Annotated in this window: 52 protein-coding genes and 1 tRNA gene (1 of these 53 cut by a window edge); 19 read left to right on the forward strand and 34 right to left on the reverse strand. The window is 34.5% G+C overall.

Going from position 1 to position 57,671, the window contains the following annotated elements:
• Positions 1-81 precede the first annotated feature (81 nt).
• Positions 82-1,485, reverse strand: coding sequence for a dihydrolipoyl dehydrogenase (gene lpdA / locus KI430_RS07880; protein WP_248877911.1), 1,404 nt, complete (start codon positions 1,483-1,485; stop codon positions 82-84).
• Between the two features lie 128 nt (positions 1,486-1,613).
• On the opposite strand from lpdA, the gene KI430_RS07885 reads away from it, so the two are divergent.
• Complete coding sequence (locus KI430_RS07885) at positions 1,614-2,264, forward strand: YggS family pyridoxal phosphate-dependent enzyme (protein ID WP_248877912.1); 651 nt, start codon at positions 1,614-1,616, stop codon at positions 2,262-2,264.
• Between the two features lie 37 nt (positions 2,265-2,301).
• On the opposite strand, the gene KI430_RS07890 is transcribed toward KI430_RS07885, so the two are convergent.
• From KI430_RS07890 to KI430_RS07935, 10 genes are all read right to left on the reverse strand, one after another.
• Complete coding sequence (locus KI430_RS07890) at positions 2,302-3,399, reverse strand: glycosyltransferase family 4 protein (RefSeq protein WP_248877913.1); 1,098 nt, start codon at positions 3,397-3,399, stop codon at positions 2,302-2,304.
• Positions 3,399-4,187 carry a polysaccharide deacetylase family protein gene (locus KI430_RS07895; protein ID WP_248877915.1) on the reverse strand — a complete coding sequence of 263 codons (789 nt, stop codon included), beginning with the start codon at positions 4,185-4,187 and terminating at the stop codon, positions 3,399-3,401. Before KI430_RS07895 ends, KI430_RS07890 begins: the two co-directional genes overlap by 1 nt.
• A gap of 3 nt (positions 4,188-4,190) precedes the next feature.
• Positions 4,191-5,114: a glycosyltransferase family 2 protein gene (locus tag KI430_RS07900; RefSeq protein ID WP_248877917.1), complete on the reverse strand. Its 924-nt coding sequence runs from the start codon at positions 5,112-5,114 to the stop codon at positions 4,191-4,193.
• A gap of 30 nt (positions 5,115-5,144) precedes the next feature.
• Positions 5,145-6,314, reverse strand: coding sequence for a glycosyltransferase family 87 protein (locus KI430_RS07905; RefSeq protein WP_248877919.1), 1,170 nt, complete (start codon positions 6,312-6,314; stop codon positions 5,145-5,147).
• Between the two features lie 100 nt (positions 6,315-6,414).
• Positions 6,415-7,227: a 2,3,4,5-tetrahydropyridine-2,6-dicarboxylate N-succinyltransferase gene (locus KI430_RS07910; protein ID WP_074233260.1), complete on the reverse strand. Its 813-nt coding sequence runs from the start codon at positions 7,225-7,227 to the stop codon at positions 6,415-6,417.
• Positions 7,228-7,304: 77 nt separating this feature from the next.
• The gene (locus KI430_RS07915; RefSeq protein ID WP_074233259.1) at positions 7,305-7,841 is read right to left on the reverse strand and encodes a C40 family peptidase; all 537 of its coding nucleotides are present in this window, start codon (positions 7,839-7,841) and stop codon (positions 7,305-7,307) included.
• Between the two features lie 293 nt (positions 7,842-8,134).
• A tRNA-Ala gene (locus KI430_RS07920) sits at positions 8,135-8,208 on the reverse strand.
• A gap of 131 nt (positions 8,209-8,339) precedes the next feature.
• The gene (locus tag KI430_RS07925) at positions 8,340-8,567 is read right to left on the reverse strand and encodes a DUF2007 domain-containing protein (protein WP_074233258.1); all 228 of its coding nucleotides are present in this window, start codon (positions 8,565-8,567) and stop codon (positions 8,340-8,342) included.
• A gap of 67 nt (positions 8,568-8,634) precedes the next feature.
• Positions 8,635-9,957 carry an L-lysine 6-transaminase gene (gene lat, locus KI430_RS07930; RefSeq protein WP_248877921.1) on the reverse strand — a complete coding sequence of 441 codons (1,323 nt, stop codon included), beginning with the start codon at positions 9,955-9,957 and terminating at the stop codon, positions 8,635-8,637.
• A gap of 128 nt (positions 9,958-10,085) precedes the next feature.
• Complete coding sequence (locus tag KI430_RS07935) at positions 10,086-11,627, reverse strand: aldehyde dehydrogenase family protein (RefSeq protein ID WP_248877923.1); 1,542 nt, start codon at positions 11,625-11,627, stop codon at positions 10,086-10,088.
• Between the two features lie 256 nt (positions 11,628-11,883).
• Here KI430_RS07935 and KI430_RS07940 point away from each other — a divergent pair, with 256 nt between their 5' ends.
• On the forward strand, positions 11,884-12,072 hold the full coding sequence (locus tag KI430_RS07940) for a hypothetical protein (protein WP_074233254.1): 189 nt from the start codon (positions 11,884-11,886) through the stop codon (positions 12,070-12,072).
• Positions 12,073-12,132: 60 nt separating this feature from the next.
• Here KI430_RS07940 and era read toward each other — a convergent pair whose 3' ends face one another.
• Entirely contained in the window at positions 12,133-13,008 is an 876-nt protein-coding gene (gene era / locus KI430_RS07945; protein ID WP_248877925.1) for a GTPase Era, read from the reverse strand.
• Between the two features lie 168 nt (positions 13,009-13,176).
• Here era and KI430_RS07950 point away from each other — a divergent pair, with 168 nt between their 5' ends.
• Both KI430_RS07950 and KI430_RS07955 read left to right on the forward strand, forming a co-directional pair.
• The gene (locus KI430_RS07950) at positions 13,177-13,851 is read left to right on the forward strand and encodes a T9SS type A sorting domain-containing protein (RefSeq protein ID WP_248877927.1); all 675 of its coding nucleotides are present in this window, start codon (positions 13,177-13,179) and stop codon (positions 13,849-13,851) included.
• A 97-nt stretch (positions 13,852-13,948) separates the two neighbouring features.
• Positions 13,949-14,953, forward strand: a complete 1,005-nt coding sequence (locus tag KI430_RS07955) for a DHH family phosphoesterase (protein ID WP_248877929.1) — start codon at positions 13,949-13,951, stop codon at positions 14,951-14,953.
• A 182-nt stretch (positions 14,954-15,135) separates the two neighbouring features.
• Here KI430_RS07955 and KI430_RS07960 read toward each other — a convergent pair whose 3' ends face one another.
• The 7 genes from KI430_RS07960 to tilS form a co-directional block, all read right to left on the reverse strand.
• A complete protein-coding gene (locus KI430_RS07960; RefSeq protein WP_248877932.1) occupies positions 15,136-15,501 on the reverse strand; it encodes a DUF1304 domain-containing protein in 366 nt (121 codons plus the stop codon).
• A 1-nt stretch (position 15,502) separates the two neighbouring features.
• Entirely contained in the window at positions 15,503-16,285 is a 783-nt protein-coding gene (locus KI430_RS07965) for an alpha/beta fold hydrolase (protein WP_248877934.1), read from the reverse strand.
• Positions 16,286-16,288: 3 nt separating this feature from the next.
• Entirely contained in the window at positions 16,289-16,786 is a 498-nt protein-coding gene (locus tag KI430_RS07970) for a hypothetical protein (protein WP_248877935.1), read from the reverse strand.
• Positions 16,787-16,859: 73 nt separating this feature from the next.
• Entirely contained in the window at positions 16,860-17,378 is a 519-nt protein-coding gene (locus tag KI430_RS07975) for an ExbD/TolR family protein (RefSeq protein ID WP_248877936.1), read from the reverse strand.
• Positions 17,379-17,504: 126 nt separating this feature from the next.
• Positions 17,505-17,939, reverse strand: coding sequence for a GNAT family N-acetyltransferase (locus tag KI430_RS07980; RefSeq protein ID WP_248877937.1), 435 nt, complete (start codon positions 17,937-17,939; stop codon positions 17,505-17,507).
• Positions 17,939-20,008, reverse strand: coding sequence for a protein-disulfide reductase DsbD family protein (locus tag KI430_RS07985; protein ID WP_248877939.1), 2,070 nt, complete (start codon positions 20,006-20,008; stop codon positions 17,939-17,941). Before KI430_RS07985 ends, KI430_RS07980 begins: the two co-directional genes overlap by 1 nt.
• A 9-nt stretch (positions 20,009-20,017) precedes the next feature.
• On the reverse strand, positions 20,018-21,271 hold the full coding sequence (gene tilS / locus KI430_RS07990) for a tRNA lysidine(34) synthetase TilS (RefSeq protein ID WP_248877941.1): 1,254 nt from the start codon (positions 21,269-21,271) through the stop codon (positions 20,018-20,020).
• 159 nt (positions 21,272-21,430) lie between these two features.
• On the opposite strand from tilS, the gene KI430_RS07995 reads away from it, so the two are divergent.
• From KI430_RS07995 to KI430_RS08005, 3 genes are all read left to right on the forward strand, one after another.
• Positions 21,431-22,267 (forward strand): flagellar motor protein MotB, encoded by an 837-nt coding sequence (locus tag KI430_RS07995; RefSeq protein ID WP_074233243.1) that lies wholly within the window; start codon positions 21,431-21,433, stop codon positions 22,265-22,267.
• A gap of 256 nt (positions 22,268-22,523) precedes the next feature.
• The gene (locus tag KI430_RS08000; protein ID WP_120214595.1) at positions 22,524-23,171 is read left to right on the forward strand and encodes an O-methyltransferase; all 648 of its coding nucleotides are present in this window, start codon (positions 22,524-22,526) and stop codon (positions 23,169-23,171) included.
• Between the two features lie 30 nt (positions 23,172-23,201).
• A complete protein-coding gene (locus KI430_RS08005; RefSeq protein ID WP_248877943.1) occupies positions 23,202-23,918 on the forward strand; it encodes a C40 family peptidase in 717 nt (238 codons plus the stop codon).
• Positions 23,919-23,969: 51 nt separating this feature from the next.
• Here the strand turns inward: KI430_RS08005 and KI430_RS08010 are convergent, their stop codons facing one another.
• The 6 genes from KI430_RS08010 to KI430_RS08035 form a co-directional block, all read right to left on the reverse strand.
• Positions 23,970-24,224, reverse strand: a complete 255-nt coding sequence (locus tag KI430_RS08010; protein ID WP_248877945.1) for a hypothetical protein — start codon at positions 24,222-24,224, stop codon at positions 23,970-23,972.
• 20 nt (positions 24,225-24,244) lie between these two features.
• Entirely contained in the window at positions 24,245-26,416 is a 2,172-nt protein-coding gene (locus tag KI430_RS08015; RefSeq protein WP_229728398.1) for a TonB-dependent receptor plug domain-containing protein, read from the reverse strand.
• A gap of 295 nt (positions 26,417-26,711) precedes the next feature.
• Positions 26,712-27,353, reverse strand: a complete 642-nt coding sequence (locus tag KI430_RS08020; protein WP_248877947.1) for an acetyltransferase — start codon at positions 27,351-27,353, stop codon at positions 26,712-26,714.
• Between the two features lie 119 nt (positions 27,354-27,472).
• Positions 27,473-28,282 (reverse strand): 3-deoxy-8-phosphooctulonate synthase, encoded by an 810-nt coding sequence (gene kdsA, locus KI430_RS08025; protein ID WP_248877949.1) that lies wholly within the window; start codon positions 28,280-28,282, stop codon positions 27,473-27,475.
• A gap of 119 nt (positions 28,283-28,401) precedes the next feature.
• On the reverse strand, positions 28,402-28,935 hold the full coding sequence (locus tag KI430_RS08030; protein ID WP_248877951.1) for a DUF1697 domain-containing protein: 534 nt from the start codon (positions 28,933-28,935) through the stop codon (positions 28,402-28,404).
• Between the two features lie 162 nt (positions 28,936-29,097).
• Positions 29,098-32,583 (reverse strand): DUF2723 domain-containing protein, encoded by a 3,486-nt coding sequence (locus KI430_RS08035; protein ID WP_248877953.1) that lies wholly within the window; start codon positions 32,581-32,583, stop codon positions 29,098-29,100.
• A gap of 205 nt (positions 32,584-32,788) precedes the next feature.
• Here KI430_RS08035 and KI430_RS08040 point away from each other — a divergent pair, with 205 nt between their 5' ends.
• The 4 genes from KI430_RS08040 to KI430_RS08055 all read left to right on the forward strand — a co-directional run bounded on the left by KI430_RS08040 (position 32,789) and on the right by KI430_RS08055 (position 35,795).
• Positions 32,789-33,826 (forward strand): PLP-dependent cysteine synthase family protein, encoded by a 1,038-nt coding sequence (locus KI430_RS08040; protein ID WP_248877955.1) that lies wholly within the window; start codon positions 32,789-32,791, stop codon positions 33,824-33,826.
• 76 nt (positions 33,827-33,902) lie between these two features.
• Positions 33,903-35,174, forward strand: a complete 1,272-nt coding sequence (locus KI430_RS08045) for an aminotransferase class I/II-fold pyridoxal phosphate-dependent enzyme (RefSeq protein WP_248877957.1) — start codon at positions 33,903-33,905, stop codon at positions 35,172-35,174.
• A gap of 104 nt (positions 35,175-35,278) precedes the next feature.
• A complete protein-coding gene (locus KI430_RS08050) occupies positions 35,279-35,509 on the forward strand; it encodes an addiction module component CHP02574 family protein (RefSeq protein ID WP_248877959.1) in 231 nt (76 codons plus the stop codon).
• Positions 35,499-35,795 (forward strand): type II toxin-antitoxin system RelE/ParE family toxin, encoded by a 297-nt coding sequence (locus KI430_RS08055; protein WP_248877961.1) that lies wholly within the window; start codon positions 35,499-35,501, stop codon positions 35,793-35,795. The genes KI430_RS08050 and KI430_RS08055 overlap by 11 nt, the downstream gene beginning before the upstream one ends.
• Before the next feature lie 6 nt (positions 35,796-35,801).
• On the opposite strand, the gene KI430_RS08060 is transcribed toward KI430_RS08055, so the two are convergent.
• A complete protein-coding gene (locus KI430_RS08060) occupies positions 35,802-36,518 on the reverse strand; it encodes a phytanoyl-CoA dioxygenase family protein (protein ID WP_248877963.1) in 717 nt (238 codons plus the stop codon).
• Between the two features lie 233 nt (positions 36,519-36,751).
• Here KI430_RS08060 and KI430_RS08065 point away from each other — a divergent pair.
• A protein-coding gene (locus tag KI430_RS08065; protein ID WP_248874265.1) for an IS3 family transposase occupies positions 36,752-37,926 on the forward strand; the annotation gives its coding sequence in 2 pieces (ribosomal slippage) (positions 36,752-37,010 and positions 37,010-37,926; 1,176 coding nt in all).
• 1 nt (position 37,927) lies between these two features.
• Here the strand turns inward: KI430_RS08065 and KI430_RS08070 are convergent.
• Together KI430_RS08070 and KI430_RS08075 are read right to left on the reverse strand one after the other, a co-directional pair.
• The gene (locus KI430_RS08070; RefSeq protein ID WP_248877965.1) at positions 37,928-38,371 is read right to left on the reverse strand and encodes a hypothetical protein; all 444 of its coding nucleotides are present in this window, start codon (positions 38,369-38,371) and stop codon (positions 37,928-37,930) included.
• 26 nt (positions 38,372-38,397) lie between these two features.
• Positions 38,398-39,933: a serine hydrolase gene (locus KI430_RS08075; RefSeq protein ID WP_248877967.1), complete on the reverse strand. Its 1,536-nt coding sequence runs from the start codon at positions 39,931-39,933 to the stop codon at positions 38,398-38,400.
• Positions 39,934-40,030: 97 nt separating this feature from the next.
• Between KI430_RS08075 and KI430_RS08080 the strand changes: the two genes are divergently transcribed.
• The 4 genes from KI430_RS08080 (at position 40,031) to KI430_RS08095 (ending at position 45,576) form a co-directional block, all read left to right on the forward strand.
• Positions 40,031-40,582 (forward strand): DNA-3-methyladenine glycosylase I, encoded by a 552-nt coding sequence (locus tag KI430_RS08080; protein ID WP_248877969.1) that lies wholly within the window; start codon positions 40,031-40,033, stop codon positions 40,580-40,582.
• 177 nt (positions 40,583-40,759) lie between these two features.
• Entirely contained in the window at positions 40,760-42,118 is a 1,359-nt protein-coding gene (pyrF, locus tag KI430_RS08085; protein ID WP_248877971.1) for an orotidine-5'-phosphate decarboxylase, read from the forward strand.
• Between the two features lie 192 nt (positions 42,119-42,310).
• Positions 42,311-42,607 (forward strand): GIY-YIG nuclease family protein, encoded by a 297-nt coding sequence (locus tag KI430_RS08090; protein ID WP_248877973.1) that lies wholly within the window; start codon positions 42,311-42,313, stop codon positions 42,605-42,607.
• Positions 42,608-42,759: 152 nt separating this feature from the next.
• Positions 42,760-45,576 carry an aminopeptidase gene (locus tag KI430_RS08095; RefSeq protein ID WP_248877974.1) on the forward strand — a complete coding sequence of 939 codons (2,817 nt, stop codon included), beginning with the start codon at positions 42,760-42,762 and terminating at the stop codon, positions 45,574-45,576.
• Positions 45,577-45,644: 68 nt separating this feature from the next.
• Here the strand turns inward: KI430_RS08095 and KI430_RS08100 are convergent, their stop codons facing one another.
• Genes KI430_RS08100 through KI430_RS08110 form a run of 3 tightly spaced genes read right to left on the reverse strand, consistent with a single transcriptional unit; the run spans position 45,645 to position 49,008 of the window.
• Positions 45,645-47,267, reverse strand: a complete 1,623-nt coding sequence (locus KI430_RS08100) for a T9SS type A sorting domain-containing protein (RefSeq protein WP_248877975.1) — start codon at positions 47,265-47,267, stop codon at positions 45,645-45,647.
• A gap of 4 nt (positions 47,268-47,271) precedes the next feature.
• Complete coding sequence (locus KI430_RS08105) at positions 47,272-48,417, reverse strand: hypothetical protein (protein ID WP_248877976.1); 1,146 nt, start codon at positions 48,415-48,417, stop codon at positions 47,272-47,274.
• Positions 48,418-48,423: 6 nt separating this feature from the next.
• Positions 48,424-49,008, reverse strand: a complete 585-nt coding sequence (locus KI430_RS08110; RefSeq protein ID WP_248877977.1) for a T9SS type A sorting domain-containing protein — start codon at positions 49,006-49,008, stop codon at positions 48,424-48,426.
• A gap of 79 nt (positions 49,009-49,087) precedes the next feature.
• On the opposite strand from KI430_RS08110, the gene KI430_RS08115 reads away from it, so the two are divergent.
• Positions 49,088-50,950 carry an ATP-binding protein gene (locus tag KI430_RS08115; RefSeq protein ID WP_248877978.1) on the forward strand — a complete coding sequence of 621 codons (1,863 nt, stop codon included), beginning with the start codon at positions 49,088-49,090 and terminating at the stop codon, positions 50,948-50,950.
• Entirely contained in the window at positions 50,947-51,549 is a 603-nt protein-coding gene (locus KI430_RS08120; protein WP_248877979.1) for a response regulator transcription factor, read from the forward strand. Before KI430_RS08115 ends, KI430_RS08120 begins: the two co-directional genes overlap by 4 nt.
• A 69-nt stretch (positions 51,550-51,618) precedes the next feature.
• Here the strand turns inward: KI430_RS08120 and KI430_RS08125 are convergent, their stop codons facing one another.
• The 3 genes from KI430_RS08125 to KI430_RS08135 all read right to left on the reverse strand — a co-directional run bounded on the left by KI430_RS08125 (position 51,619) and on the right by KI430_RS08135 (position 54,449).
• Positions 51,619-52,386 (reverse strand): carbohydrate binding domain-containing protein, encoded by a 768-nt coding sequence (locus KI430_RS08125; protein WP_248877987.1) that lies wholly within the window; start codon positions 52,384-52,386, stop codon positions 51,619-51,621.
• Between the two features lie 303 nt (positions 52,387-52,689).
• Positions 52,690-53,469: a T9SS type A sorting domain-containing protein gene (locus KI430_RS08130; RefSeq protein ID WP_248877990.1), complete on the reverse strand. Its 780-nt coding sequence runs from the start codon at positions 53,467-53,469 to the stop codon at positions 52,690-52,692.
• A 194-nt stretch (positions 53,470-53,663) separates the two neighbouring features.
• The gene (locus tag KI430_RS08135) at positions 53,664-54,449 is read right to left on the reverse strand and encodes a T9SS type A sorting domain-containing protein (RefSeq protein ID WP_248877992.1); all 786 of its coding nucleotides are present in this window, start codon (positions 54,447-54,449) and stop codon (positions 53,664-53,666) included.
• 163 nt (positions 54,450-54,612) lie between these two features.
• Between KI430_RS08135 and KI430_RS08140 the strand changes: the two genes are divergently transcribed.
• Positions 54,613-57,671, forward strand: partial view of a hypothetical protein gene (locus tag KI430_RS08140; RefSeq protein ID WP_410744669.1) — the 5' portion only. 184 nt of this gene lie beyond the right edge of the window; the window shows 3,059 of its 3,243 coding nt (coding positions 1-3,059); its start codon is at positions 54,613-54,615; the stop codon falls past the right edge of the window.

Raw genomic sequence — 57,671 nt, forward strand, 5'->3', positions numbered from 1 at the left:
TAAATCATTGAATATAAAGTAATTAAAACAAAAAAAGAGAAGCAAAATCGCTTCTCTTTATAAACATATAGATGTAAAATCTTACATATGAATCGAACGCTTTCCAGTCGCATCCAAAGCCGCTTCTTTCACAGCTTCTGCATAAGTTGGGTGTGCGTGAGAACTTCTAGCAATATCTTCTGCACTTGCACGGAACTCCATCGCCATCACGCCTTCTGCAACCAAATCTGCGGCTCTCGCTCCAATCATATGGAAACCTAGAACTTCGTCGGTTTTTTCATCAGCAATGATTTTTACAAATCCGTCTGTATCACCACTTGCACGGCTTCTTCCTAAAGCTCTCATTGGGAAACTTCCTACTTTATAAGCCACACCTTCTTCTTTTAGCTGCTCTTCTGTTTTACCAACACCCGCGACTTCTGGCCAAGTATAAACTACTCCTGGAATCAAGTTATAGTTGATGTGAGGTTTTTGTCCAGCTAAAATTTCAGCTACCAAAGTTCCTTCTTCTTCCGCTTTGTGCGCCAACATTGCACCTTTGATAACGTCTCCAATTGCATAGATGTTAGAAACATTAGTTTGCAAATGGTCGTTGGTTTTAACTCTTCCTCTTTCGTCCAATTCTACTCCAGCTTTTTCCAATCCAAGTCCGTCTGTGTAAGGTCTTCTACCAACAGAAACTAAAACATAATCGCCTTCGAAGTTGACTTCTTCGCCTTTTTTATTTTTAGCAGTAACTTTTACAGAATCTCCGTTTCTCTCCACTGCAGAAACCGCCGTAGAAAGCTCGAATTTCATTCCTTGTTTTCTAAGAACTTTTTGTAATTCTTTGGAAAGAGCACCATCCATTCCCGGGATGATTTTGTCCATAAACTCGACCACAGTTACCTGAGAACCTAATCTCAAATAAACTGAACCTAGCTCAAGGCCAATAACACCACCACCAATAACTACCAAATGCTTAGGAATTTCTTTCAAATTCAAGGCCTCTGTAGAAGTAATGATTCTTTCTTTATCTAAAGTGATGAAAGGTAAAGATGATGGTTTAGAACCAGTTGCGATAATCGTATATTTTGAATCGATAGTTTCAGATGAACCATCGTTTTTCGTCACTTTGATTTGAGTGGCAGATTCGAAGCTTCCAAGACCTTCAAAAACAGTGATTTTATTTTTATCCATCAGGAAGTTGATTCCTTTTGTCGTTTGTTCCACTACTCCATTTTTACGTTCAATCATTTTTGCCAAATCTACTTTCGGCTCATCGATGATAATTCCGTAATCTGCAAACTCGTGTTTTGCTTTTTCGAAATGCTCGGAACTGTCCAGCAAAGCTTTGGAAGGGATACAACCCACGTTAAGACAAGTTCCGCCCAAAGTAGGATATTTCTCAATAATTGCAGTTTTAAAACCTAATTGCGCAGCTCTGATTGCTGCAACATATCCGCCAGGACCAGAACCGATAACGGTTACATCAAATTGACTCATATCTTTGTGATTATTATTTCGAATAAAAATTTTCCTCAAATTTACGAATTTTAGAACAATTTTGGAACTGATTTAAATAAGTAATTAATCTCTATTTTTGTATCAGATTTTTCTAAAATTCAATTACAATGTCACTCGAACAAAACTATCAAGATATCCTTTCTCAACTTCCCGAAAATGTAAAACTAGTAACAGTTTCCAAAACCAATCCAGCTGAAAAAATCAAGGAGGTTTACAATTTGGGACAACGCGCTTTTGGAGAAAATAAAGTTCAGGAATTACTGGAAAAACAACCTGTTCTTCCCAACGATATCGAATGGCATTTTATTGGGCATCTTCAAACCAACAAAGTGAAATACATTGCAGGCTTTGTTGCAGTGATAGAAAGTATTGACAGTGAAAAATTATTGAAAGAAGTTGACAAAGAAGCTTCAAAAAACAACAGAAAAATCAACGTTCTACTTCAGGTCAAAATCGCAAAAGAAGACACGAAATTTGGTTTGACAGTGGATCAGGCTAAAGAAATTTTCAATGATTATCTTAATGGAAATTATCCGAATCTCGAAATCACAGGCTTGATGGGAATGGCAAGTTTTGTGGATGATAAAACTCAAATCCGTGAAGAATTTTCTATTCTGAAAAATCTTTTTGATGAATTATCTGAACTGAAACCTTTAAAAACTTTATCAATGGGAATGAGTGGTGATTTTCTTTTGGCAATTGAATGTGGTTCTAATTCTGTGAGAGTTGGTTCTGCGATATTCGGTTCAAGGTTTTGAGTTTAAAGTTCAAAGTTTAAAACTCCTGACTTTAAATTTACAACATTAAACTGTTATAAACCTTCATCACTTCATCAGCAATCACCTCATCATTGAATTTCTGAACAAAATGCAACCCTTTTTCAGCACGGCGTTTTCTCTCAGATTCGTTATCCCAAAGAAAATTGATTTTGGCACTAATGTCATCCATATTTTCAGGGTTGACATAAACAGAATCTGGTCCACCAGCCTCAGGCAAACAACTTGTATTGCTTGTAATCACAACAGTTTCTGAAAACAAAGCTTCGATAACAGGAATCCCAAAACCTTCGAAAAAGCTTGGATAAATGAAAATTTCAGCCAACTTGTAAATCCCAGCCAATTCTTCCATAGAAACACCTGAGAGAAAATGAACTTCAACCTTCCCTTTCTTGATTTCTTTCTCGATTAGTTTAAAATATTTCGGCTTTTTTGCACCAACTACAACTAATGGAATTTGCGAATCCTTCAATGCTTTGACAACGTTTAAAAGATTTTTTCTTGGCTCAATCGTTCCGACACTCAAAAGAAATTTTTCTGGAAGATTAAATTTTTCTTTGACTTGACGGAGGATTTCCTCGGATTGTTTTTCTTTAAAACTAGCGTGACAGCCCTGATAAACAACATCAATTTTACTCTCATCAACTTTAAGAAACTGAATTATATCCCGCTTAGTTTGTTCAGATATAGCAATAATTTTATCTGCAGAAACTGCTGCTTTTTTGAATTTCCAAAAATGAATTTTCCTGTCAATCCAAGTGTAATATTCCGGATATCTTTCGAAAATCAAATCGTGAATGGTCACGACTTTTTTGATTGGTTTCGAGTTCCATCGTAAAGGCAATTCGCCGGACAAACCGTGATAAATGTCTGCATTGTTATTTTGTGCATCGATTCCTGTTTTAAGCTGTCGGGAAAGCGTGCCTTTAGTCGTTCTGACAAAAATCACATTGGGTAATTTCAATATTGCTTCGCCGCGATCCGACTTTTTTTTGTTGAATAATAAATAATGATTATCAGGGAAATACGTTGCTAAAACCCGAACCAAATCGCGGGAATAGTTTCCTAATCCAGACCAGCTGGAAAAAATACGTTTGGCGTCGTAAGCAATCTTCATTAATTCTTATTTTTTTGAGTCCAATTTTCCAAAAATTCTTTGGTTGTAGAAAATTGATAATTATTTTTCTTTGCCCATTTGATAAAATCATCAAAACGGTTACCCATCTCTTCATTTGTATTTTTAAAAGTAAAGGCGGGCAATTTATACTTTGGATTCGAGATGTCTGCAAATTCCCAAGGATGAAAATAAATATTCAAAAATCCTGTGGCGTTTAAAGATAATTTGGACAAAAATTTATAAATCCAAAGTGGAAAGTTATGAAAACTCAGCCAAAACAACGGAATTCTAAACATCGTAGAAACCGAAGCAGGAAATTGTAAAACCTTCTTCTGCCAAAATGGTTTCCTGCTAACTCCGAAGTTGTTATATCGTCCTGGCAGATAAGTTGGGTTAATGGATGAATTGTAGAAGTAACCTGCATCAGAAACTGCATCTTCCGAAACCGGACTCATTCTTGGCATTCTGAGACCAACCACTTTTGTATTAAATAATTTTTCTAATTTTTGTTTTGACTCTGCTAAATGTTTCTCTTCAAAATCCGAATGAAACCAAGTATGAGAAGCCAATTCGTGGCCTTCGGAAAGTAATTGTTTAACCAAATCCTGATTATTTTCAGCAAAAACTACAGTTGAAAAAAAAGTAGCTTTGATATTATTTTCCTTCAAAATCCTGAGAATATTCTGTAATCCTTTTCTGGAAACCGCCAACTGCTCTTCCAAAGGAATTTCGCCATTATATTCTAAAGGCATATCAAATTCTTCAATATCAAAACTTAATAAAATCATCAATTAAAAATTTTTCGAACGGATAATATAATTTGGACGTTCTTTGATTTGTTTGAATATTTTTCCCATGTAAATTCCTAAAATACCCAAAATTATCAGTTGAATTCCGCCAAAGAAAACAACTGTCATCAATATCGATGCCCAACCGGAAATTTCAGTTTTATTAATGAATGCATAAATGACGTAAGGAATGTATAGCAAAGACAAAAATGAAAAGAAAAACCCAAGATAAGCCGCTAAATAAAGTGGTTTCACACTAAAAGCGGTAATTCCTGTAAATGCGAATTTTATCATTTTTCCAAGGCTGTATTTACTGCTTCCGGAAAATCTATCCGCAGCAACAAAATCAATCGAATATTGTTTGAAGCCAACCCATTTTACCAAACCTCGAAGAAAAATATCTGTTTCACCTGTTTTTCTGATAACATTAATGACTGAAGCATCTAATAAGCGGAAATCGGAACTGCCTTTTTCTAACTCTACATCGGATAAGTTCGACAAAATATGGTAGAAAAAATCTGATGTTTTTCTCTTGAAAAAACTAATATTTTTAGAATATTTTCTGATGGTATAAACCACATCGTAGCCTTCTTCCCATTTTTTAATCATATCAGGAATCATCGTTGGAGGATGTTGCATATCTGCGTCCATAGAAATTACAGCATTTCCATCCGCATAATCCATTCCGGCTTTTACAGCATTCTGATGTCCAAAATTTCTTGAAAATTCCAGATATTTTAGCTTAGGACAATTAGATGAAATCTCTTCTAAAGTCTTTTGGGTTGCATCCCGACTGCCATCATTCACATATATTATCTCATAATCATAATCAGGAAGGTTCAAAAATACTTTTTTTATCTCGCCGTGGATTATGGATAAATTACCTTCTTCATTATAAGCCGGAATCACGATGGAAATCTTTTTCATCTGCTTATATTAATATTATTGGTCTAGTTATCAGTCCAATTTATAATCTTTTTCAAAATCCTTTATCAACAATTCATACATCACTCTGAACCAGATTAATATACAAGGAATTGCTTTAGTGGAATATTTGATAAAAATATCTTCTTTTATAAATTTTGGAAATAAATCCGAAAATGCAAAACAAGTGAAAATCATTACAAAAATCAATAAGCAAATGTCAATTTTTGATAATTTTTTCTGCATCAAAAACCAAAGCATGACACCTGCAACTGCAATAATATAAGTTGGACTCTCGGAACCTGAGCTGAAAAGGACAACAAACAATAGTGTAGAAGCCAAAATCATCATTTGAAATGATAAAAATTTGAATTGTTTAGTTCTGAGATATGGCAACATAAATATGATAAATCCCGGAATTAAAAAGATAAGATTAGAAATAGTAGCATCTCCTAAAACTCTTCTTACAACGCCCATTAATGAGTAATCCTGACGTGTTCCCAAAGCTTGATTTTCCAAATTTTTCCCTGAAAGAGAAGTGTACCAGTCAAAGTAGGATTGAATACCAAATTTTGGACTTGAAATCAACATCGGCAAAACAAAAAATAAAATTGAGATTATGATTAATGAAATGATGAATTTGGTTTTATTTTTAATAAAGAAAAAAGCAGATAATCCTACGACTCCATAGATTTTCACAAAAACACCAATCAGGATTGCGAATGCAGATTGCGTTTCTTTCCTTTCATAAATATAAATCGTTGACAACATCAATAATCCTGTCAGAATAATATTAAACTGAAAATAAGTTGCCGCGGTAATGAATTCCTGAAGACAAAGCCAGGCGAAAAAGGATTTCTTTTTATCTGAAAACGGAAGTTTGTAAATGGCATACAGGAAAACCAAAGTTCCGGCAACATTCCATAAAACTGCACCAAAACCATCCGGCAACATCGCAAAAGGAGCAATTAAAAGACTGAAAAATACACCGTAATGATTACTATCAAAAAACAAGTCGGGATATTGCGAGAAAATATTTCTTTCTTGTAACGTATTGTAAAATACGTTTTTGAAAATCAGATAGTTATTATATCCGCCAGTTCCTCTTTTGTATTTGCTGTATGCAGTCAAGGCTGCAACGATAATATAGATTACAAAGATAATTCTGTAATCTGAAATCAGTTTCAAGAACTTCTGTTTCACAATCGCTTTGATAGGTTGATTAGTCTAAAAAAAATGTCATTCTAATAAGAAGTTTAAATTCTCATTAGAATGACAAATATAAGTTTAAAATCGATAGTTATTAAACCGCTACATTATTTTCTCTCAAAGCATCATTAAGAGAGGTTTTCTTGTCTGTCGATTCTTTTCTTTTTCCGATGATCAATGCGCAAGGAACCTGATATTCTCCTGCAGGAAATTTCTTCGTATAACTTCCAGGGATCACAACTGATCGTTCTGGCACATAACCTTTCGTTTCGATTGGCTCAGGTCCTGTAACATCAATAATTTTGGTGGACATTGTTAAACAAACATTAGCACCTAAAACAGCTTCTTTACCAACACGAACACCTTCTACCACGATACAACGTGAACCGATGAATGCATCATCTTCTATAATTACCGGAGCAGCTTGCAAAGGTTCCAAAACACCGCCAATACCAACACCACCACTCAGGTGAACATTTTTACCAATCTGAGCACAGCTTCCTACAGTTGCCCAAGTGTCAACCATTGTTCCCGAATCTACGTAAGCACCGATATTAACATAAGAAGGCATCATAATCACGCCACTTGCAACAAAACTTCCGTGTCTTGCGATTGCGTGTGGAACAACTCTCACCCCTTTTTCAGCATAATTTTTCTTCAAAGGAATTTTATCGTGAAACTCGAATGGACCAACTTCTATGGTTTCCATTGTTTGGATTGGGAAATACATCACCACACCTTTTTTTACCCACTCGTTGATTTGCCAGCCGTTTTCAGTTGGTTCAGCGGTACGTAATTCTCCTGCATCTAATTTCGCAACAACTTCTCTTACGGCATTCTGATATTCTTCTTCTTTCAAAAGGTCACGGTTATCCCAAGCTTTTTCGATTTTTTCCTGTAAAGACATAATTATATAAATGATAATTGATTAATGATGATTGATTTTAATCTGGATTAATTTTAATATTCGCAAAAATAATAAATCTAAAGCACACTTCTCGCAAAAAGAAAAGCTTTGTTCCAATAAGCTTCGTTGAGGGAAGAGATAATAACGCCCTTTGAAGTTGAGGCATGAATAAAAGTCACCTCTCCATTATTCAAAATATCATGAACAATTCCAACGTGTGTCACAGCAGATCCGCCAGCTGTTGCAAAAAACAAAAGATCACCGGGTCTTGCTTCAGAAACATTGATTAATTTTCCTTGTTTTGCCTGATCAGATGAGCGTCTGGGCATTTGAATTTTATTTTCGTCAAACACTTTACAAACCAGCCCTGAGCAATCAAAACCAGCCTTTGTATTTCCAGCATACTTGTAAGGTGTTCCCAAATAATTTTCTGCATTATCCAAAACAGACGATCTTGTTCCAGAAACTGAACCGGAATAATTGGAATTCAATTTTTTAAGACTTGTAGATTTTGATGTTGCTGGTTTTTTGTAAGAATATTTTTTCGTAGACTTAGAAGCACCACAAGAAACCAGAATAATTGAGAATATAATTACCAGTACAGATTTTTTCATTCGACATTGTTTTAGTGTAATTATGCTTCTATACGAATCAGTTTTTTGCTTACTGTACAAAAATAGGTTAGTTTAATTTCCCTAACAAACATTTGAATAAAAAAAGAGAAGTTTTTTAAAACTTCTCTCAGGTAAATATATTGATTGTAAATTGATTCGAAATTAAGAGGGCAACTAGTGCCCCCTTTAATCAATAATCAGGTTCTATGAACTTGATTACTTGATATTTCATGAGCAAATTTTTTGCCAAACAAAAAAAACAATCTACTGAATTTCAGAAGATTGTTTCAAAGTGGAGAATACGGGGATCGAACCCGTCACCTCAACACTGCCAGTGTTGCGCTCTAGCCAGATGAGCTAATTCCCCTTTTAATTATACAATGATAAGGATTTGTCTGAACAATATCAAAAAAAATTACTGAAATTTAAAATAAAAAAATCGGGCTCAAAGCAATTTGAACCCGATTCCTGTAAAACGTAAAATTTAAAAATATGAAATCAATTTTGATTTGATTTTAAATACTCATCAATGATATCAAATGCTTTCTTTTCGTCTTTGATATCGACTTTAATAAAAGTGTTGGTTGCAGTGGGAGTAGATAAAAAACTAAGATAAGAGTTCTCTACATCACATTTTATTCCTGCATCTTCCAGCCTAAATTTTATAAGCTGAATCTCCTGTGGGCTATTACTTTCGTAAACAGCCACTCTTGTTGTTGCATCCATAATTCAGATTTTGATTTTTTTATTAAGCAAAGCAATTTACGAAAAAAATATCATAATCTGAAATTCCTTATATTAAATTCTCAAATATTGAATTAATTTTATCTAAAATAATTTGGATTTCTTCTTTTGTTACATTCAGATGTGGACGGAATCTAAGCGACTGATCACCACAAGTCAAAATGATAATCCCTTCGTCATAAAGTTTGCTTCTCAACCACTCCCTAGACTCGCCATCTTTCAGGTCAAATGCGCACATTAATCCTTTTCCTCTTGCAGCAGAAATATGGTCTGGAAATTTCTGTGCTAATTTTTTCAATCCTTCTAATAAAAACTCTCCTACTATTTTAGAATTTTTTACCAAATTTTCATTTTCAATAATTTCTAAAACCAATTGAAAACGAAGCATATCGATAAAATTCCCACCAAAAGTTGAATTGATTCTGGAACTTTCTACGAAAACGTGATGTTCTACTTCATCCAATTTTTCCTTATTGGCAAGGATTCCACAAACCTGAGTTTTCTTACCAAAAGTGATAACGTCCGGAATAATATCAAGATGTTGGAAAGCCCACATTTTCCCCGTCATTCCAATTCCTGTCTGAACTTCATCAAGGATAAGGAGAATTTCGTTTTCATCACAGATTTTTCTTAATTCAGTAAAGAATTCATTTCTGAAATGATTATCGCCACCTTCCGCTTGGATTGGTTCTATGATAATACAAGCCACTTGATCAGGATTTGCCAGAATAGCTTCTTGAATATGCAATAAAGCCAATTGCTCCTGCTTGATTGTTTCCTCCAAATTATCTTCTGTAATTGGGAAATTCAGTTTTGGATTCGTAATTCTTGGCCAATCGAATTTTGGGAAATATTGGTGTTTTCTCGGATCAGAAGTATTGGTCAAAGACAATGTATAACCGCTTCTTCCGTGGAAGGATTGTTTGAAATGAATAACCATTCCCGCTTCTTTATCAATATTCTTTTGCCAGTTCTTTCTGGTTTTCCAATCGAAAGCAGTCTTCAAAGCATTTTCAACAGCCAAAGCACCACCTTCTACGAAAAAGCAATAGGGTAATTCTTTTGGAATCGCCACTCTGGAAAAAACTTCCATAAAATCTGCATATTCCTGCAAATAAACGTCGCTCAAAGTTGGTTTGTACGTCGCTAATCTTCCTAACCAATTTGCTTTTTCTAAAATGTAAGGATGATTGTAACCTACGGAAGCCGATGCGAACATCGAGAACATATCAAGATATTCTTTTCCCGTCAATCGGTCTACAATATAAGAACCGTGGGACTTTTCAAAATCCATTACAAAATCGAAACCATCGGCCAGGATGTGTTTTCCTAATGTTTCTTTTACTTTATTTTCGTGTACAAGTGTGCTCATTTGTTATAAGTGATAAATGATGATTGATAAATGATAATTAACTGATGACAAATGGCTTTTTGCTATTAGCTTTAAAAACTAAATTTCAAAAAAAACTTCTGACATCAAACTTCCAGCTTCCAGCAATTCTAATCTAAATCGAATTTAATTCCTTGTGCCAAAGGCAAACTGGTTGTGTAATTGATTGTGTTGGTCTGTCTTCTCATATAATATTTCCAGACATCGGAACCAGACTCACGTCCGCCACCTGTTTCTTTTTCGCCACCAAAAGCACCTCCGATTTCAGCACCAGAAGTTCCGATATTGACATTCGCGATTCCACAATCTGAACCTCCGTTTGAAAGGAACAATTCTGCTTCACGAAGATTTTGAGTCATAATTGCAGAACTCAGACCTTGAGGAACATCATTCTGGATTGCGATGGCTTCTTCTAAAGTTTTGTATTTAATCAAATAAAGAATTGGTGCAAATGTCTCGTGCTGAACAATCTCATAACTGTTTTCAACCTCAGCAATGCAAGGTTTCACGTAGCAACCAGAATTGTAATTTTCGCCTTCCAAAACGCCACCTTCTACAATGAATTTCCCACCTTCGGATTTACATTTTTCGATAGAATCCTGATATTGTTTAACTGCAGCTTTATCGATAAGCGGTCCAACGTGATTCGTCTCATCTAAAGGATTTCCGATTTTAAGCTGTCCGTAAGCTTTTACCAAACGGTTTTTCACATCATCATAAACCGATTCGTGGATAATCAAACGTCTTGTAGAAGTACATCTTTGTCCGGCCGTTCCAACTGCGCCGAAAACTGCACCTATGATTGACATATTAAGGTCTGCATTTTCTGTAATGATGATGGCATTATTTCCACCCAATTCCAGAATCGATTTTCCGAAACGTTCAGCTACATTTTTCCCGACAATTCGTCCTACTCTTGTAGAACCAGTGAAAGAAACCAAAGCAATTCTTTTGTCGTTGACTAATTTGTCACCGATTTCGTGGTCAGCAATTACAAGTCCTGAAATTCCTTCCGGAAGTCCATTTTCTCTTGCTACCTCAGCAAATATATTTTGGCAAGCAATCGCACAAAGTGGTGTTTTTTCTGATGGCTTCCAAATCACAACGTTTCCACAAATCCAAGCTAAAGCAGCGTTCCAGCTCCAAACCGCCACCGGAAAATTGAAAGCGGAAATAACTCCCACAATCCCCAGTGGATGATATTGCTCGTACATCCTGTGTCCCGGTCTCTCAGAATGCATTGTATAACCGTGTAGTTGACGGGATAAACCAACTGCAAAATCACAAATATCAATCATCTCCTGAACCTCACCAAGTCCTTCCTGCAAAGATTTTCCCATCTCGTAAGAAACCAATTTGCCCAGATCATCTTTATATTCTCTGAGTTTATTTCCAAATTGACGAACCAAATCACCACGTTTTGGAGAAGGAACCTGTCTGAATTCTCTGTAAGCTTCCTGCGCTTTTGCTACCACTTTTTCATAGTCAGCAGAATCTGAAGTTTTCACAGAAGCAATTTTATTCCCGTCAACGGGAGAGAAACTATCTATATTTTGCCCAGATGAGAAGAATTCTAATCCGGTAGAAGTACCATTATTTTCTGTCGAAATCCCTAATCTTTTCAGGTTTTCTAATATTGAAATCGAGGACATAAATTTTTAATTTTTTAGAGTCCCTAAGATAAAAATATATTTCGACCAGCAAAATCAAAAGCTAACAATCATTAGTAAACATTTAGCAATTATTATTGCTTTGAGATAGTAAAAAGATAATTAATTTGTAAAAAAGGATGTTATCAATAAATTTAATTTGATATCAGTCACTCAAACATCTATAAATTAAGGACAATTTATAATTTTGAATGAGTCTAAATTACATAAATTTTCATATTTTTGAAAAAAAATAAAAATGGAAGACCAACTACAGACAACCGAAGAAAAGAAATTGCCGAAGTGGAAAAGTCTGCTTAAAAAATTCGGAATTGGCGGAATTATTTTTTTTACAGTAAAAGGTATTATCACTTCTACATTAATCTATTTTCTTGGCAAAAACTTTTGGGTGATAATCAAAGATTACGTTGCTCAATGGTTTGATTAAATTGAATTTTATTTTTAATAAGAAATAAAAAAAATCCTTTGCAGCAAAGGATTTAATTTTTTATCGGTAACCGAAATTCTTAAGATCTCTATCATTTTTTCGCCAGTCTTTTTTGACTTTCACAAACAGATTGAGATGGATTTTTTTTCCAAAGAATTTTTCCAAATCTATTCTTGCCTCTGTCCCTACTTTTTTAATAGCTTCGCCTTTGTGGCCGATGATAATTCCTTTTTGTGTATCCCGTTCCACGTAAATGATTGAATCTATAACAATTGCACCTTCCTTTTCTTTGAAAATCTCCGTAACCACTTCTACCGAATAAGGGATTTCTTTTTCGTAGTTAAGAAGAATTTTTTCACGAATAGCCTCATTCACAAAGAAGCGCTCCGGCTTGTCTGTGTACATATCTTTATCATAATATGCAGGACTTTCCGGCAACATAGATTTCAGTTTCGGAAGGATAATCTCCGTATTGAAAGAGTTGAGTGCAGAAATCGGAAGAATCTCAGCTTTCGGGATTCTCTCGTGCCATTCAGTTGCTATTTTTTCTAAACTTTCTTGGTTGGTCTGGTCAATTTTATTCAACAATAACAAAACCGGAACAGGAATTTTGTTGAGTTTATCAATTAAAAACTCGGATGGTTCTGCTTTATCTGTCACATCTACAATGAACAGGAAAACGTCCGCATCCTGCAAAGAATCCTTCACAAAATCCATCATTTTTTCCTGCAAACCATATTTTGGGTCGAGAACACCTGGTGTATCAGAAAAAACAATCTGCAAATCTTCTTCATTATAAATCCCGAAAATACGGTGACGCGTGGTTTGTGCTTTTTGAGTAACAATCGCCAGCTTCTCTCCCATCAGTTGATTAAGAAGTGTAGATTTTCCGGCATTCGGTTTTCCGACGATATTTACGAATCCTGCTTTGTGCATTGATTTTAAATTAAAATGATTAAAAATTAAAAGATTGAGAAATCTTTTAATGGACTGCAAAGTTAGGGAAATTTAAAGGGAAGATTTCAGAAATCATAATATAAAATATATCAATAGGTTGAATTATAAAATAACTGTAACTTTATACTCAAATTAAAACTATAACTAATGAAAAACCTTTACATTTTACTTTTCGCAGCCAATTTATGCTTGGCACAAAGCTCTGATCTTATAAACACAAACTGGCAAGTCACAAAGGTTGTAGGAGAATTATATCCTGACCAACTTCCTCCACCGATGCCTTACCAGCAAGTTACACAGTTCAGCAGTAATCCTTCAAAACTTAATTTATCATTTTTTAATAGTGTTATATCCAATGTAATTTATAGTAATAATGATACGTTTGCTATAAGCGACAAAGTTTGTACTCTAGCCTCTTTTCTGGATGATAATGGCGAAGTGAATCAATTCTTTGGAAAATTATGCGGTTTTTTTGATAATGGAAATAATTACCATTACACTATTCAAAACAATGGAAGTGAAAAGACCTTAGTCATTAGTAACTCTATATTTCAAGAGATTCATTTTAAATCTGCTCAACTTTCTGTAAAAGATAATGAATCAATTAAACCAAGTGTTTTCCCAAATCCAGCAACCGAATACATTGTCGTTGAAAACCTGAAGACTAATTCTAATATTGAATTAATTGACAGTTCTGGAAAATTAGTAAAAATGATTTCTAATAAATCCTCACGAGAAGAAATCGACATTAAGAATCTGATTCCAGGAATTTATTATTTAAAAGCAGATGGAAAAATGATTCAAAAGGTTATCAAAAAATAAATTTTAATCAATCAAATAAAAATCGGTTCAAGTTTGAGCCGATTTTTTTATTTTAAAGTTCTACCTTTGAAAATTCATTATTCCCAAATAATCGTTTATGTTTACAGACAAAGAAATTTCAGAAATCAATCATCTTCTCATTCCGGAAAACAATATCGTTATCGTAACGCATCATAACCCCGATGGAGACGCAATTGGTTCTTCTCTTGGTCTTAAACATTACTTGAAAACAAAAGGAATTGATGCCACCGTAATCACTCCCAATGATTTCCCGAAATTCCTAAAGTGGATGCCGGAAGCGAAACAAATTGTAATTGGCGAATACAAAAGAAAAGTAGCTGGTGAAGCCATCTATAATGCTGATGTTATTTTCTGTCTCGATTTCAATTCGCCTACAAGAATTGGGATTTTAGGAGATTGGGTTACGAAATCCAGAGCAAAGAAAATTTTGATTGATCATCATCAGATGCCGGAGCAATTTGATTATGTTTATTCTGACACAACGGTTCCAGCGACTTGCCAGATGGTTTATCATTTCATCCAAGCGAATCAAGACGAAAAATCGGTGAACATTGATATCGCACAATGTCTTTACACCGGAATAATGACAGACACTGGTGGATTCCGATTCCGTTCTACGAGTGCAACGACTCACAGAATTGTTGCTGACCTTATCGAAAAAGGTGCTGATCCGGCCATTATCACGTCCAATACCTGGGACACGAATACAATCTCCAGATTACATTTACTTTCTTTGGTTCTTAGCAGAATCGAATTAACTAAAGAAGGAAAAGTGGCCATACTTTGGCTGAAACGTTCTGAACTGAAAGAATACGGCTTCGACAAAGGTGATACGGAAGGTTTTGTGAATTATGGACTGAGTGTTTTGGGAACCAAAATGGCGGTTTTCTTTATGGAAGACCTTTATGAAGATTTTATCAAAATCTCTTTCCGTTCCAAAGATTCTGTGGACACCAATCAGTTTGCTCGAAAATACTTCAACGGTGGCGGACATATCAATGCTTCCGGTGGAAAATATTTCAAATCTATAGAGGAAACAATTGAGGATTTCAAAGAAAAAATTGAAGCGGAAGATTTTTAGGAAGAATCAAGATAAAAGATCAAAGGCAAAAGAAGCAAAGTTTGATTGATCAAAAATTTCACTTGACACTGAAAATTTGATTGACCGACAAATCCCTAACCCCGATAGTAGCGGCATCCTTTTTCTTTTTTTGCTAAAAAAGAAAAAGATATAGCGGATAGCGGGAAATAGCTCCTAAAAATCTATCTCAAAAAGACAAAAACCAGTGCAATAATCGCTGGTAAAGCCTGAACGAAAAATATTTTCCTCGAAGCTGATAATGCGCCGTAAATTCCTGCTACGATAACACAACCTAAAAAGAATATCGAGACATTTTTTGACCAAATCTGGTCGCAAATAAAGAAACTCCAAATGAGTCCAGCCGAAAGAAAGCCGTTGTAGAGACCTTGGTTCGCAGCGAGTTTTTTAGTTGGTTTGAACATCTCATCTGGCAATGAACCTCGGAATGTTTTTTTGCCTAGAGTTTCCCAAGCAAACATTTCCATGTAAAGGATGTAAAGATGTTCCAGAGCGACGATTGCGATGAGGATTTTTGAGATAATTTCCATTTTAGAAAACAAAATTTTTAGGTAAATGATGTAGTAATTCTGTATTGATAATCGCAGCGCAAATCTCCGGTTTTTCCCAATGACCGTTGTGTCCGCAGTCCAAAACGTAAGATTTGATATTGGTTCTGTCAGGAAGATTTCCAATTGTTTTTTCTGAATTGACCGCCGAATCGTGTTTGCCTGCCAAAACCAAAATTTTACCTTCGAAGTTTTCTAAAACAGGTTTTCTATCGGAACGCTCAATCATTCCTTTTTGAGATGCTAAAACACCTTCAACAGACGATGTATAGGCTGTTTCTTTGGCTAGCTTGATTTTGGATTCCAGAATATCGTGTTCATTTGGGTTGAAAAGATTCGGGACACCTGCGTTGACGAAAGCTCTGAGATTTTCTTTGATGATTCTTAAACCTTTTCTTCTGGTTTCTTTTTTCATTTCGTCATCGGCAAAATAAGTTGAGAAAAATAAGGTAAATGACTTCAAAAGTTCAGGATATTTTTCTGCAAAAGCCAAAGAAATATAACCGCCCATAGAATGTCCAAGCAAATGAAATGTTTTCAAACCCAATTCATCCGTTACTTTTTTGACTTCATCCGCCATTATCTCGGAAGTCTGAATTTCCGCAACAACATCAGACTTTCCAAAACCCGGCAAATCGATTTTTATCATTCGGAATTTCTCTGACAGAAACGGAATCATATCATCCCAAATCGAGAGATTTTCCATAAAGCCGTGAAGCAAAACCAGATTTTCCGTTCCTTTTCCTTCGATTTCGTAATTGAGCATCATTTACAATTTAATAATTATTTTATCTCCAAACCCTGCATTATTGACGGATTCATAAAGTTTAAACGTTTTCCCACCATCTTTGGTGGAGAAATTTTTCTTCCCTTTTCTTACATCCAATTTTCCATTATCATAGTCCAAGATACTTTGCGTGATGGTTCCGTCGAATTTAAGATTTTTCGGTGAGGTCATTCTTGCATTGCCTTCAATTTTCACAAAATTACTTCCCGATTTATTTTCGCCTGAGACTTGATATTCATCTTGACCGATTTTTGTAAAAGTGATTTTTCCTGTTCCATTCACTTGGTCGTGAGTCAAAGAATGTATTCCAGACAAATCTTTGTAGGCGCGACTGCTGAGAATACTGTCATTAATTTTTGTTCTAGCTGCATTGATTGAATCGATGATTTTCACACTATCAACTTTCGAGGCTGTAGTTTCTTCAGATTTTTTACAAGAAACGATTAAAAAAGGAATAAGAACTGGAATTAGTTTTCTCATAGTTTTAATTTTCCTCACGAAAATAAATAAAAAAGAGCGTCCTGAGACACTCTTTATAAAATATTTTTTTTAATTATTGAACTTTATTTTGGTACAATTCCTTTTCTTTATCATTCATTTCCGCAATTCCATAACGTTCGGATTTAGTCAGTGCCAATTCATCTAACATATCAATGACTGTTTTATATTCTGAATCATCTGCAGGTTTTACAATGACTGTGAAGTTTTCTTTTTTAGGCGCATTTGCTTTTGCTGTTTCAATTGTTTTTGCAACCTGAGCTTTATCAAATGAAACTTGTTTTAGACTATTATCATTCAAATCTTTTTTATCCGCTTGATAATAGAAAACTTTACCTTCTTTACCTAAAATAAATGTAATTGAATTTTTATAATTAATTTCTGTTGGTTCTCCAGTATTTCTCGGAGGATTGGAAAAATTGATGGCGTTTGGTTTCGAGAAATTGGTTGTGAACATAAAAAATGTAATCAATAAGAATCCCAAATCCACCATTGGTGTCATATCCACACGAATTGGTTTCTTGTTTTGAGTTTTCTTTCCGTTAGATTGTTCTTTAATTTGTACTTCTGCCATAGCTTTAAGTTTTAGTAGTTAGTAATAGAAAATAAAAATCCATAACGATTCTTCATCATTATGGATTTTTGAATACAAATTATGTACCTAAAATTTTATTTTATTATAAAAATATTATTTATATAATTATAAATTTTGCCATTGTTCAAAAGTCATCTGAAATTTGATTTCTTTTCCGTGTGTTCCGATTTCTTCCCAGCCAGAAAATTTGTAGAATTGTTCAGCTCTTGTTTTTGGCGCAGTTCCCAGCCAAACTGTAGTTTTTGTCTGTTGAAAATACCAGCTCAACATCAGATTATGTAACTGTTTTCCGATGCCTTGCTTTTCGAATTTAGGTTTTAGAAACAATGCCCAAATATTGCTTTCAACCAAATCTACGATGGCGAATCCTACAATTTCATTTTCAATTTCGCAAACCCAACCTTTTCCGTTGTCTGTTAAATAAATCTCGTAATCTTTATCTTTTACAACATCCGGATTGGACAATTGATTTTCATTTACAGAATTGCGGACAATCTGCATTTGTGGAATATCGCTGATATTGGCTTCTCTGAAAATCATTACTTATTTTTAAAATAATCAATTCCACATTTTAGGAATTTTTTGAAATCCTCTTTTGGCATATAGCCTGAAACAGGCGAATTAATCACCTTTTGGTCAGGCGTTACCAAAACATAGTGCGGCTGGGAATTATTATTGAAGTTAACCTGCTGGAACAGACTCCATTTGTCGCCAATAGTTTTCACTTTCTTCATTTGACCTTCGCCCATATCGATTTTGATCTGTTCATTTTCCGGCAGCTCTTCTTTGTCATCCACATAGACTGAAGCGATAATCACATCGTTTTGAAGAATCGGTAAAATATCATCCTGACTCCAGACAAATTCCTCCATTTTTCGGCAATTTTCGCAACCATAACCAGTGAAATCAATCAAAACAGGCTTGTTTTCTTTCTTAGCTACTTCTATCGCTTCAAAATAATTATGATAAGGCTTTAAGCCAAGAATTCCGTCTTTCTCTTCGTGGAAATAACTCACGTTTAATGGCGGTAAAATCCCACTTAGCAATTGTAATTTTGGTTTTTCTGATGGAATCAATCCTTGAATCAAATACGCTACAAACACAATTCCGAAAACACCCAGAATTCTTCTTCCTAAACTAATTTTCGGTTTTTTATCATCGTGAGGAAATCTGATTTTCCCAAATAAATAAACCACTAATCCAATCGCAATGATAATCCAAAGCACGATGAACAATTCTCTTTTCAGCAAGAATGTTTTGGAAACCAAATCTGCTTTTGACAAGAATTTCAAAGCCAAAGCCAACTCTATAAATCCAAGAACAACTTTCACAGTGTTCATCCAGCCGCCGGATTTTGGTAAACTTTGCAACGCTTGAGGAAATAACGCTAACAATCCGAAAACCAATGCCCAAGCCAATCCAAAACCAGCCAAAGCAAACGTTAATAATGTCGGAACATTAGTCGCTCCAGCAACAACACCACCTAATAAACTTCCTAAAATTGGACCTGTACAAGAGAACGAAACAATCACTAAAGTCAAAGCCATAAAGAAAATCCCAATCAACCCGCCCGCTTCTTCCGCTTTGGAAGATTTGTTAGCGATAGAACTTGGCAATGTAATTTCGTAATATCCGAAAAAGCTCAATGCAAAGAATAAAAATATGGCGAAGAAAAATAAATTCAGCCAGATATTAGTTGAAATCTGATTGAAAATATTACCCGAAATTCCATCAATAATATGAAATGGAATACTCAATAAAACGAAAATCAGCAAAATAAAGAAACCGTAAATAAACGCATCTCTTTTTCCTTTTGCTTTGTCTTTGTTCCCTTTTGTAAAGAACGAAACCGTCAACGGAATCATTGGGAAAACGCAAGGTGTCAACAACGCAATTAGTCCGCCTAAGAATCCTAAACCGAGAACCAACCAATTGTCATCATTTGGTTTTTGCTGAGCAGCTCCGCAATTCGTCAAAGGATTTTTGAAGTCCAGAGAATTAACTTTCAAACCTTCTTGTTTGGCAACAGCAGGCGTTTCAATATTTGTAGGTTTTAGAATTGTTCCTACTTGTCCTGCCGGAGCGACTTCGTAAACTGTATCTTTTGTTTTTTCTAAAGTTCCTTCAGGAGCAACAGCCGTTTTACTTCCTTCAATTTGTTTTTCAAATTCTAAAGTATTTGGTGCCAGACAAACGCGGTCATTACAAGTCTGATACATTATTTCAGCTGTAATTGTTGCTGGTTTTGTCGCATCTTTTGGTTTGAATTTTTGCTTGAAAACGACTTTGTTTGAATAATAAACAATCTGAGCACCAAAAGCTTCCGAAAACTCATCGTGTTTTTTTCCTATTTCCTGAACTTTTCCAAGCAATTGAATTCCCTGTTTTGAAGTAATTTTAAATTCAGTTGGGATTCCGGAATCTGGTGGCAAATCTTGCGAATAAATATGCCATTTATCTTCAATAGTTCCAGTTAAAACTGCTTCATATTCGTCTTTCCCAACAGATACAACATCGAATTTGAACTTAATCGGGTTTTTTATCTGTGCATTGAAAATAGTTATTATTAATAGAAAAAGTGTTGACAACACCAGTTTGAAATCTTTCATTTTTTGATATTAAATTTTTACTTCCAGAGAATCCGAATTTTCAGAACTGAATCTCCCGTCCTGACGTAAAGGCAATACACCTAAAATTTGGTCATTCGTATCACAAAGAAGCCAGATTTTTTGCTTCGCTAAAATAGACAATTTTTCATCCTTAAAAAACTTCGAAATTTTCTTTTTACCAATCATTCCAATAGGAAAAAACAAATCACCTTCCTGTTTTTTTCTCAATTTCAAAGGTATTTGAATCTTATTTTTATCAATTTTCCAAAAACAAGTACCGAATTCCTGAATCTCACTTTTAATATTTTGAGGAATTACGATTTCATCATCAACAATTTCAAGCAAAACTTCTTCTAAATCCTCACTTCTGACTTCTAGCTTATCACTAAAAATCAATTCGTTTCTATTAATGATTAAGTGAAATTCAGAATTGAAAAATGAACTTCCGGTTTGCGCAGTGAGAACTTTCTGCATTTCGTTTTCATCATTGAAACCAAATCTTTTCAAAATCTCATATCGAATCAATTCAGATTCTTCTGAGAATTTTTGTTTATCGATTATGATTTGATTTTTGCTGGAATTTATTTTGAGAACTTCAATTTTCTCATTCACGGATTCATCAATAAAATCTTTAGCCTGATTAATATAATTGATACTTTTTGAAAAATTGGTCAGAAAATCCGGATTTACTTTTTCCAATTCAGTAACGATATTGTGCCGGATTTTATTCCTTAAATAATCTGTTTTCTGGTTGGATTGATCTTCCCGGAATTCAATCTGATTCTGTTTTGCAAAATCGTAAATCTCTTCCTTAGAAAAATCAAGAAGCGGACGAATAATTCCATTTTCATTTTTCGGAATTCCACTCAAACCTCGGATTCCTGAAGCTTTAGAAAGATTAATGATAAAAGTTTCCAATTGGTCATTCAGATGGTGTGCCGTGACTAAAAAATCAAGATTTTCTTTCTTCTGAATTTCCCTAAAAAAACGATAACGCAATTCTCTCGCCCAATTTTGAATTGAATTTTCCGGTTTCTTATCAACCTCCGAAACGTCATACAAATGAAAAGGAATCTGATGTTGGTCACAAAAGTTGGAAACCAGCTTTTGATCGAGCTTAGAATCCTCATTACGAAGATGATAATTGATGTGTGCAATTTGAAAATTAAATCCTGAAACCTGAAATAAATCAGCCAAAACCATAGAGTCCACTCCTCCACTTACAGCCAAAAGGTATGTTTTTTGTTGTGGTTGGTTGAGCATTTGCTCTAACAGATTTTGAAATTTTAAGAGACTTAACACAATTTTATAACGAAACATTAAGTTATAAGCACAAATATACAGTTATTAATTCTTACTTTTGAAACGATTTAAAAACCAATAACCGCTCAATAAAAACAATAAAACAAATAAATATTTACTATGAGATTATTTAAAATTTTGACCATTACAGCCGTGGGACTTTCCCTTGCTTCTTGTGTCAGCAAAAAACAATTCGATGCACTTAATCTGAACTACAAACAATGTATAGAAGATGCGGGTGAAAGAATGCGCCAAATCCAAGATTTGAAAGGAGAAAACTCTTCTTTGAAAGGTCAGAATGACTTGCTAGTTGGACAAAACAACGCTCTTAAATCCAGTTTGGATGCTTGTTTATCTAACGCAGGAAAAGGTTCTGCGAACATTGATAAATTAGTTGGAGAAATCAACGCTTCCAATGCTTACATCAAGCAATTGATTTCTGGAAAAAGTAAAAACGACAGTTTGAATTTGGCTTTATCTAACAAGTTAAAACGTTCTCTTGATAATGTAGCTGACCAAGATGTAGATGTGAAAGTTCTAAAAGGTGTGGTATTGATTTCATTATCAGACAAAATGCTTTACCAAGTTGGAAAATATGACATCCAACCAGCTGCAGCAGATGTTTTAGCGAAAGTTGCTAAAGTAATCAACGATTACGATACTTATAGTGTTTTGATTGAAGGTAACACAGATAACACGCCATTGAACAGTGCCAACGCGCCAAGAGACAACTGGGATCTTTCCGCATTGAGAGCGACTGCCGTTGCCAAAGTTCTTCAAAATCAGTTTGGTGTGAATCCTAACAGAATCACGGCTGGTGGTAGATCCGAGTACAACCCTAAAACGACAAACGCATCAGTTTCCGGACGTGGAGAAAACCGTAGAACGGAAATTATCATTATGCCAAAATTGGATGAGTTTATGAAGTTGATGGACATTGCTCCAGTAAAAAAATAAATAATAAAAGATGAATGATAATTAATAATTCATTCAGGATTTATAAAACTAACCTTGTCAGAAATGGCGAGGTTTTTCTTTTTTATTTGGGGCAGCATTATCCGTCTCCCGTTCATAATCTTTTTTTGCCTAAGCTTTCCAAAAGGAAAAAGGATTTCCACACAAGCCGGGCTGCAGATTCGACATCAATACAACATCGATCATAACTTAAACATTTAGTACCTTTGAACCTCAAACCAAAAACTCCGAACTCCTAATGAGTTATTTCGAAGAATTAGATAAAGAAATGGACAGATACTTGGAAGAAACCGCTTCCGAAGAACCTGCCATTCTCAAAAAATTAAGAAAAGAAACTTATCAGAAAACGACTCAACCACATATGATTTCCGGTTATCTTCAAGGTCGTCTTTTGAGCATTTTATCACATATTATCCAGCCAAAAAATGTTTTGGAAATCGGGACTTTTACAGGTTACGCAGCGTTGAGTATGGCAGAAGGCATACCGAAAGATGGGAAAATCTACACGATTGATAAGAATGAAGACCTAGCTTATATTCCACAAAAATACTTTTCAGAAAGTGATTACAAGGATCAAATCGAATTCATCATTGGTGATGCGAAAGAAGAAATCAAAAAACTGGATAAAGTTTGGGATTTGATTTTCATAGACGCGGACAAGGAAAGCTATCTGGAATATTTGAAACTCATCAAACCCAATCTCCGCTCGGGAAGTATCATTTTGATTGACAACGTTCTTTGGTACGGAAAAGTCCTTGAAAATAATCCGAAAGATAAACAAACAGAGCAAATCAAACTCGTGAATAAAATCATCGCCGAAGATTCTGATTTCGAAAATCTAATCTTACCTTTGCGAGACGGATTACACTTGATTAGAAAGAAATAATTCGTATTTTTAAATTCATAATTGATTGAAATGAATAAAGGCATTTGCAATGTTTCCATCGCGCCACTGAGAGCAGACAGTTCTGACAAAAGCGAAATCGTATCCCAACTACTTTACGGTGAGTCTGCGGATATCATCGAGGTTAAAGATAATTGGACCAAAATCATAACGCATTATGATAATTACGAAGCGTGGATGGACACAAAACAAATTTCGCCTGTTTCTGATGAATTAATAACATCAAGAAAAAGAAATCTTGTGAAAGAACCTTTCCAATCTACAATGACGGAAAGTGGAAAAGTACTTTTATCAATGGGTTCTGAAGTTAATTTTGAAACGACTGCGCCGACTCGCGGACGTGACCTCAGCGAAAGTATTGTAAATTGTGCTAAAGAGTTTCTAAATGTTCCTTATTTGTGGGGCGGAAAAAGCTTTTTCGGAATCGATTGCAGTGGTTTTACGCAAATTATTTATAAAATACACGGCATCAAAATACCAAGAGATACTTATCAGCAGGCAGAACTCGGAGAGGCATTAACTTTTATCGAAGAAGCAAAACCAGGCGATTTGGCATTTTTTGAAAATTCTGAGGGAAGGATTATCCACGTCGGCTTTATTCTGGCAGACCAAAAAATCATCCACGCTCACGGAAAAGTGAGAATTGACAGTTTAGATTCCACTGGGATCTTCAATAAAGACCAAAATAAGCATACCCATAAATTGAGATTCATCAGGTCTTATTTTTAAAATAAAAGCTTCCAAATCTGGAAGCTTTTTCTATTTATTTTAAGGGAAAAATCAACTGAGTAAATTTCTGTTCTTCATTTCTTCTTTTATTTTCCCATAGCTAAAAATATTAGCAATTACCAAAGGAATAAAAGTTAATGGCAAAATTGTAAAAACGCCAAATCCCTTACTAACTGTGATATAAAGGCAAGTTATAAGAAGCAAAATAAAAATACTGAAAAAGATTTTTAAAAACATCCTTGCTTGCTTGAATGACTTTTGTAATTCTTCATTCGATAATTCGGTGAGGTTTTGTGACTGTTTCATTACTTTATTTCTCAACTGTACTACAATTTGAATTCCAATTTGACATTGAAGAATCTTCCTGTCAATCTAACCGGCACCGGATAATACAATTGTGGCGAAGAATTCACGTCACTGATCCATTGGTTGGCAATCGTATTATTAATATTAAATGCATTGAAAATCTGAACGCCTAAAGTCAGTTCTTTAAATTTGCCCCAGAAATTACCACTTGCCTTGTTGTCTTTTTGGTCAATAAAGACTTTCGTCAGACCAATATCAACTCTTTTATAAGAAGGTAAAGTTTTCTGGTAACGGTAAGCTGCCAGATAATCCGGCAAACCTGCTGCATCAAATAAAACCGGTGTTCCAGAATTAATTCCGCTGGCGAAGGTCAGCGTTAAATTAACTCTCATACTTGGAAACTTCGGCATATAATCCTGGTAGAACATAGAAAAACGGAAACGCTGATCCGTAGGTCTAGGAATATATCCGTTTCCATCAATATTTTCATAAACTCTCGCATAGCTTGCAGAAATCCAAGAATCAACTCCCGGAACAAACTGCCCGAATAATCTTGCATCCAAACCATAAGCATAACCTTCCGCATTATTTTTACCGGAATATCTTACTCTTACATTATCCAGATAATATGGAATTAAATTTTCCATTTTCTTGTAATAAGCTTCGGTTGTCAATTTGAAAGGTTTTCTGTTATCATTATTTCCAATCTTGAATTCATAGTCGTTGGCAATGATGATCTGATAAGATTTTTGAGCTTTGATATCCGAATTGAAACTTCCTGTCAGATCCTTAATCTCCTTATAGAAAGGTGCCTGATAATAGACACCTCCGGAAACTCGGAACAACATATCCATATCCCAGTTAGGTTTGATGGCAAATTGTGCTCTTGGACTAAACAAGGTTTCTTTATTATAACTCCAGTTCTGAACTCTTGCTCCACCATTAACAAAGATTCTGTTGCTTCCCCAATAGAATTTTTTAGAGAATTGAGCATAAGCAGAAATTCTTGTCGGTGTAATATTGTTTTGTCCTGCGATGTAATATTTAAGATTAAGATCAGAAGTATCAAGATTTCCAGGAATAACGAAATCTCTAGGATTGCTGTAACCGATAGAATCTACAAACTGCCACTCATTGGTGAAATCCTTAATCGTTTCTCTTTCGAATTTTGCACCAACTTCTATATCGGTATTGACATCCGGGGAGAATTTGGTTCTGAATTGAGAACCAACAACTCTAACTAATAAGTCATTCCTTGCGTGATCGATTTGGCCACCTGCATCATAGCCTGCAACAGGATTTCCTTCCTCATCAAATGCTTCCAAGATATAACCAGAAGCCAAAGAATAGTATTCTCTTTCTCTGTTTTGGTAAGCAAAATTATCTAAACTGAACTGCCATTTTTTACTAGGTTTGAAGTTAACGCTTACCGTTCCCATCATATTTTTGTACTGATCATCTTCTTGCCCGTTGTAGAAAACAGTCAGTTTTAGAGGCTGTAAAAGACTACCAAAATCCACTTCTTTCTGCTTCGGAACCATCTGATAATCGTTTTTTGCATAGTAACCTAAGAAAGACAGAGACCACTTTTCATTGAACTGATAATTAAGATAGGTCTGCAAATCCATATATCGTGGATTGAAATCTGTATCTTCATTCAGAGTATTAAGAACCAAATTGGTATTTCTATAACGTGCAGAAACTAATCCTGTAAATTTTTTATCTTTTGATGCAAAACCAGTTGTCAAACGTCCGCCAATCAAACTTGCTTCTCCGGAAAGTTCGAATTTCTCAGGTTGTCTGTAATAAATATTAAGCGCAGAAGACATTTTATCACCATATCTCGGTTCAAACCCACCCGCAGAAAAGTTGATCATCCCTACCATATCAGGATTGATGATACTCATCCCTTCCTGCAAAGAGTTACGAGTCAAAAACGGACGATAAAGCTCAACATCATTAATGTAAATTAAGTTCTCATCATAATTTCCACCTCTTACCATAATCTGGGAAGATAACTCGGAATTGGAATTGACCGATGGTAAACTTTTCAAAAGGCCTTCCACGCCACCTCCTAAAGAAGCCACTTCTCTCGCTTCTTTCACAGATATCTCAACCGAAGTCAAATCATTGGTTTTACGGATTCCTTTTTTCTGGAAAACAACTTCCTGAATCTCTGTAGCATTAGCCACTGGTAAGAAAAGAACATTAACAGTTTGAGATTTTGGTGATGTTTTGATGGTTTTAGAAAAACCTTTGAAGTTTTCTTTTTGCACTTTCAGTTCTTTTTCAGAATCAGAAAGCGGAATTCTTACAAAACCGTTTTTATCGGTCTGATAAGTCTGGTCATTATAGGTAACCTCAGCTTCTGAAACTGCTTTACCGTCTTCATCGAGAACTTTTAAATTGATTTGAGAAAATGCCAAAACGGGCAAAAAGAAAAGAATTAAAAGAATATTTTTCAATGCGTATATTTTTAAACTAAATTTAAATTATTTTTTCTAATTTCCTTAAAGGATTACCTATATAAACCCCTTCTTGATGAATATTTTTTGTTACAACGGCACCCATTCCAATTGTTACATTATCACAAATTTCAACACCATTTTTTACAGTAGCATTGGTCCCAAAGTAAACGTTATTTCCAAATTTACAATCTCCACTTATATTAACACCAGGTGCTGTAGTAAAATAATCCCCTATAATACAGTCGTGACCTATAGTTGTATTGAGATTAATTTGACTATGTTTTCCTATCATAACATTAGTTGTAATAATTGATCCTGCAGTTACAATACCTCCCTCACCGATGATATTCTCATCATCCATTATCAACGCATTTTCATGAATCAATGTTAAATAAGAAGTATCTGTAGGCAGCCTTTCAACAATACTTTTTCTTGTTAACGGATTACCAACCCCTATTATTACGTGATATTCTTGAGAATTAAATTCATCAAATGACATTATTGGAAATTTAGTTTGATTTTTAATCAATTTATCCAAATTATCATCCATAAAGAAAATCTCATTTTTTTGAATTTCTAAAATGGAAAAAAAATTACTGTAGCTATAATAAATTTCTCTACCGAAACCTCCTGCACCAATAATGCAAATTTTTTTTATCATAAATCTTGTGTGTTATGACAAAAATAAATAATAAATAACAAAACCTTAAGAATATTTTAGAAATATTTAAGGTTTATTTCTAACTCATAAAAAAAGCCCGAATAAATCGGACTTCAATTTTATAATATCGCTTCTCTGATTCTTGTCAGTTTCCCAAGCAAGTCATCAAGCAAATCTAATTTCAACATATTCGCACCATCAGATTTCGCTACAGAAGGTTCGGGATGGGTTTCGATAAATAATCCGTCAGCTCCAACTGCAATTCCAGCTTTGGCAATCGTTTCAATCAACTCTGGTCTTCCGCCCGTCACGCCAGAATTTTGATTCGGTTGTTGAAGAGAGTGCGTTACATCCAAAATCACCGGAGAATATTCCCTCATTGTCGGTATTCCACGGAAATCTACAACCAAATCACTGTAACCAAACGTATTTCCTCTTTCGATAATTGCCGTTTTATCATTTCCGGAATCTTTCACTTTCTGAACAGCAAATTTCATTGCTTCTGGTGAAAGAAACTGTCCTTTTTTAAGCGTCACTGCTTTTCCAGTTTCTGCTGCTGCAATCAACAAATCGGTTTGTCTAACTAAGAAAGCCGGAATTTGCAAAACATCCACATATTCTGCAGCCAAAGCGGCGTGCCCATTCTCGTGAATATCTGTTGTCGTAGGAATATTGAAGGTCTCTCCCACTTTTTTAAGAATCTTCAAAGCTTTCTCGTCACCGATTCCTGTGAAAGAATCTACACGGCTTCTATTTGCCTTTCTGAAAGATCCTTTGAAAATATAAGGAATATTGTATTTGTCGGAAAGCTTCACGATATGTTCTGCAATCTGCAAAGCCATTGTTTCATCTTCGATTGCGCAAGGTCCTGCAATCAAGAAAAAGTTCTTGGAATCTTTGTGATGAATCTTATCTAAATATTGTATCATTTTTTTGATTTTAAATTATAAAGTTCAGATTGTTTTATGTCTGAAAATCGAATACAAATATACGGAATTAATGCAGGAAAACCTTTTCCAACTCAAACTATCGAAAGGGTTGAAATTATCTATTTATTAAGTTTATTAATAATCTTTTCGAACGTATTCACATTCCTGCTCGTCATTTTATCTTTCAGACTTTTCTTGCCAAGAATTTTCCCGAAATTAGAATCTAAAGTCTGTCCTTTCGGAACTTGCCAATAGAATATATTGTTGACGATTTTAGCTTTCTCTCCTTCTGCTTTGCTTGATTTCTCAAATTCTTCCAACAATGTTTCTTCTACTTTTTCTGAACCGAGGAAAACGTAATTATGAAAATTCTCGATTGTTGGAAATGGGTCATTTTTTAAAATTTCAATAACTTCTTTTTCATTTTTGATGAAAAGAAAAGCTTCGTAATTGAAATGATCTGACATTGCTTTTTCCAAAATCTTCTTTAATTCCACAGAATCTTTATCGGATTGAAACAGAATATTCCCACTCGCCAAAACCGAAGATACGTTTTGGACACCTGCATCAGTAAAGACTTTGCAGACATCTGCCATTTTCATATTGGTTCCTTTAACATTCACGCCACGGAGGAAAGCAAAAAAGTTGTTCATAGTTGATAGTTGATAGTTGATAGTTGATAGTTGATAGTTGATAGTTGATAGTTGATAGCAAAATTACACTTTAAAACTTTGACTGAGTGATAATATTTAAAACAAAAACCCTTTCAGAGCTCTAACTCTGAAAGGGTTGGTATAGTTTCAGTAGATAACTCTCTACTGCGTGACTTTCATCAATTGTTTTGTGATGTTATCCATCTTTTCAGCTTCGTAAGTCGTATCGTAATCTTTCATAATATCAAACAGATACGAGTAGAATGATGTTACTTTCTGTACATCATCTGCTTTTTTGAAAGCTTTCTCTTTGCCCATCTCCTGCAAATCCTTAATGAATGTATTGAATCTCTTATCAATGACATTCAGAGAGTTGACAAGATATTCATAACCTTTGTCTTTCTGACCGATTTTATTGTAAGCATCCGAAACTGCACCCACAACAAGGGAATATTCCATTGGTTTGGTTTTCATCTGTCTTGCTGCATAAACCTGGAACTTAGGAGATAATCTTGTGTAATAATCGTACTCTTCGAAGATTCCTTTCTTAAGGTCTTCTGCCAGTTTCAGTCCTTTTTGCTCTTGTCCTGCAACGATATAAGCGTAAACAATAGAACTCAAAGACCTTGGGTCATTATATTTTGAAACCGGGATTTCTCTGCTTGCCAAATCCAGAATTTCAATTGCCTTTTGCTTCTCACCTTTCAGCACCAATGCCTCAGCCGCTCTACTTGCCGATGATCTGTAACCGATGATATTCTGCGTACAAGTTTCGTCAAAATGGACTTTCAAATCTTTGAAATTACCCCATCTGTAATTTTTCACAATGTTGTAAAGCTCGTCCGCATTCACCATTCCTAACTCGCCATCCGGAGACTCTTCGGTTTTGATTGGAACCAATCTGTAGCTGAATCCATCAAACTTAAGATAATTGGACAAGAAGAATAGATTACTTCCGTCATAAATCCCACCGCTTGAGAAGTTGATTGGGCGTTTCCAATCGAAGTTGGCCAGGATATCCAGCATCATCATATTATTCTTGAACATACTAGAACCTTTATAATCGATGACGATTTGCTTTTCTGCTTTCTGCGCTTCGGCAGGCGTGATAATTCCTGATTTAACGGCATTATTGACATTGACTGGAAGTACAAATTTGGAAACCGGAAGGAAGTTGAATTTCTGATAACGCTCTTCTCCGAAAATCATTTTCACGATTTCATCTTTTTCCGGCGATTTCATTTTCAGGAAGTTAACAGCTTCCTTCATCGTGATCGAATCCTGAGTCAGATATTTTCTGAAGGCTGCAAATTCTGTATCCGGTGCGCCTTGGTCTTTTAGATTAGCAAAAATATTAGACCAATCGTCTTTCGTCATCATATAAACCTGGTCATTGGAACCTTCACGATAATCTTCGTGAGTCAAAGTTGACGGAACAGGCATAGAGTTATATGTTCTTCTTTTAACCTGATCGATATTCCAAGGCGTAGATAACAATGTAAAATTCACAACTTTTACGTCTGGACGAAATTCCTCAGTCTCCTGAATGGCCCAAACCGGATAGGTATCATTATCACCATAAACGAACATTATTCCGTTTTTAGGCAAAGATTTCAAACTAGAATAAGCATAATCGTAAGCTGTGTAACGCCCGCTTCTGTCGTGAACATTATAGTTCTGGAAGCCCATCATAAAAGGAATTCCTAGTAGAACAACACCCACGATAATCTGAGCCGATTTGCTTTTTACTTTTTTCTGAAGCAGCCAATAGATTGATGCAACACCTAATCCAATCCAAATCGCAAATGCATAGAACGAACCAACCATCGCATAATCTCTTTCACGAGGTTCGAATGGCTTCATCCCTGTATAAAATACAATTCCGACACTTGTTAAAATGAATAAAGATAATATCGCATAGAATCTTCCGAAATCTCTGTTCAGCTGGAAGAAAAATCCTAACAATCCTAATATCAATGGCAACATAAAGAACTTAACCGTACTTTCATTCTGGAATTTAGCAGGCATTTCGCTTTGGTCTCCCCAAATATTATTATCGATGAAAGGAATACCTGTGATGAAGTTTCCATTCGTATTTTCCATATGACCTTCGACATCATTCTGGCGACCAGCAAAATTCCAAAGAAGATATCTTCCGAAATAATAGTAATTCTGGAACGTAATGAAGTAATCCAAATTCTGAGCTAATGTCGGTTTCTGAACATTGATGATTCCGAATTGTTTCGCCTTCAGATAATCATCCATTTTGATGGTTCCATTCTCATATTTTTGACGAAGTTCATCAAAGAATTGTTTTGCTTCAGGACTTTCAGAGATTTGTTCATTACCATAATTGAAAGTAAAATCCGGCGCACCATACATCGAAATGTAATTTGGCATTACCGATTTATCCTCACTGAACATCCTCGGCAAGAAGCCAACGTGCTCCTCACTGAAAACATAATTGAACTTCTCTCCTACCAAGCGGTAACGCCCTGTCTGAGCATCTCTTTCGTAAGTATCACCCGTTTTTTTCGTTTTGTAACTTCCGTCTTCATTTTTCTGGATACCGTTCGGATCTAGATAAGCTGTGTAGTTTTGACCGTACAAAGTTGGCCAATCCCCGTACTGTTCACGGTTGTAATAATCCAACATTCCGATGGCGTTATCCGGGTCATTAAGGTTCATTGGTGGATTGGCGATTGCCCGGATTGGAATTACCAACCAACAAGAGAATCCTATCATCATATAAACTATAGATAATGCAATAGTTTGATACAATGATTTTCCAGTTTTTCTTGTATAAGTAATGAACAAATAACAAAGAACAACCAGAATAACAAATGCGAAAACCGTCCCCGAATGGAAAGGTAAACCTAATCCGTTAACAAAGAATATTTCAGATTTCCCGAATAAAGTCATTATAACAGGGAAGATAATTTTAAAAACAATCGCAAGGATAACCAACGTTACAGCATTTGCAATTAAAAATGACTTCCAAGTGAATTTATAATTTCTTGTGTAATAAATCAGACAAACTGCAGGCAGCGCCAACATACACATCATATGCACTCCTACGGACAATCCGATGATAAAGAATAAAAGGATAATCCATCTTTCGTTGTCTTTTTCAAGATATTCGTTTTCCCATTTGGTAATCAGCCAGACAATCAAAGCAATAAACATACTTGCCATTGCATAAACTTCACCTTCAACTGCAGAGAACCAAAATGTATCTGAAAAAGTAAAACATAAAGCCCCGACTGTTCCTGCAAATAACGTTGCAATTTCTTCGGCAATCGTTATATTTTCGAATTCTTTATTCAATAATCTTCTTACAAGATGTGTAATCGTCCAGAATAAAAACAGAATTGTAAAAGCACTAAACAAAGCCGACATTGCATTAATTACCAAAGAATAATGTTGTCCATCACCAAATGCAAATAATGCTACAACAGCTCCAACCAATTGAAAAAGCGCAGCTCCAGGTGCGTGAGTAACCTCCAACTTAACAGCTGAGGAAATATATTCTCCACAATCCCAAAAACTAAAATTGGGTTCTATGGTTGATAAATAAGTGATAAATGCAATTACAAAAATGACCCATCCCAAGATGGTGTTCCACTGTTTAAAAGTCCAATTCTTCATACGGAAAATGAAATATCGGCGAATTTAACATTTTTGATTCAGTTATCTGAGTTTTTAACAAAAATTAAACTTTATAAATGAGTGAAAATTAACCAAATAATTTACAATATATCACACATCTAATATATTAATGTCTCAAAACCAAAAACATTGCGATTTTTTTTTTATTTTTGCAGACAGTTTTTGAGAGAAAAATGATAATAAAATGATGAATGTACACGATAATATTCTTGGTTTGATTGGCAACTCCCCGTTGGTCAAGTTAAATCAGGTTACCAAGGACATTCCTGCGACGGTTTACGCTAAGTTGGAGTCTTATAATCCTGGACATTCTACGAAAGACAGAATCGCTCTTCACATTATAGAAAATGCGGAAAGACAGGGAATCTTAAAATCAGATTCTGTAATCGTAGAAACAACTTCCGGCAATACAGGTTTTTCCATAGCAATGGTTTGTATCGTAAAAGGTTACAAATGCATCCTTGCAGTTAGTGACAAAACAAAAGCTGAAAAAATTGCTTATTTGAAAGCTTTGGGCGCAACTGTTTATGTTTGCCCAGCTTCTGTTCCTGCAGACGACCCAAGGTCTTATTATGAAGTGGCGAAGAGAATTGCTGCAGAAACACCCAACTCGGTTTATATCAATCAATATTTCAACGAATTGAATATTGACGCACATTACCAGACTACAGGCCCTGAAATCTGGAAGCAGACAGAAGGTAAAATTACACACCTATTTGCGTGCACAGGAACTGGAGGAACGCTTTCCGGTTCTGCTAAATATCTAAAAGAACAAAATCCTGATATCAAAGTAATTGGCGTAGATGCAGATGGCTCTATTCTGAAAACTTACCACGAAACAGGAAAAATCAATAAAACAGAAATTCATCCTTATCAGATTGAAGGTCTTGGGAAAAATTTGATTCCGGGCGCACTTTTATTTGATACAATTGATGAATATGTAAGAGTTAACGATGAAATGTCTGCTTACAGAACCCGCGAAATTGCTCTGAAAGAAGCTATAATGGGTGGTTACACAACTGGAGCAGTCACTCAGGCTTTGATTCAGTATGCGAATTCTCACGAGTTCAAAGAAGATGATTTGATTGTATTAATTTATCCAGACCACGGTTCTCGCTATATTACTAAAGTTTATAGCGACAAATGGATGGAAGAACAAGGCTTTATCAACAATTGTTTCCACAATTACGATGAAGTTTTCAAAACAGAAATTATCAAATAAAATTTAATCACAAAATTTATAACCTTTTGTCAAGCAAAAGGTTTTTTCAATCAATAAAAAATATCAGTTAGAAAAAATGGACATTTTTGAAAGAATAAAACAAAATCCTGGTCCACTAGGACAATTTGCAGATTATGGCGAAGGATACTATATTTTCCCAAGATTAGAAGGACCAATTGGCCCGAGAATGAAGTTTCAGGGAAAAGATGTTATTTTTTGGAGTGCTAATGATTATTTGGGAATGTGTAATCATCCCGAAGTTTTAGAAGCCGATGCTAAAGCCGCTGCAGAGTTTGGAATGTTTTATCCGATGGGAGCCAGAGCAATGTCCGGAGAAACTGAGCAACATTTGCAATTGGAAAGAGAATTAGCAGATTTCGTGAAGAAAGATTCTGCTTATCTTTTGAATTTCGGTTATCAGGGAATGGTGTCTTGTATCGATGCGTTGGTTTCAAGAAATGACGTAATCGTCTATGACGTAGATTCTCACGCTTGTATCGTGGACGGTGTTAGATTGCACGCCGGAAAACGTTTCACTTACAGACACAATGATATCGAAAGTTTTGAAAAGAACTTAATCAGAGCTCAAAAGGTCACTGAAGAAACAGGCGGAGGAATCTTGGTAATTACCGAAGGGGTTTTCGGAATGAGAGGACAACAAGGAAAACTAAAAGAAATCTGCGCGCTTAAAGACAAATATAAATTCAGAATCTTGGTTGACGATGCTCACGGATTCGGGACATTGGGAGAAACCGGTGCCGGAGCTGGAGAAGAGCAAGGCTGTCAGGATCAGATTGATGTTTATTTCTCTACGTTTGCCAAGTCTATGGCTGGTTTCGGCGCATTCTTAGCTGGAGATAAAGAGATTATCCGTTATTTAAAATTCAACCTGAGGTCTCAAATTTTTGCCAAATCTTTGACCATGCCAATGGTAATCGGAGGTTTGAAAAGATTAGAACTTCTGAGAACAAGACCAGAAATCAAAGCTAAACTTTGGGAAAATGTTGAAAAACTTCAAGGTGGACTTAAAAAAATCGGATATAACCTTGGAGATACCAATACTTGTGTAACGCCGGTTTTCATACAGGGAACACCTGTTGAAGCGACTTTATTAGTTAAAGAATTGAGAGAAGATTACGGAATTTTCACCTCTGTTGTGGTTTATCCGGTCATTCCAAAAGGAATGATTCTTTTAAGATTGATTCCAACCGCTTCTCACACTGATGCAGAAATCAACGAAACACTTGCAGCTTTCGAATCAATTTATAACAAATTAGCAAGCGGTTATTACAAAGAAGCTGAAGCTAAATTATTAAAAGAACAAAACTTAGAGTTCAAACCAATTTAATTTTTTTGGTTCATTTATAAATAACCCTTTTAGAGTTTTGTATTCTGAAAGGGTTTTTCATCTAATAAAAAATTGTAATTTTGAGAGAGAAGATTTGAGAAAAAATGAAACCACAAATTATACAAGACCATAATGGAAATCCAACGGGTGTTTTTATCCCAATCAAAGAGTGGGAGGAATTGAAAAAACAATATCCTGAAATTGACAACAATCCATCTTTTGAGCTTTCTAATGAACAAAAAAAAATATTGGATGAAAGATTAAAAGCCGATAAAAAAGAATTTATCTCCGCAAGAAAAGCTTTAAACAATATTCGTCATAAATATGGCTTATGAAATTGTTATTCTTGACAGAGCTCAGGAAGAAATCAATAGTGCTTTTGAATATTATGCCGAAATTTCCATTGCCGTTTTAAAGTCTTTTGATGAACAATTGGAACAAGTTTATCAAAGATTAGAAACGAACCCATTTTTCCAATCACGATATAAAAACTTGAGAGCTTTACCTTTTAAAACTTTTCCATATATTACTTTCTTTACGGTTGATGAAAATGAAAAAACTGTATATATCTACTCCGTTTTCAATACTTCTCAAAATACCGAAAAATATCCAAAAGGTTAATTGCATTTAATTCAATCTTTCAGACCATTCCAATTCTTTTGGTAATTCGAGGTTAGAAAATTCTATATGAATGACTCTTCGCTTTTTGTTGTTGACTGTTCTGTTGGAGCCGTGTAGAATAAGAGGTTTCATAATCATCACTCCACCTTTTTTCACAGAGCAGATTTCTTCTGTTTCAACATTCCAATCAATAGTTTCTGGGCGATAGATTTCTTTGCTGTGAGAATTGGAAACAACTTTCAAAGCACCATTATTTTTATCAGTATCATCGAGATGAATCCTAATCGTAAATATATTTTTTAAATATTCAATCGGAGGCTGAACTGCAAATTGATTCTGCTTCGTTGTCCAAGGTCCAAAACCTTCCAAGTCTAATTTCTTATTAACAGAAATTGTCAAATCCTGATGATAAGCAACATACCAATTGGATTTCTCAGGTTTATCAAAATAGATACTTTTGACTACAAAATAATCATTACCAAAAACTTCGTTAATAATTTTCTTGATACTATCGTTAAAAATAAACTGATGACTTTCTGGAACTTCTTTCAAAAATTGTCTTATCGCAAAAAGGTCTTCCGACTTTCTGAATGTCTCTTTTGAAGTATCGATAGATTCAATTATATTAATGATTTGATTAATTTCTTTCTCAGAAAAAATGTCATTAATGATTGTGAATCCTTTTTCGAAGATTTCGGTTTTATGTTTTTGTAATTGTTGCATTAAAACAAATCATTTTTGTTTTTCTATGATTGGAATTTGGAAAGGATTAGAATCATTCTTACTTCTGTACAAAGCTATAAAACTCTTGTTTTTATAAATTTTCCCATAAATGAAATTAAACTTTCGTTTGTCGTAATCGTCGAAGTATATTATTCTATCAATTATTTTATAAGTGCTGGATGTACTAATTTAGCTTCCAGTTAAAGTTAAGCATAAAACCTTAATTTTAACCTATGAAAGGAGAGCGAAAAATCTACGATCCTGCTTTTAAAACCAAAGCTGTTGAGCTAAGCAAAGAACGAACTAATGTGTCAGAACTCGCAAGGGAGCTGGGAATCGCAGTCACGCTGCTTTACAAATGGCGTAAGGAGTACGAAGAATTTGGAGAAAGAAGTTTTCCAGGGAATGGAAAACTGAAACTGACACCCGAACAGGAAAAGATTCATGAGCTGGAAAAAAAGTTGAAGGATGCAGAATTAGAACGAGATATATTAAAAAAAGCAATCGGCATCTTCTCCAAGAGCGGTCGCTGAAATATAAATTCATAAAAAATAATGAATCTATTTTCCCGATTGAAAAGATGTGCAATGTTTTAAAACTATGTTCCAGTGGTTATTACAAATGGAAAAACAGGCCTTGCAGCAAGAAATTGCTTTTGAAGGAAAAAATAAAACAGCAAATCACTTCAATATATTTTTCATCAAAACAGCGCTATGGCAGCCCTAGGATTACGTCTGAGCTAAATTCCTTGGGTTACAAAATATCCCGAGTCACAGTGGCTAAATATATGAAAGAGCTTGGACTGCGAAGTAAACTGAGCAAGAAATTTAAAGTGACTACAAACTCTAAACACAATTATTTGGTGGTAGAAAATGTGCTGGACAGGAATTTTATAGCCGAAAAACCTGCGCAAGTTTGGGTTTCTGATATTACCTACATTCAAACCAAAGAAGGATTTTTGTACTTGACAACAGTGATTGATTTGTATGATCGGAAAATCATTGGATGGAGTTTAAGCAACGGAATGAGCACCGAAGAGACAAGTCTTTCTGCCTGGAAAATGGCTGTCAAAAACAGAAAAATAGGGGAAAGTCTAATTTTTCATAGCGACAGAGGCGTTCAATATGCAAGCAGAAAATTTGCAAATACTCTGGAATTTTATGGAGTTACAAGAAGCATGAGCCGGAGAGGAAATTGTTGGGATAACGCTGTGGCAGAGAGCTTTTTCAAATCTTTGAAAACAGAACTGATTTATGGAAACAAGCTTATTACAAAAGAAAAAATGGAGCTGGAAATATTTGAATATATTGAAATATGGTACAACAAAAAAAGACGCCACAGTGCCTTGAATTATCAAACTATTGAAGAGTTTAACAATCAAAACAAAATTTATCAAAATGTAGCTTAACTTATACTGGAAATTTTGTTTGCATATCCATGCCTTTCGTTTTCTCAATTCCAAAACAAATACTTTCATAACTAAACTTGTTATTGTCTTTTTTTATCTTCATCGTTGAAGTACAATTTGCAGCTCCTTCTGCTTGGGCAAAAAATAAATTTTCTCCTTCAAGTTTATCGAAATTTATAATTCCTGTCGGTTTTATGATAATTAATGTCAAACACAAAATCATAAATCCAATCAAATAGTTTCTAAGTTTATCATTAAATCTATTTTCGGAAGAAATATAAACCTGTCTTATCAATTCGATTGACAAAATACAAAACCAAATAAAAAGAATAATAAATATTAGAAATGATAGAAATCCAAATTCTCCTTCCCAATAATAAGATGTATTTATTAGTATAAATAAAATTAAAACTGAAATAAATTGTATTGGGAATTTTCTTAGCATTCTAATGAGATTGAAAATTATTAATCCTAATTAATCTTCTTCAAATCCAAATCCTCAAAATCAAAACTAAAATCCGTCACATCGGAAATCGGTTTCATTTTCGCAGAAACCGCTTTTCCATTTTCATCAAAATTCAAAGTAAAAAACGCATCCGCATCATAGCTTCTGTCATCCCATTTCGCTACAAAAGCATTCGCAGAATAGGGAATCAAATCGCCTTTCAGTCTTGGAGAAGACTTAGAAATAATTCTATAACCTTTGCCCTGCTTGGACACCTCAACAATTCCGAACCAATCATCTTTGTACCAGCCAATAAATTGCTCGTCTTTCAAATCTGATTTGAACTTCGAAGATTTATCGTAAACTTCTTTCTTCTGTTTTGCGAAAGTCTCTTCATTCTTTTTATTTCTATCGTCATAAAGTTTTAGCCAATCACGGTTTTCAACACCTAGATAAGCATCTTTCACAGAGTTGGTAATCGTCGAGAAAGCTGCGCCAGATTGTTGATTCGTCAAAACTACAATTCCCAGTTTCAAATCTGGAATCAATGTAAAATGCGTCACAGTCCCAATCAAACCGCCGGAATGCTGAACCTGCAAATGGCCTTTCACATCGCTCAAAAACCAGCCTAATCCGTAACCATAAAAATGCGTATCATAAGGCGAAGTCAACCCAACCTTATCAGGAATCTGAAGACTCCAAAGTTCGTGAGCATTTTTCTCAGAAACCAGCCGTTTCCCGTCTTTGGTCACAAATCCATTCAAAAGGAAATTGGCCCAAGTTGTCATATCCTGGATGTTACTCATAATTCCGCCTGCCGCATTCGCTGTTTCATTCCAATCGTGAGGAACAGCGATTGCTTTTCCATCAACCGGAGCGTGGGCATCGATGATATTTTGTGAATTTTTTGCACGGTTATAAGACCCAAAACTCGCTGTCATCCCGACAGGTTTCATAATTCTCTGCTCGATAAAATCTGCCCATTGTAAACCGGAAACTCTATGAATCACTTCCCCGGCTACAATGAACATTATATTATTATAATCTAAAGTCGTACGGAACGGATTTTCCGGTTTAAGGAATCTTACATTGTGAACAATATCATTCACCGTCAAGTTTCCGCCTTCCGGGAAAAACATCAAATCGCCTTGTCCCAATCCTAATCCAGCTCTGTGTGTCACCAAATCTTTGATGGTCACATTTTGAGAAACATAAGCATCTGCCATTTGGAATTCAGGGATATATTTTGTCACTTTATCGTCCCAGTTGATTTTGCCTTCATCAGCCAAAATCGCCAAAGCAGTACAAGTAAAACCTTTACTATTAGAAGCAATTCCCACCAAAGTATTATCATCCATCGGCTGGTTGTTTTTAAGTGAACGAACTCCGAAACCTTTAGCATAAATCAGTTTTCCGTCTTTTACAATACCAACAGACATTCCTGGAACATCAAAGGTTTTTATAGAATTTTGAATGAGTTCGTCCAGTTTTTTTTCTTCAATTTGAGCATTGAAAAAAACAAAAGATAAAAGGAAAAAGGAAAAGGATAATGTTTTGTTCATTTTGAAAAAGCTTTTTACGAAGATAAGAAATTGTAATTTTTAATTGTGAATGATTAAGGGTTAATTATCTTTACATTTAAAATTTAATACAAAAACGATGTCCTATTGTCAAGCTATAGAAACAATGCAACCCGAAGACCGAAAAGCATTGCACAAAAATTACCACGATAATCATTATGGTTTCCCAATTCATAATGATGATGAACTTTTCGGAAGGTTGATTATGGAAATCAATCAGGCTGGATTGAGTTGGGAAACGATTCTAAAAAAGGAAGATTCTTTCCGAAAAGCTTACAGTAATTTCAGTATTGAGAAAATTGCCGCTTACACAGAAAAAGACTGGGAGAGATTATTGGCTGACACGGGAATCATCAGAAATAAACTCAAAGTCAATGCAGCCATAGAAAACGCCAAAACCATTTTGGAACTCAAAAAGGAATTTGGTTCCTTCGAAAAATGGCTGGAGCATCATCATCCTAAAACCAAGGAAGAATGGGTAAAATTATTCAAAAAAACTTTCCGATTCACAGGGGGAGAAATTGTTGGCGAGTTTCTGATGAGCATCGGTTTTCTGAAAGGTGCACATTCCGACGATTGCAAAATCAATGAAAGAATTTTTGCTGCGAATCCGAAATGGAAAGAGGAATAAACAAAAGAAAGTGGTGAAAAATTCAATGAAATATTTTGAGCATTTAGTTTGGAATCTAAGTAAACTCTGTAGAGATTCCTACGGAATGACAAAATTGTATTTTTGATTTTTCAAACTTTTGTGCTTTTGTGGTTAATAAAAATTAGCCTTAAATTTGTAGAAATCTAAAGAAAGTAAATGGAAAGTAAAAAAGAATTTTTCCTCGAGTGCTACAAACTCGGGATCATCAAATTTGGGCGTTTCACACTGAAAAGCGGGATAGAAAGTCCGTTTTATGTTGATTTGCGACCTCTCGCTTCTGACCCGAAAATCCTAAAAAAACTAGCCAATTATCTTTTGGAAATGCTTCCTTTGGATAATTTTGATATCATCTGTGGTGTTCCTTATGCGGCGCTTCCAATGGCAACTGCTATGTCTCTTGAAAGTTACATTCCGTTGATTATCAAAAGAAAAGAAGCTAAATCTTACGGAACAAAAAAACTGATTGAAGGCATTTATGAAAAAGGACAGAACTGTCTTTTGGTAGAAGATGTCATTACATCCGGAAAATCTTTGGTTGAGACGATTGATGAAGTTGAAAATGAAGGAATCAAGGTTTCTGACATCGTTGTGGTTTTGGACAGAGAACAAGGTGGAAAAGAAAAATTGGAAGAAAAAGGCTACAAAGTTCATTCGCTTTTCAATATTTCTGAAGTTGTGGAAATCTTAAGAGAAGTTAATTATATCGATGATGAAGAAGTGGCAAGAATCCGAGATTTTGTGAACGGAAATCAAGTTGTTTTTGAAGAGAAGAAACGTTTGTCTTACGAACAAAAACTGGAAGTTGCTGAACATTCTTTCGCGAAGAAAATCCTTGAAATTGCTATTGAGAAAAAGTCAAACCTGATTGCTTCGGCTGACTTCATCACTACAAAAGAATTATTGGATTTCGCAGATTTTGTTGGACCTCATATTGTGGCTCTTAAAACACATATTGATATCCTGAATGATTTCGATGCTGATGAAACGATTCTTCCACTTAAAGATTTGGCAACAAAACATAATTTCCTTTTAATGGAAGACCGAAAATTTGCCGATATCGGAAACACTCAGGAATTGCAATTTTCTTATGGAACTTACAAGATTTCCAATTGGGCAGATTTGGTAACATCTCACGTTATTGGCGGAAGCAAAAGCCTGGATTGTTTTATAAATGTTGGTGTTGTAGCAATTTTAGGAATGTCTTCTCAAGGCACTTTAACCGACTCTCATTATCGTGAAGAAGCTTTGAAAGTCATAGAAAACCACCCAAATATTATCGGTTGCGTCGCTCAAAATCAAATTCCTGATAACCTTCTTCTTTTCACGCCAGGTGTGAATTTGGGAACAACTGGTGATGACAAAGGACAACAATATAATTCTCCGGAACATGTGATCAAAAATTACGGTACAGATTTTATCATCGTGGGACGCGGAATTTACAAAGCTGACGAGCCAGAACAAGAAGCTTTACGTTACAAAAACGAAGGTTGGAAAGCCTATCAAGATTCTTTGTAAATGTTGTAAATGTTCTAAATGATTTAAAATATTAATTAACCCCTTCAGAGTTTGAAACTCTGAAGGGGTTTTTGATGTAATTAGTTCGAAATTTTATAATTGCAAATGTCAGTCTGAGGCTCTCGAAGACAAATGAAAAACTCAAAAGCTTTGCTTTTTCCAAATTTAATTAACTTTGATAAAAACACAATTATGAAACGCTATTACGTTTACATTTTGCTTTGCACAGACAATACTTATTACACAGGCGTGACAAACGATTTGGAAACCCGTTTTCTCTATCATCAGAATGGACAAAATCCGAATTCTTATACTTACACAAGACGACCAGTTGAAATTGTTTATTACACAGAATTCAATGATGTAAATCAAGCGATTGCTTTTGAAAAACAAGTGAAAGGTTGGAGCAGAGTCAAAAAGGAAGCAATCATTAATGACGAATGGGAAAAATTGCCTAATCTCTCCAAGAGAAAGTTTCCCAATCAGTAACTTTATAAGGAAAAAATCTGACGATTTTTAAGTTTATATTTGTCTTCGAGAGCCTCAGACTGACAATCTTTATTTTCAAACAAAAACTTTAACAATCATAACCCACACTTCATCAGAAAAAAAGTAGTAGTTTTAGTTACTTATATTTTTTGATGAAGCGATTTCTTTTATGTTTGGCTCTATTTATTCCTTTTTTCTGGGCAAAGTCTCAGCAAGACAGCATTTTGTTGAATGTGAAACTGAATGAAGACCAAAAATCGATTTCCGTAGAACAGACTTTGTTTTACAATAATCCGCATCCGAAATCTATCAGTCAAATCAAACTTCTGAATTGGGTTTCGGCTTACCAGAAACGTAAAACACCACTTCTTAAACGAAAAATTGAAGACCGAAAGAAGGATTTGTATTTTGCTAAGGATAATCAGCTCGGGCAGTTAGAAAGTCTCCAATACTCTTACGGAAATATTTCTGCTGAAATTCTTAATAAAACTCAGGAAAACATTCTCATTCCCCTTTCCGAACCTTTGGATTCTGGAAAAAGTATCAAGCTTAATTTGAAATATGACATCAAACTGCCTGACGCAAGATTTACGGGTTATGGTGTGGATGTGAATCATATTCTGTTAAAATATTTTTTCCTTGTCCCAGAAACTTATGAAGATGATTCTCAAAAAAAATCGTTCTATCGTGATACCGAAGAAACAGCTAATGCAGGCTCATTCTGGAAAATAAATTTCGAGGTTCCAAACAATTGGAAAATCTATTCTAACCTTAATCAAAATAACAATTCTGAGTTCGAAGGCAAATCTATCAACGATCCTGAATTTCAAATTTCAAAAGAAATCTATCCTGAGTTTCCAGTTAATATCGATGGACAGCAAATCAATCTTCGGCTAGGTTATCAGGTCACGGAATATCAGCGTCAGATTCTAGGTTCTGTTATTACGAATCATCTCAAATTCATAAAAACAAGAGTTGGAAATCTTCCTGACAAATTGTTCATCACTCAAAAATTCTTCAATAAAGAAGAGTTTATCGGGATTGATGATGTTAAGTTCTGGAAATTCAAATACCAGTTGTTTACGGATTATGAAAAGACGGATTTGGATTACTTCAGTGTGATTTCTAAGAAAGTAATGGATAACTATTTCATAACCAATAAAACGCAAGACCATTGGTTAAAGAATGGCTTGAAGTCCTATCTAGAGATTGAATATCTTAAACAGTTCTATCCAGAACATAAACTTTTGGGAAATCTTCCCGATAATGCCAGCATCTTCGGCATCAAACCTTTGAAGCTATTTCACGCTTCGAAACTAAAACTTGCGGAGCGTTATGGTTTGGCTTATCATTACATCTCAACCCAGAACCTCGACCAAAAAATCACAACACCTTATTATCTTCTGAGCAACTTCAATACAACGGCTATTAGTCAGTTTGAGACGGGAAGTCTTTTGGCTCAAATCTCAGAATATACAGGAAGGCAATCCTTTGATAATTTTCTAAGAGATTACCTTTCTGCTAATTATCAATCCAAAACAGATGGTCAAAAATTTTTAGATGAATTGAAAACATTCTCCAACGGAAAGTCTAATTTCTTGCAGCAAATGATGTCTGAAAAACACAGAATCAATTTCAATCTAAAAAACATCAAAGAGCAAAAAGAGAATTATTTGATTGATATTCGTAAAAATAATACACTGGAAATACCTCTAAAAGTAGAAACAGAGAAGAATTCCGGCGAAACTTCTACATTTTGGAAAGAGTCGAGTTTGGCTAAGAGTGATACACTTTCGGTTCCGAAAAAAGATGTAGAAAAAATTGTTTTAAATGATAATTACATCTTTCCGGAGTCTAACTATCGGGACAATTATATTTATACCAAAGGATTATTCTCAAACACAAAAAAGATAAGATTCAAGTTGATAAAGGATATCCAAAATCCAGAATATAATGAAATTTTCCTGACGCCGAGGTTGACTTTTAATGCTTATGATAAAGTTCTTATAGGGATGAATTTCAAGAATCAAGGAATTTTTGACCAGAAATTTGATTATTCTTTCACACCTTATTATAGTACAGGAACTGGAAAGCTGACAGGTTCTGGAGCACTTGGTTATTCAATTTTACCACCGAATAGTTTTTTCAGAAGCTGGAATTTTTCCGTTTCCGGATCTTATTTTCATTATAATAATAATTTAGCCTATAAAAGATTTGGAGCTGGAACATCCATTAATTTCAATAAAAACCCGAGAAGTGCGTTGGGAAGAAGCCTTTACTTTTCCTACAATTACTACGATAGAGAACTCACTCCACTGATGATTGAAAATAATCTTTACTCCAAATATAACCTTTGGAATCTGGGTTATTCCTACTCCGACAACCGATTGATTCACGAAAAATATATCTCTGGGAACTTGCAATGGATGGAAGATTTCCAAAAGATTTCTGCAGAAGCATTTTACCGTTGGGAATTTGCAAAAGATAAAAAAATAAGTTTCCGTTGGTTTGCAGGTTATTTTTTAAGAAACGACACCAAAAACGCTTTGTTTAATTATGGAATTTCACGTGTTTCCAACTACTCTTTTTCTTATGGATTGTTGGGTCAGAGTGCGACTTCTGGGATTCTTTCCCAGCAGTTCATTTTGGCAGAAGGCGGCTTCAAATCGATGTTCAATACTTCAGTCAATCAGTTTATCACCAGTTTGAATGTAGATTCTCACGTTTGGAAATGGTTTAATGTTTATGCAGATGCCGGCGTTTACAAGAACAAAAACAGAGCAACACAATTCATTTGGGATTCTGGAATAAAAGTGAAGGTCATTCCGGATTTCTTAGAAGTTTATTTTCCCGTTGCCTCTAGTTTAGGCTTCGAAGCTGGTTTCAAAGATTATGGTTACAGAATCCGATATACTTTGGTTTTGAACCTTGGAGCTTTGATTAATAATTTGAGACGCGGGGTTTTCTAGAAATAAAAAAACCACCGAAAATTCGGTGGCTTAAAAAATATAGAGAATGTGTTATTAGTTTTTTGTGATTATTTTTTGATAAAATGTATTGTTTTTTCTCCTGAACTACTATATATCTTTAGAATATAATTACCTTGAGGTAAATTTCTAACATCTATCCTATTGTCTTTTAGCATTGATGAGAAGGATTTATTTAGTAGATTATAAACCTCAACTTTAGAAATGTTATTCTTTGTGTCAATATTAATAAAGTCTCCAGTAGGATTAGGATAGATTCTATAATCTTTGTCTACTATACTATTTTCAATAATATTTTTATTGATTTTATCAAAATTATTACTTGCTTTTCCATTTGACAAAGGAGTATTATCTGCATAAGCATAAAAATGATTAGTATTAATGAATGTATTAGGATTTATTAAAAGATAGCCATTACCCTCTACTTTAATACCATTCCAAGAAGTATTATTGGCAGATATGATTTCAGCTCCTTCAATTATAAAATTGCTGCCATCTTTTACAATGAATCTACTGTCCGGAGCCATTATAATTTTACAAGTCGCTTTCAAACTTGAGTTGTTATCAATTTTAACATTGGAGTACAGTCTGAAGTTTAAATCCCATAATTCATTACTAGTTACATTTAAATTAGTATTTTTAAAAGAATCAGTGCTAATAAATTGTCTTACACTTTTTTTTGATGCAGCAAAATACATCGTAGATATTTGTTGATTATAGAGATAATTTCCTGAAGCAACTCCATTCTGATTCATAATATTAGGAAAGCAATTATTTTCGTGTCCTAAATCGAAATTGTGTCCCATTTCATGCAAGATACCTTTTCTCATATTAGTGACATACCAGCTTCTTACCACTGACCAAGGTGTGTTAGGTACAGGACTATTTGGGTCAGGATTATCTGCGTGGTAATATTTTGCCGTAAGATATCCATTAAAAGTATCTGGGAAAAACTGTCTTAATTTTTCAGACAAGTTTGTTTCAGATGGAGATTGAGATGCAGCCCATCCTTGCCCACCAGGAGAAGTATAGTTATGATTGTTAACTATCTCATTATAAACATTTCCATTATTTGCGAAGACTACATTAATACCTTCAGGGATTGTTGGATCATTATCATAATAAGAATAATAATACTCTGAAGTAGGCGGATATAACTTATTAAAACCTGTACAAGTAATGGGAGATCCTGATAAACTACAAGGAACAAATCCAGTTTGTAGATAATCCCAAGCAGGGTCAACTTTCCATATTTTGTTAACAATAATTTGAAATTTAGTATTTGTCAGATTATTTTGACCATAACCTTGACAGGAAGTCGTGGGTGAACCATCTAAATTTAGTAAAGTCTGATTAGCTCTTGATATAATCTCATCCCAAAGTATTTGATGCTCTTGGTTATTAGGGTCAAAATTTCCAGTACCATCAGGTTTAGTAAGGAAAATAAAATTCAATTTTATATATATAATTTCATCTGATGGATTAGGTAGATATAGACTACTCTGGTAAGAATACATAGATGTATTGCCACAATTTGTCCCAGCCAGTAAATCAGCGTTACCTATTGAAATTTGTGCAAAGTCTTGGTCTAAGCAAGATATTTGGAAAGGGTTATTTTGTGCTATTCCCCAGCTCATTGCATAAAACAGAAGAAAACAAAAGAAACTTCTCATATTCTTATTTTTTATGGGTTGTTTCCAATTGTTCAATTCTTTGATTCTGATTAATAAGGTGAAGTGTCAATTCTTCTATTTTTTTCAGCAAGAGAATGTTCATTTCTTTTAACTCTATTCCATTTTGGATTGCTTCTTCTGTAGATGGCACTTCCGGAAGATGTCCGTTTGTATTGATATAGCTTTCCACCTCTTTTAATGGCATTAGCTTATAATCTTTGGCAAAAACATAGTCTGCCCAGCCATTTTCAGTAGATATGTCTACTTTAACTTTCTCAGTTTTTATACCATCTTTTACAAACAATTTGTATTTATTTCCATCAGCAGCAATACCATCCGATGGAAGATTAGATGTTCCTATTCCAATAGTTCCGTTGTTTCCTCTGATCCAGTTTCCTATATTCAATTGGTTATTTACACTTGCAGAAGTTGTAGTGGACTCGTATCCAATGATTATATTATTGCTACCAGAAGTTAGATTAGATGCCGCATTTTCTCCAATCCCAACATTATTAGATCCATTCAGCAAAGCTCTTAAAGCTCTTCTTCCTAACGCAGTGTTATAATTACCACTATTTACATTTGCTAATGAAGCTGCTCCAAAAGCAGAGTTATAATTGGCAATGTCACCTGATGAGGCAGCAGATCTCCACATAGAATTGACTCCAACAGATGTATTTTCATTTTGTGTTCCTAATCCTGCTAATGCATTGACCCCCATCGAAGTATTACCATTGCCATTAGTACTACCCATTATAGCATTAGCTCCTATAGCTGTATTACTATTTCCAGTTGTATTACTTCTTAATGAATTTGAACCAAATGCAATATTAGCGGTTCCAGTAGTAATTGCAACCAATGATCCTAAACCCAGTGATGTATTCCCTACTCCTGTACCAGTATCGTTCCCTCCGCCAATGTATAAGTTATTCGACCATCCCAAACCAGAATCTATATTTTGAAATATCAATCTTCCTTTTGTTGTGAGCTTTATCCATTCTGTATTATTCGTTTTAAAAACAAGATCTTTCGAATCGGAAGTCCCAATAAAATTCGTTCCTGGTGCTGTTCCAGAGTTTCCAGTTAAAGACCATTGTGCATTTGCACTTAACCCACACAGGATTCCCATTAGAATAATTGTTTTTTTCATAGTTTTTTAATTTTTAATAAATTGTTTTGTAAAAGTTTGGTTATTATTGGTTATAGTTTTCACCCCATAGACGCCTTTAGGAAGACTACTAACGTCTATTTCAGCAGTTTTATATATATTGTATTTGTGTTTGATTTGTTTACCGGTTTTGTCAAAAATCATAACCTCTTTTATTATTCCCTTGCTTAAAGAAAGTTTTAATAAATTGTCCACCGGATTTTTTTCAATTATCAACTCCTGCATATTCTCAGCTTCTTGCGAATTTGATTTTTTCAATTTGTCCTTACCGCCATTGCCACTTTTTTGAGGCTTTACAACAATTCCTCCTGTATCATTATCGGCACAACCTACACAAGGATTGATTGGCAAAATAAGGATACCATAACCTTGTGTCGGTGTTACAAAAATTTCATTTGTGGCAGAGATACCACCTCTTACTTCTGTATCAATTGAACTGGTAAAAAACAAAACATTCTCTTCACAAAGATATCCTTTAGATTTAGGGTTAACTTCTACATAATTACATGTTGTAGTCTGACCATTAAAAAACGGTATTATCAAAGACATTATAACTACGAGATTCGTTTTCATAAAAGCAAGAATTTAACTATCTTTAGCAAAGATATAGCAACGGGTAAAAAATTTTTATCACATAATGCCGTGATTTTTTATGAAAAAAAAACTTCTGATTTTCTTCATTATTCTAAATAATATTTTTGTTTTTGCTCAGAAAAAAATTGAAAAATTAGATCGACTTTTTGATAAATTCAGTTCTGTTATTAATAAAGATTCAGATTCTGCCTTCTATTATTGTAATCAAGCCGCTGTTCTTAACAAAAAAATAGGTAATGATTACTATGCTTCGAGATGTTTTATTTTATATGCTGCATATTATTATCATATTGGCAATAACCGAAAGAGCAAAGACTACAACGAAAAAGCATTTTTATATGCTAAAAAGACAAACAATATTTCAGCTCTTTACCGCGTCCATAATCTAAGAGGTGTATTCTTTTACGAAAAAGGAGAATATGATAAAGCCTTCAACGAATATCAAAAAATGCAATATTATTTGGAGAAAAGTCCAGATAACAAATATTACGCAATCTTATACTTAAACTTTGGAAATCTTTTTATCGATAAAGGCGACACACTTGCAGCACTTAAAAATTATCATCTTACTACCCAGTATTCCATATTAGCAAAAGATACCGCCAGAATATTAACTTCATATATTGTCATTGCCAATGCTCTACAAGATAAAAACAGCAAAAAAGCTAATGAATATTATGAAAAGGCATTTTCTCTAGCCAAATTAACCAATGATAAACAAGAACAGTTTAATATTAGATTAAATCAGAGTAATATTTTTTTAGATCCTACGGATAGTTCCAAAAATGAAAAAGCCTTAGTGTTTTTAAAGAAAACAGAAGCCCTTCTAAAACAGCTCAACGATAAAAGCCTTTATTTTTATCTAAATTTCAATTATGGAGCTTATTACATGAATAAAAACGACATTAAAAATGCTATAAACTATTATGAATCAGCTTATAAGGAATACAATATCGAAAGAATCCCAATTACTTATAAATTAGAAATTCTCAAGAATTTAATCAAAATTTATAAAAAAGATAATAATTATCAAGATTCTTACGAATATCAAACTCTGTTTTATAGAATAAAAGACAGTCTGTTTACTCTAGAAAAAGAAAAGAATTATAATCACCTATTAGCTAAATATGAAGTAGAGAAAAAGAACAACCAGATACAGTTGTTAAGCAAAGAAAATGAATTACAAAAAGTAAGAAAAACAAGAATGTACTTTATTTTAGGATTGATGATTATATTATTAATACTAGGTTACTTTTTATATAAAAACAAACTAAAATCTCAGCAAAAACTAAATCTCAAACAACTAGAGCTTAATCGAACTAAAAATCTTCTGGAAGGACAAAGTAAAGAACGGAATCGTTTGGCAAAAGAACTCCATGATGGTATCGCAGGGAGCTTAGCAGGAATCAATTATATGTTAGATAAAGAAAATGGAGCGTTACGAAACAACAATATTCTTATTATTCAAAAACATATCAATACACTACACGAAGAGATAAGAGAAATCTCGCATGATCTCAGTAATAATTTTTTAGAAGAAAAAACATTTTATCAGTTGATAAACCATCTGGCAAAACAAAATGAGGACAATGGAATAGAAACCAATACATTATTTTTCCCAGAAAATGCCTTGGATAACATTAGTGAAGAGCTAAAAACAAACTTATATAGAATTGTTCAGGAATTACTCGTCAACATACGTAAACATGCTTTTGCCAGTAAAACACAAATAAGTGTTACTCAGCAGGAAAATTTTATATGTTTAATGATTGAAGACAACGGAAAGGGATTTAATATAAATGGTACTAAAGGAATAGGACTGAAAAATATAGAAGAAAGACTGAAAGTTTTTGATGCTAATCTAGAAATTGATACTTCTGTCAATAATGGCACGACCATCATAATAAATTTTTCAATATGATCAATATAGGTATTGTGGATGACCACCAATTATTTCTTGATGGCATTAATTCGATATTATCAGCAGAGGAAAACTACAATATTATCTTTACTGCTGATAATGCAAAAAAGGCATTACAACAGTTTCGGAACCATTACATAGATATTTTGATCACAGATATCTCTATGCCGGAAGTAAATGGACTTGAGCTCATACATAGGGTAAGAAAAGAATTTCCAAATATTAAAATAATTGTAATGAGCAGTTTCCAAGATATGGGTAACAGAGAATCTATAGATGCTTATTTACTTAAAAATACACCTAAAGAAAGGTTAATAGAGGTCATAAATAATATTTACAATAAAAATGAAAGTTATTTTTATTCTAACAAAATTGATTTTCAAGATATCTTAATTAAAAAAAATATTTTAAGCTCGCGGGAAAAAGAAATAGTTACAGCTATTAGCAAAGGGTATTCTAGTTCAGAAATTTCTAAAATTCTTTTTATAAGTGTTAATACTGTAGAAACACACCGAAAAAATATTTTTTTCAAATTAAATGTTACGAATACAGCGCAATTAATATCTCTTGCTATGAAATTAGGAATTATTGATTATTAAGGTTAGAAAATTTAGAACAAAAAAGGCTTCCCAAATTGGGAAGCCTTCTATTTTTAAGAAAAACTATAATTAGTTTTTGATCACTTTTTGAGCTACTTTTTCTCCGTTTACAGAACCTGTAACGATGTAAACACCTTTAGCAAGAGAAGCAACGTTCAAAGTAGAACCTTCTGTTACTTTAGCAGCTTTAACAACTTGTCCAGCAGCGTTTATGATTTGAATATCAGCAGTTTTAGCGAAAGCGATAGTTTCTCCAACTACAGTGTTTCTAACTAAGCTGAATTTTGACTTAGATAAATCTGAAACAGCCATTGTGCCTTTCTCATATGCCATGATATCATCAAAAGAAGCTGTTCCTCCATTGTAAACTCTGAAAGCAACATCTAAGCTAACTGCACCAGTTCCAGCAGGCATCTCTACAGTCTTTTGAGTCCATACTGAAGCAGATGGTAAATATCCATTATTAGTTCTGAATGGATCTTCTTCAGTAGTAGCAGTAGTATATACAGCACCATTTGCAGCATTTTTATACACAGACCAAAGTCTTGAATCTGTATCATCACCTGAAGATTTGTACCAGAAAGAGATTACATATGTTTTCCCTTCCGTTACCGGAACGTTTTGATAAAAACCTGTTGTTGCAGTTGCAGCATTATAAACTGCACTGTTGTTACCTGTGTGAGCACCTGTTGTAGCAATAGTTGGAGCAGTGTAAGATGCTGTTGTTCCAGCAGCCCAAGGAGCTAAACCAGCTTCAAAGCTAGGGTTTACTGTTAAATTTTGAGCTGATACTAAAGAAACAGCAGCAATACTTAAAATTGTAAAGATTTTTTTCATTTTATTAAAGTTTAAAAAATTGTTTTTAATATTATTTAAAGGGATGCTAAGTTAATAAAAAAATGTATTCCGCAAAATTTTGTTTGTTTTTTAACATTTTCGCATTAGTAAGTTCAGTTTTAATCGATGTTGTAGAATTTCGATGAGCTAAAATTAGCTTATTAACATCTTCTTAAAAATCCCCTTAATTGTTGGCACAAAAGTAAACATATTAAAAGAACTATATGTTAATACTGTTTTAAATCATCAAATAATCCAGTATTATGGGATGCTGGATTAAATAAAAAATAAGAAGAAAAATAGTTATTTTTTAATTACTTTCTGAGAAACAACCTGCCCCTCGACCAAACCTGTCACTACGTAAATTCCTTTAGGCAAAACAGAAATATCTAATCTAGAATTCTCATTAACCTCAGCAGTTTTTACAATCTGACCAGCTGTATTGTAAATTGATATTTTTGCAGAAGTTCCAAAAATCAACTCATTTGATACAATTGTGGTCTTAACCAAGTTAGCTTTTCCTTTTGTAGCATCTATGACAGCCATTGTAGGTGCAAAAAATTTAACATCATCAAGATAAAGTCTGGAGGTTGCAGTAGGAGCGGTCGTATAAGTCAATTCAAATTTGAACCTTAGACCTCCAGTTGCAGACGACGGCACATTATAAGTATATTCTGCTTTTGTAGCTGTCAAAGTAAAAGTTTGTGGATTTAACCAGGTTGTTCCATTATTTGCAGAATAAGATACGATCACATTAATACCATTAGTATTAGCTGCGTTAAATGTCACTTTTTCCACACCCGTAGTATTGAAATTAGTATAAGTATAACCTTTGCTGTTTGTTGCGCTAGTGTACCATCTCATCTGCATTGATTGGTTCCCTGTCAGTGGAGAAGTTGTAGAAGGTGTTCCGTAGAACGTTCCCCATTGTTTCCCTGTGGCACCACTAAATGTAACTGTTGTATTGTTGTAAACGTTGTCTGATGCAAAACTCTCACTGGATTCAAATCCTGTAGAATAGATTTGTGCATTGATTGTTGCAGTTAAAACAACTGCTGCTAATAAAGAATAGAACTTTTTCATAATTAGTATGTATTAAAGATTTTGTTTTTGACAAATCTATCATGACTCTCCCTATTCTGTATTGACTAAATATTAATAATAGAATAATAATCAATAACTTAAAATTAAATTCCCATTCATCTTTATTAAAACTGAATTAACAAAAAACGCTACCAAAAATGGTAGCGCAATATAGTTTATTAGATAAATTAAGATTATTTCTTAATTACTTTTTGAGAAACCGCTTGTCCGTTTACAAGACCCGTTACTACATAAGTTCCTTTTGGCAAAGCAGAAACATCTAATCTAGAGTTTTCAGCAACCTCAGCCGTTTTTACAACTTGACCAGCAGTGTTATAAACTGATACTTTTGCAGAAGCACCGAAGATTAATTCATTTGCTACGATTGTATTTTTCACCAAGTTAGCTTTTCCTTTTGTAGTATCTCCTACTGCCATAGTTTCTGTTGTTCCAACTAACTTAACATCATCTAATCTAAATTGACCTGTGATTGTGTTAGTAAATCTAATCTTAAGAGATGGAACAGCAGGAATAGTTCCTGAAGCTGTAATCAATGCCCATACGTTAGAAGATCCACCTCCAGTAGCTCTAGAATAAGTTAGTGGTGTCCAAGTTGTACCATCTTCACTTACTTCTACCGTAAGTTCATTACTTGATGCATTAGTAGACTTCAAATGCCCAAAACTCAGTACAAGGTTTGTATAACCAGTTGTATTAATACCACTTATTACAAAGTTAGTGCCTGCTGTACCAGCAAAGAAAATGTTCCCACCTCCAGAAGCTCCAGCATACCCTGTAGACACAGTTGTAACTCTTACATCAGCTGAACCAGAATATGTTACTCCTGAATTTTGAAATGTGTTTGCTGAAATAGCAGTTGTAGCAGATGGCGTACCCATGTTTTCAGAATAAACCGTTGTTTGTGCTTGAAGATTTACAGCAACAACTGCTGCTGCCAATAAAGAATAGAATTTTTTCATAATATAAAGTTTAAAAATTGTTATTAATCCTGTCCGTTTTTACGAGTGCCAAATATAAAATTTTAATCTCAAGTATAATTTTATATCCCCTGTTTCCGTTTTAAATAATTGTTAATTCGCTGTAAAGCCTATTATTAGTACATTTACACATCACAAGAAAAGGGTGTCGAAGATAAATAAAATTTTTCTAATAATCTGTACTTTTTCTGCACTAATTTCGGTTAATGCACAGATTTTCAATTGGAAAAATCCTAATATCCCTCAGGATTCCCTTAAAAAAGACAGTATTCTGATTTCTAAAATCAATCAGGATTTTTTTACCAAAGACACGCTCGACTTCATCAAAAAACAAAATCGCGTGATTTATGATGAAGAAGTGCTCGTTAAAAATGACAAGAAAAGAATCCTTGGAGAACTCAATTCCAAAGGCTCCATTATCAGAGGAATTACTTTTGGGAATAACCAAGGTTCATCGGTTCAAAGTTCTATGGATATGCAAATTTCAGGTAAATTGAGTCCCGATGTTTCGATTTTAGCTTCCATTTCAGACCATAATCTTCCGGTTCAAGCTGATGGTTATACGCAGACTTTGCAGGAATTTGATAAGATTTACCTTCAGCTGAACGTCAAAAATCACAGTATCATCAGAGCCGGACATCTTGACCTTAATGATGAAACGACTTATTTCGGACGTTATCAAAGACGAAGTATGGGATTGCAGTTTCTCACGAATTTGGAAAAGAATGGTAACAAAACTTCAGTTGATGTTTCCGGAGGTGTTGCCCGAAGTGAATTTTTCAGAATGCGTTTTCAAGGTATTGAAGGGAATCAAGGACCTTATCGATTGACGGGAAAAAATGGCGAATTATTCATCACAATCATTTCTGGTTCAGAGCAGGTTTATATTGATGGAATATTGATGAAACGTGGCGAAAATCAGGATTACATTATTAATTACAACACCGGAGAAATCACCTTCACGAGTTTCCGGCCGATTTATTCTCAGAACTTCATCAATGTATCTTATAATTATACCAATCGAAATTACACTAGATTCTTAATCACCGGTAACATCAAACATCAACGTGAAAAGTTCAAAGCGGGATTCAGTTGGTTTATGGAGAATGATAATAAAAATGCGCCGCTTTCCCTGAACCTTAGCGAGGAAGACCAGCAAACTTTAGTCAATGCGGGGAACAATGCGGACGCAATGTACTCGCCATCGGGTGTAGAAACAGAATATGACGTCAACAAAATTCTCTACAAAAAGATATTCGACACCAATTCTTTTCATTACGAGTTTTCTACCGACCAGACTCAGGTTTTGTATCAGGTTTCATTCACTTATTTCGGAAGCGGGAAAGGAGATTATCAGCTGCAGCAATCCACCAATAACGGGCGAGTTTTCCAATATGTAGGAACCGGTTTGGGGGATTATATGGCGGTCCGAAAATTGCCAGCGCCGGAGAAATCACAAGTTTACTCAGCCAACTTCGAATATGCTTTGAGCGAAGGCGTTATCGGAACAGATGTTTCAATGAGCAATTATGACATCAATATGTTTTCGTCCAAGGATAATGATAAAAACCTCGGTTATGCAGCAAGAATTTATGCAAACAAGACATTCCGAAAAAATACTTGGACAGGAACGCCAATGTTGGAATATCAAGTCATCCAAAAGAACTTCCATATTTTAGATAGAATTAACAATGTTGATTTCTGGAGAGATTTTAACTTGACAAATGAATTCAGCCAGATTACTCAGAACAGATTTATTTTCTCTTTTTTAAATGACTTTAACAAAACTTCAAAAATCAATTATAAACTGAATTATCTTGAAGAAACCGATACTTACAAAGGAATCAAAAACGATATCGACGCCATTTGGAAAATTGGTAAATTCAATAATCTCGCAGCAATCTCTTATCTCGACACCAAATCGACTGACCTTAACACAACTTTCATCCGCGGAGCAGTCTCTACAGAATTGGCAGGTAAAAAAGGAAGCTGGATGTTGGGCGGTTCTATGGAACACAACGAGAAAAAATATAACGCCACGCAATTGTTAGATGTAACTAGCTTCAGTTGGAAAGAGGTTTTCATTCAGAAAAAAATTGCTGATTCTGCACGAACCAAATTATTGACTAAGGTTTATCTTCGAAGTAATGATTCGGTTCAGGATAATCGTCTTCAGAAGATGAATAATATTTTGGGATTGATGGCGGAAAGCCAAATCATCAAAACTGAAAAAACACAACTATCCACTTTGGTCCATTACAGGAAGTTCTATTATGAAAATCAGACTTTGGCGAATGACCAGAATCAGGATTTTGTAGTGGGAAATATTTTATACAATCAACAACTGTTCAAAAACGGAATGCGCCTGCAGCTTTTCTACGAACTAGGCAACGGTCAGGAGGCTCAGCGTGAGTTCCAATACATCAAAGTGACCGATGGACAAGGCGTTTATAAATGGACAGATTATAACAATGATGGTGTTCAGCAATTAGACGAGTTCGAAGTGGCAGAATATGCAGATTTGGCACAATACATCAGAGTTTACACTAATAGCGTTAACTATCTCGCATCAAACAAAAACAAATTACAAGTCGCTTTATTCGTCAATCCATCAGTAATCATCAGTTCTGAAAATGCTTTTCTGAAGCGTTGGAATTTCAATTTGTCTTTACTTTCCCAAAATTCTTATATGAAAGGCAGCAAGGTTTTGGTGTGGAATCCATTCGAAAAACAAGCAGACCAATTGCTGAGAACTCAGAATATTTTGGCTTCGGCTTTATTTAATTCCAATGATAAATCCGGCTGGAACGGAAGTTATCGATACACCGATAATGATAATTTGGTTAATGCCAATTACAGTAACGAAGCACACGGACAAAAATCTCATTTTCTGAACGTCGGCTATTCTTTTTCCAAGACTTTCCGTACAGATTGGGAGAATACCTTGCAAAATGTAACCAACAGTTCTCAGGTTTATGCGTCCCGAAATTATCTTCTTCAAAACTGGGAAACCAAACCAAAAGGAACTTATAAGCTAACCGAAACTTTGCAAACCGAATTATCCGGCGCGCTTCGTCAGAAAAAAAGAAACGACGGCGATGAACTTTTGAAAACTTACGAAATCTCCGGAACTTTGCAGTGGGAAAAAGCAAAAACTTCTGTAAGAGCCAATTTTTCTTTCATTAATAATGATTTTACAGGAAA

This window comes from Epilithonimonas zeae (genome assembly GCF_023278365.1).
Lineage (GTDB): Bacteria > Bacteroidota > Bacteroidia > Flavobacteriales > Weeksellaceae > Epilithonimonas > Epilithonimonas zeae_A.

What these genes read in the sequence shown, in the direction of transcription:
- kdsA (WP_248877949.1), bottom strand. Translation starts at nt 28,282, where the DNA reads ATGATACAATATTTAGATAAGATTCATCACAAAGATTCCAAGAACTTT.
- KI430_RS08030 (WP_248877951.1), bottom strand. Translation starts at nt 28,935, where the DNA reads ATGAACAACTTTTTTGCTTTCCTCCGTGGCGTGAATGTTAAAGGAACC.
- lpdA (WP_248877911.1), bottom strand. Translation starts at nt 1,485, where the DNA reads ATGAGTCAATTTGATGTAACCGTTATCGGTTCTGGTCCTGGCGGATAT.
- KI430_RS08005 (WP_248877943.1), top strand. Translation starts at nt 23,202, where the DNA reads ATGAATAAAGGCATTTGCAATGTTTCCATCGCGCCACTGAGAGCAGAC.
- KI430_RS08020 (WP_248877947.1), bottom strand. Translation starts at nt 27,353, where the DNA reads ATGATAAAAAAAATTTGCATTATTGGTGCAGGAGGTTTCGGTAGAGAA.
- lat (WP_248877921.1), bottom strand. Translation starts at nt 9,957, where the DNA reads ATGAGCACACTTGTACACGAAAATAAAGTAAAAGAAACATTAGGAAAA.
- KI430_RS07980 (WP_248877937.1), bottom strand. Translation starts at nt 17,939, where the DNA reads ATGATTTTCAGAGAAGCCAATATCAGCGATATTCCACAAATGCAGATT.
- KI430_RS07975 (WP_248877936.1), bottom strand. Translation starts at nt 17,378, where the DNA reads ATGGCAGAAGTACAAATTAAAGAACAATCTAACGGAAAGAAAACTCAA.
- pyrF (WP_248877971.1), top strand. Translation starts at nt 40,760, where the DNA reads ATGGAAAGTAAAAAAGAATTTTTCCTCGAGTGCTACAAACTCGGGATC.
- KI430_RS08090 (WP_248877973.1), top strand. Translation starts at nt 42,311, where the DNA reads ATGAAACGCTATTACGTTTACATTTTGCTTTGCACAGACAATACTTAT.
- KI430_RS07890 (WP_248877913.1), bottom strand. Translation starts at nt 3,399, where the DNA reads ATGAAGATTGCTTACGACGCCAAACGTATTTTTTCCAGCTGGTCTGGA.
- KI430_RS08115 (WP_248877978.1), top strand. Translation starts at nt 49,088, where the DNA reads ATGAAAAAAAAACTTCTGATTTTCTTCATTATTCTAAATAATATTTTT.
- KI430_RS08095 (WP_248877974.1), top strand. Translation starts at nt 42,760, where the DNA reads ATGAAGCGATTTCTTTTATGTTTGGCTCTATTTATTCCTTTTTTCTGG.
- KI430_RS07925 (WP_074233258.1), bottom strand. Translation starts at nt 8,567, where the DNA reads ATGGATGCAACAACAAGAGTGGCTGTTTACGAAAGTAATAGCCCACAG.
- KI430_RS07910 (WP_074233260.1), bottom strand. Translation starts at nt 7,227, where the DNA reads ATGTCTTTACAGGAAAAAATCGAAAAAGCTTGGGATAACCGTGACCTT.
- KI430_RS07970 (WP_248877935.1), bottom strand. Translation starts at nt 16,786, where the DNA reads ATGAGAAAACTAATTCCAGTTCTTATTCCTTTTTTAATCGTTTCTTGT.
- KI430_RS08035 (WP_248877953.1), bottom strand. Translation starts at nt 32,583, where the DNA reads ATGAAGAATTGGACTTTTAAACAGTGGAACACCATCTTGGGATGGGTC.
- KI430_RS08055 (WP_248877961.1), top strand. Translation starts at nt 35,499, where the DNA reads ATGGCTTATGAAATTGTTATTCTTGACAGAGCTCAGGAAGAAATCAAT.
- KI430_RS07985 (WP_248877939.1), bottom strand. Translation starts at nt 20,008, where the DNA reads ATGAAAGATTTCAAACTGGTGTTGTCAACACTTTTTCTATTAATAATA.
- KI430_RS08110 (WP_248877977.1), bottom strand. Translation starts at nt 49,008, where the DNA reads ATGAAAACGAATCTCGTAGTTATAATGTCTTTGATAATACCGTTTTTT.
- KI430_RS08100 (WP_248877975.1), bottom strand. Translation starts at nt 47,267, where the DNA reads ATGAGAAGTTTCTTTTGTTTTCTTCTGTTTTATGCAATGAGCTGGGGA.
- KI430_RS07915 (WP_074233259.1), bottom strand. Translation starts at nt 7,841, where the DNA reads ATGAAAAAATCTGTACTGGTAATTATATTCTCAATTATTCTGGTTTCT.
- KI430_RS07895 (WP_248877915.1), bottom strand. Translation starts at nt 4,187, where the DNA reads ATGATTTTATTAAGTTTTGATATTGAAGAATTTGATATGCCTTTAGAA.
- KI430_RS08060 (WP_248877963.1), bottom strand. Translation starts at nt 36,518, where the DNA reads ATGCAACAATTACAAAAACATAAAACCGAAATCTTCGAAAAAGGATTC.
- KI430_RS07940 (WP_074233254.1), top strand. Translation starts at nt 11,884, where the DNA reads ATGGAAGACCAACTACAGACAACCGAAGAAAAGAAATTGCCGAAGTGG.
- KI430_RS08045 (WP_248877957.1), top strand. Translation starts at nt 33,903, where the DNA reads ATGGACATTTTTGAAAGAATAAAACAAAATCCTGGTCCACTAGGACAA.
- KI430_RS07900 (WP_248877917.1), bottom strand. Translation starts at nt 5,114, where the DNA reads ATGAAAAAGATTTCCATCGTGATTCCGGCTTATAATGAAGAAGGTAAT.
- KI430_RS08125 (WP_248877987.1), bottom strand. Translation starts at nt 52,386, where the DNA reads ATGAAAAAAATCTTTACAATTTTAAGTATTGCTGCTGTTTCTTTAGTA.
- KI430_RS08120 (WP_248877979.1), top strand. Translation starts at nt 50,947, where the DNA reads ATGATCAATATAGGTATTGTGGATGACCACCAATTATTTCTTGATGGC.
- KI430_RS08135 (WP_248877992.1), bottom strand. Translation starts at nt 54,449, where the DNA reads ATGAAAAAATTCTATTCTTTATTGGCAGCAGCAGTTGTTGCTGTAAAT.
- KI430_RS07950 (WP_248877927.1), top strand. Translation starts at nt 13,177, where the DNA reads ATGAAAAACCTTTACATTTTACTTTTCGCAGCCAATTTATGCTTGGCA.
- KI430_RS07960 (WP_248877932.1), bottom strand. Translation starts at nt 15,501, where the DNA reads ATGGAAATTATCTCAAAAATCCTCATCGCAATCGTCGCTCTGGAACAT.
- KI430_RS08040 (WP_248877955.1), top strand. Translation starts at nt 32,789, where the DNA reads ATGATGAATGTACACGATAATATTCTTGGTTTGATTGGCAACTCCCCG.
- KI430_RS08000 (WP_120214595.1), top strand. Translation starts at nt 22,524, where the DNA reads ATGAGTTATTTCGAAGAATTAGATAAAGAAATGGACAGATACTTGGAA.
- KI430_RS08105 (WP_248877976.1), bottom strand. Translation starts at nt 48,417, where the DNA reads ATGAAAAAAACAATTATTCTAATGGGAATCCTGTGTGGGTTAAGTGCA.
- KI430_RS08075 (WP_248877967.1), bottom strand. Translation starts at nt 39,933, where the DNA reads ATGAACAAAACATTATCCTTTTCCTTTTTCCTTTTATCTTTTGTTTTT.
- KI430_RS08070 (WP_248877965.1), bottom strand. Translation starts at nt 38,371, where the DNA reads ATGCTAAGAAAATTCCCAATACAATTTATTTCAGTTTTAATTTTATTT.
- KI430_RS07965 (WP_248877934.1), bottom strand. Translation starts at nt 16,285, where the DNA reads ATGCTCAATTACGAAATCGAAGGAAAAGGAACGGAAAATCTGGTTTTG.
- KI430_RS08010 (WP_248877945.1), bottom strand. Translation starts at nt 24,224, where the DNA reads ATGAAACAGTCACAAAACCTCACCGAATTATCGAATGAAGAATTACAA.
- tilS (WP_248877941.1), bottom strand. Translation starts at nt 21,271, where the DNA reads ATGCTCAACCAACCACAACAAAAAACATACCTTTTGGCTGTAAGTGGA.
- KI430_RS08130 (WP_248877990.1), bottom strand. Translation starts at nt 53,469, where the DNA reads ATGAAAAAGTTCTATTCTTTATTAGCAGCAGTTGTTTTAACTGCAACA.
- KI430_RS08050 (WP_248877959.1), top strand. Translation starts at nt 35,279, where the DNA reads ATGAAACCACAAATTATACAAGACCATAATGGAAATCCAACGGGTGTT.
- KI430_RS07935 (WP_248877923.1), bottom strand. Translation starts at nt 11,627, where the DNA reads ATGTCCTCGATTTCAATATTAGAAAACCTGAAAAGATTAGGGATTTCG.
- KI430_RS07995 (WP_074233243.1), top strand. Translation starts at nt 21,431, where the DNA reads ATGAGATTATTTAAAATTTTGACCATTACAGCCGTGGGACTTTCCCTT.
- KI430_RS07885 (WP_248877912.1), top strand. Translation starts at nt 1,614, where the DNA reads ATGTCACTCGAACAAAACTATCAAGATATCCTTTCTCAACTTCCCGAA.
- era (WP_248877925.1), bottom strand. Translation starts at nt 13,008, where the DNA reads ATGCACAAAGCAGGATTCGTAAATATCGTCGGAAAACCGAATGCCGGA.
- KI430_RS08080 (WP_248877969.1), top strand. Translation starts at nt 40,031, where the DNA reads ATGTCCTATTGTCAAGCTATAGAAACAATGCAACCCGAAGACCGAAAA.
- KI430_RS07955 (WP_248877929.1), top strand. Translation starts at nt 13,949, where the DNA reads ATGTTTACAGACAAAGAAATTTCAGAAATCAATCATCTTCTCATTCCG.